The following is a 56,371-nucleotide window of genomic DNA, read 5'->3' as shown; positions in this document are numbered from 1 at the left end:
CCAACGCCTGTTATTATCACTGTTTACAGTGATCGTAGTTTTACATTCGAAACTAAATCTACTCCTGCAGCAGTTTTGCTTAAAAAAGCAGCTGGTTTAAAGAGTGGTTCTCCACGTCCAAATACTCAAAAAGTCGGTACGGTTACTCGTGCTCAACTAGAAGAGATTGTTGTTGCTAAGCAGGCTGATTTGACTGCTTCTAACATGGATGCAGCAGTTCGTACTATTGCTGGTAGCGCACGCGCTATGGGTCTAGAAGTTGAGGGTGTTAACTAATGGCTAAATTAACTAAGCGCGCTCGTTTGATCGCTGAAAAAGTAGAAGCAACTAAATTTTACTCTGTAGAAGAAGCTGTTGCTCTATTGTCTGAGCTTTCTACTGTTAAGTTTAAAGAGTCTATCGACGTATCTGTTAACCTAGGCGTTGACCCACGCAAATCTGACCAGGTTGTTCGTGGTTCTACAGTATTGCCTCATGGTGCCGGTAAAGATGTTCGTGTTGCTGTATTTGCGCAAGGTGCAAATGCTGAAGCTGCGAAGGAAGCTGGTGCAGATGTTGTTGGTTTTGAAGATTTAGCTGAACAAGTTAAAGCTGGTAACCTTGATTTTGACGTAGTTATTGCATCTCCAGATGCAATGCGTATCGTTGGTCAGCTAGGCCAAGTTTTAGGCCCACGTGGTCTAATGCCTAACCCTAAAGTTGGCACAGTAACGCCTGATGTTGCTACTGCAGTACGAAATGCAAAAGCAGGTCAAGCTCGTTACCGTACAGATAAAAATGGTATCATCCACGCTGCTGTTGGCTCTATTGAGTTCGCTGCGGATGCTATCAGAGGTAACTTGGAAGCGCTTTTGACCGACTTGCGTCGTGCTAAACCTGCGTCTTCTAAAGGTGTTTACCTGAAAAAAGTGACCTTGTCCTCTACAATGGGACCTGGTCTACAAATTGATCTAGGCGCGCTTAACTCTACTAAGTAAGTGTGTTTAGATCATGAGCTTTGGGGTCTGCCTTCATCTATTTGTTGAGCAGGCCGTCAAAGACCGCAGGAGCCTAATGGTTTAATAACAACGTTGAAAAATGTTTGTCCTGCGCAGATGGTGTGGCCCGATTCAGATTAACTGGATCTAACTCACCAGCAAGTACTTCGAGTAATCGGAGAGTTGGTAAAAATAGGGGAATTTATTCCCTGCTAATCCAGGAGAAAACCAGTGGCATTAGGTCTAGAAGACAAAAAAGCCATTGTCGCCGAAGTTAGCGAAGTTGCTAAAACTGCATTATCTGCAGTAGTTGCTGACTCTCGCGGTGTTACCGTGAGTAGTATGACAGAACTACGTAAAGAAGCGCGTGAAGCAGGTGTTTATGTACGTGTAGTACGTAATACTTTGGCTCGCCGTGCAGTTGAAGGCACTGACTTCGAATGTCTAGCTGAGAGCTTTGTTGGTCCTACGTTAATTGCTTTTTCTAACGAACATCCGGGTGCGGCTGCTCGTTTGTTGAAAGCGTTTGCGAAAACTAACAGCAAGTTTGAAGTAAAGGCGTTGGCGTTCAACGGTGAGTTGATCCCAGCTGGCGACATTGATCGTTTGGCAACACTGCCTACATACGACGAAGCTATTGCGAAACTGATGAGTGTTATTCAGGGCGCAACAAGCAAGTTTGTACGTACTCTTGCAGCGGTTCGCGATCAAAAAGAGCAAGAAGCGGCTTAATACGGCTTACCGTATCCCTTCTTGATAAATATTTGTTTTATCACCCTTGGGTGATTATAAAGAATGCTAGGAATCTGAGTCATGGCTCTAACTAAAGAAGATATCATCAATGCAGTAGCAGAAATGTCTGTGATGGACGTTGTTGAACTAATTTCTGCAATGGAAGAAAAATTCGGCGTATCTGCAGCTGCTGCTGTAGCTGCGGGTCCTGCTGCTGAAGCTGGCGCTGCTGCTGAAGAACAAACTGAATTTGACGTTGTTCTTACTGCTGCAGGCGAGAAGAAAGTAAACGTAATCAAAGCTGTTCGTGCAGCGACTGGTCTAGGCTTGAAAGAAGCTAAAGCTATCGTTGACGGCGCTCCAATGACTGTTAAAGAAGCTGCTTCTAAAGAAGATGCTGCCGCTCTTAAAGCAGCTCTTGAAGAAGCTGGTGCATCTGTCGAAATCAAGTAATGATACTTGTATTTCCAGATTTCGACCAATAGTCGAAATGGCTGGTGACATTATTGTCACCGGCCTTTTTGGGTTTCTGAAACTCAAATAAAACTTAAAAGAATTTTCACATGGGAGATAATGCTCCCATATATGGTAAGGCCTGATTTGGGCCTTTTGCGTCAATGTGCACAAGCTGGGGAATGCTGATGGCTTACTCATACACTGAGAAAAAACGTATCCGTAAGGATTTCGGTAAACTGCCGCCCGTTTTGGATGTGCCATACTTGCTGGCAATTCAGCTTGAATCCTATCGTAATTTTCTGCAGGAAGGTAAAAGTCTTGCAGAGCGTGGGGAATTAGGTCTGCATGGGGCCTTTAAATCTGTCTTTCCAATGGTCAGCTTTTCCGGCAATGCGGCGCTAGAATACGTCGATTACCGTTTAGGCAAGCCAGTCTTTGATGTTAAAGAGTGTCAGTTGCGTGGTGTTACTTACGCGGCACCTTTACGTGTTCGTGTGCGACTTATTATTTATGATAAAGAGTCGTCCAATAAGGCAATCAAAGACATTCGCGAGCAAGAAGTCTACATGGGCGAAATTCCGCTTATGACAGACAATGGTACCTTTGTAATCAACGGGACTGAGCGTGTTATTGTATCTCAATTACACCGTTCTCCTGGTGTGTTCTTCGACCACGATCGTGGTAAGACACACTCTTCAGGCAAGTTACTACATTCTGCTCGTATTATTCCTTACCGCGGTTCATGGTTGGACTTCGAGTTTGATCCAAAAGATTGCGTATTTGTTCGTATTGACCGTCGCCGTAAGTTGCCGGCAACTATTTTGTTGCGCGCTTTGGGTTACGGAACTGAGCAAATTCTAGATACTTTCTTTGACTCTACTCGTTTCTATTTGAAACGTGATGGTTTTGAAATGGATCTAGTTGCAAATCGTCTACGTGGCGAGACTGCACTGTTTAATATTGCTGATGCGAATGGCGAACTGATCGTAGAAGAAGGTCGCCGTATTACTGCTAAGCACATTCGTGTGATGGAAAAATCAGGTCTTGAGCGTCTATCTGTACCGCTTGAGTACATGCTTGGCAAGGTAACAGCGAAAAACTTGGTTCATCCTTCAACGGGTGAGTTGATTGCGGAAGCAAACACTGAGTTGTCTGTTGATTTGCTAGAGGCGTTGGTTTCTTCTGGTATTACTGAAGTTGAAACGCTTTATACGAACGATTTGGATAATGGTCCATTTATTTCTGATACGCTGCGTATTGATCCAACGAGTAATCAGTTAGAAGCTCTAGTTGAAATCTATCGCATGATGCGTCCTGGCGAGCCACCGACCAAAGAATCGGCTGAAGGTTTGTTCCAAGGTTTGTTCTTCTCCGAAGATCGCTATGACCTATCTGGCGTTGGTCGAATGAAATTCAATCGTCGTTTAGGTCGTGAAGAAGATACGGGTGCTGGCGTTCTTGATAATGACGACATCGTAGCTGTTCTAAAAACTTTGCTTGATATCCGTAACGGTAACGGCATGGTTGATGACATCGATCACTTGGGTAACCGTCGAGTTCGTTCTGTTGGTGAAATGGCCGAGAACCAATTCCGTGTTGGTCTTGTTCGTGTTGAGCGTGCAGTGAAAGAGCGTTTGTCAATGGCAGAAGCTGATGGCCTTATGCCGCAAGACCTTTTGAATGCGAAGCCAGTTGCTGCCGCTATTAAAGAGTTCTTCGGTTCAAGCCAGTTGTCTCAGTTTATGGACCAAAACAACCCGCTATCTGAAGTAACGCATAAGCGTCGTGTTTCGGCGTTAGGGCCTGGTGGTCTTACGCGTGAACGTGCAGGCTTTGAAGTACGTGACGTACACGCTACTCACTATGGCCGTGTTTGTCCTATCGAAACACCTGAAGGTCCAAACATCGGTTTGATTAACTCGCTATCAACTTATGCGCGCACTAACAGCTACGGCTTCTTAGAAACGCCATACCGTAAGATTATCGATGGCAAAATGACTGATGAAACAGTTTATATCTCTGCAATCGATGAAGCGAAATATGTAATAGCCCAAGCATCTGCAAATGTTGATGCGGAAGGTCGTTTGGTTGATGAGTTGGTTCAGGTGCGTCACATGCACGAAACGACTTTGATTCCAAAAGAGAAAGTAAACCTAATGGACGTGTCACCTCGTCAGGTTGTTTCTGTTGCGGCATCTTTGATTCCGTTCCTAGAGCACGACGATGCTAACCGTGCATTGATGGGATCGAACATGCAGCGTCAAGCAGTACCTACACTTAAGGCAGATAAGCCTGTAGTTGGTACTGGGATGGAAAAAAATGTAGCAAAAGATTCTGGTGTTTGTATCGTTGCGAACCGCGGTGGTGTGATTGAGTCTGTTGATGCGAGCCGTATCGTTGTACGTGTGAATTCAGAAGAAACAATTGCTGGTGAGGCGGGTGTAGATATCTACAACCTAACTAAATACGTGCGTTCTAACCAGAACACTTGTATCAACCAGCGTACTTTGGTTATGAAAGGTGAGAAGGTTGCTTCTGGCGACATTATGGCTGATGGTCCTTCTGTAGATATGGGTGATTTGGCACTAGGTCAAAACATGCGTATTGCTTTTATGCCTTGGAACGGTTTCAACTTCGAGGACTCGATTCTCGTTTCTGAGCGTGTTGTAGAAGAAGATCGATTCACTTCTATCCACATTCAAGAGTTAACGTGTGTTGCGCGTGATACTAAGCTTGGGCCAGAAGAGATTACTGCCGATATCCCGAATGTGGGTGAAGGTGCGCTTTCTAAGTTGGATCAATCCGGTATCGTTTACATCGGTGCAGAAGTAGAGCCGGGCGATATTCTAGTTGGTAAAGTAACGCCTAAGGGTGAGACACAGCTAACGCCTGAAGAGAAACTTTTGCGAGCTATCTTCGGTGAAAAAGCGTCCGACGTAAAAGATACGTCGCAACGTGTTAAGACGGGTACGCGCGGTACAGTTATCGACGTGCAAGTTTTCACTCGTGATGGCATCGAAAAAGATGACCGTGCTAAGTTCATTGAAAAATCGCAACTTGATCAAGTTCGCAAGGACTTAAACGAAGAGTTCCGTATTGTTGAGAAAGCGACTTTCGAACGTCTAGCTGAAGCCCTAATCGGTCAGCAAGCGGAAGGTGGTCCTGGTTTGGCTCGCAATGCGATTATTACGGAAGAGTACTTGGCGAATCTTGATCACCCTGAGTGGTTTAAAATTCGTGTTGCTAATGAAGAAGCGAGTGAGCAGCTTGAAAAAGCACAAGCCGCTTTGATTGAGCGCCGTAAAGAACTTGACGCGAAATTCGAAGATAAGAAACGCAAGCTACAAACAGGTGATGATCTAGCGCCTGGCGTTCTTAAAATCGTTAAGGTTTATGTTGCCATCAAACGTCGTATCCAGCCAGGTGATAAAATGGCCGGTCGTCATGGTAATAAAGGTGTAATTTCTAAAATTATGCCAGTTGAAGATATGCCGTACGATGAAAACGGTGATCCAGTTGATATCGTTTTGAACCCGCTAGGTGTTCCTTCGCGTATGAACGTTGGTCAGGTTTTGGAGACTCACTTAGGTGCGGCATCTAAAGGCTTGGGTCGTAAGATCAACGAGATGCTTGTTGTAGAGCGTGAAAAAGCAGAGGCAGTTGCAGAACTGCGTAGCTTCCTTGACGAGATCTATAACGGCTATGAAGGTGATTTGAAATGTGCGCGTACTGAAGATTTGGACAGCTTTACAGACGAAGAAATTTTGACCTTGGCATCTAACCTAACAGGTGGTGTTCCAATGGCGTCTGGTGCCTTTGATGGTGCAAAAGAGTCTGAAATTAAACGTATGTTGCGTTTAGCTGGAATCAACGAAAGCGGCCAAGTTAAATTGTTTAACGGTCGTACTGGTGATGCTTTTGAACGTCCTGTAACTGTTGGTTACATGTACATGCTTAAGTTGAACCACTTGGTTGACGACAAAATGCACGCACGTTCTACCGGTTCTTACAGCTTGGTTACTCAGCAGCCGCTGGGTGGTAAAGCTCAGTTCGGTGGTCAGCGTTTCGGGGAGATGGAGGTATGGGCACTAGAAGCATACGGTGCTGCTTACACGCTTCAAGAAATGTTGACTGTTAAGTCCGATGACGTGAATGGCCGTACTAAGATGTATAAAAACATCGTAGATGGTGACCACCGTATGGAACCTGGCATGCCTGAGTCCTTCAACGTGTTGGTGAAAGAGATTCGTTCTCTTGGTATCGATATCGAGCTGGAAAACGAATAAGCACGAATCACATTTGACCTGCTGGGGAGCAAGACTCCCCGGCCTTACGAGTGGGGCGAATATCCATGAAAGACTTATTAGGTCTTCTAAAATCACAGGGACAATCTGACGAGTTTGATGCGATCCGCATTGGCTTGGCATCACCAGATATGATTCGTTCATGGTCTTACGGTGAAGTTAAAAAGCCAGAGACCATCAACTACCGTACGTTCAAACCAGAACGTGACGGTTTGTTCTGTGCAAAAATCTTTGGTCCTATTAAGGACTACGAATGCTTGTGTGGTAAATATAAGCGTTTGAAACACCGTGGTGTTATCTGTGAGAAGTGTGGCGTTGAAGTGGCTCTGTCTAAAGTGCGTCGTGAACGCATGGGTCACATTGAGCTTGCATCGCCTGTTGCACATATTTGGTTTTTGAAGTCTCTACCGTCTCGTATCGGTCTTATCTTAGATATGACGTTGCGTGACATTGAGCGTGTTTTGTATTTTGAATCTTTCATCGTGATCGATCCAGGTATGACAACGCTTGATAAAGGCCAATTGCTAAACGATGAGCAGTATTTTGAAGCGCTAGAAGAATTCGGTGACGAGTTTGATGCCCGTATGGGTGCGGAAGCGGTTCAGATGTTGCTTCGCGATTTAGATATGCCTGTAGAAATTAACAGCATGCGTGAAGAGCTAAACAGCACTAATTCTGAAACTCGTATTAAGAAACTTTCTAAGCGTCTTAAGCTTGTTGAAGCATTCTATCATTCTGGTAACAACCCAGAGTGGATGGTGTTAGATGTATTGCCAGTTCTTCCACCAGATCTTCGTCCATTGGTGCCACTTGAAGGTGGTCGTTTTGCGACGTCTGATTTGAACGACCTTTACCGTCGTGTAATTAACCGTAACAACCGTCTAAAACGCCTGTTAGAGTTATCAGCTCCAGATATCATCGTACGCAACGAAAAGCGTATGTTGCAAGAATCTGTTGATGCTTTGCTTGATAACGGTCGTCGTGGCCGCGCCATTACTGGTTCTAACAAACGTCCTCTAAAATCTTTGGCTGATATGATCAAGGGTAAACAAGGTCGTTTCCGCCAGAACTTGCTAGGTAAGCGTGTTGACTACTCTGGTCGTTCTGTAATCACAGTAGGTCCATCACTGCGTCTACATCAGTGTGGTCTACCTAAGAAAATGGCACTTGAGTTATTCAAGCCATTCATTTTCTCTAAGCTTGAACTTCGTGGCATGGCGACGACGATCAAAGCGGCTAAGAAAATGGTTGAGCGTGAAACACCTGAAGTGTGGGATATCCTAGATGAGGTTATTCGCGAACATCCAGTGATGTTGAACCGTGCGCCAACACTTCACCGTTTGGGTATCCAAGCGTTTGAACCAATGTTGATCGAAGGTAAAGCGATTCAGTTGCACCCACTAGTGTGTGCGGCATATAACGCCGACTTCGATGGTGACCAAATGGCGGTTCACGTTCCGTTGACTATCGAGGCGCAGCTGGAAGCTCGTGCATTGATGATGTCTACGAACAACATCCTATCACCTGCAAACGGTGAGCCGATCATCGTTCCTTCTCAGGACGTTGTATTGGGTCTGTACTATATGACTCGTGAGAAAATCAATGCCAAAGGCGAAGGCATGGCATTTTCTGACATCAAAGAAGTACACCGTGCGTATGGTGCTAAACAGGTTGAATTGCACGCGAAAGTAAAAGTACGTATCAGCCAAGTTGATACCACGCTTGATGGCGACAAAGTGCCGTCTACTTTCATTGCAGATACAACTGTTGGTCGTGCCTTGTTGTTTGATATTGTTCCTGATGGCCTACCGTTCTCTGTGGTTAACCAAACCATGAAGAAAAAAGCGATCTCTAACTTGATCAACGAGTGTTACCGTAAAGTCGGCTTGAAAGAGAGCTGTATTTTTGCTGACCAATTGATGTACACAGGTTTTGCTTACGCTACGGCGTCAGGCTCTTCTGTTGGTGTTGATGACTTTGTTATTCCACCAGAGAAAGCGGCGATCATTGCGAAAGCTGAAGCAGAAGTTAAAGAAATCGAATACCAATACGCTGATGGTCTTGTAACGCAAGGCGAGAAGTACAACAAGGTAATCGATTTATGGTCTCGTACCAACGAAACTGTTACTGAAGCCATGATGAAAAACTTGGCAAAAGAGATGACAATCAATAAAGCGGGCGAAGAGGTTGAACAACAATCTTTTAACTCGGTTTACATGATGGCTGACTCTGGTGCCCGTGGTAGTGTTGCGCAGATGCGTCAGTTGGGTGGTATGCGTGGTTTGATGGCGAAACCAGATGGTTCCATTATCGAGACACCAATCACTGCGAACTTCCGTGAAGGTCTATCAGTACTTCAGTACTTTACCTCTACACACGGTGCTCGTAAGGGTCTAGCCGATACGGCATTGAAAACAGCAAACTCTGGTTACTTGACTCGTCGTCTAGTAGACGTAGCGCAGGATTTGGTTATCACTGAAGTAGATTGTGGCTCTACAAACGGTATTTCCGTTGCAGCCATGATTGAAGGTGGTGACGTAGTTGTTCCGCTAGGTCATCGTGTATTGGGTCGTGTAGTGGCTCAAGATGTGATTGACGGTAAAGGCGATTTCGTTCTTGCTGCTGGTACTTTGATTGACGAGCATGACGTTCGTACTATCGAAGCGGCTGGTGTGGATGAAATGATCATTCGTTCTGTTATCACTTGTAATACACGTCATGGTGTATGTGCTAAGTGTTACGGCCGTGATCTTGCTCGTGGTCATCAAGTTAACATTGGTGAAGCCATTGGTGTTGTTGCAGCACAGTCTATCGGTGAGCCAGGTACGCAGTTAACGATGCGTACGTTCCACATCGGTGGTGCGGCATCTCGAGCGTCTGCGATTGATAGTGTCCAGGTGAAGAGTGCGGGTACAGTACGTTTCAATAAAATGAAGAGTATCGAGCGTCATACTGGTCACCTAGTTGTTGCATCTCGTTCTTCTGAATTGGCCATTGCTGATGAAGCGGGTCGTGAGAAAGAGCGTTATAAGCTTCCTTACGGTGCAGTATTGAGTGTGCGTGAAGGTGATCAAGTTACTGCGGGTCAAATCGTCGCTAACTGGGATCCACATACACACCCAATCGTATCTGAGATGGAGGGTCGCCTTGAGTTCAGTGGTATGGAAGAGAACGTTACTATTCGTCGTCAATCTGACGAAATGACGGGCTTGACTACTATTGAAGTTATGGAGATGCGTGATCGTCCTGCAGCTGGTAAAGACATACGTCCGATGATTGCCGTTGTTGATGCAGAGGGTAACCCTGTATTGATTCCTGGTACTGAATCACCAGTACAGTACATGCTTCCTGAAAAAGCATTGTTGAGTCTAGATCATGGCGCGACAGTGAAATCAGGTGAGGTTCTTGCGCGTATTCCTCAAGAATCTATTGGTAACAAAGATATTACCGGTGGTTTGCCACGAGTGGCAGACCTATTCGAAGCGCGTCGTCCGAAAGATCCTGCTGTTATGGCGGAAACGAGCGGTGTGGTTAGCTTCGGTAAAGAAACAAAAGGTAAGATCCGTTTGGTTATCACTCCTCAAAACGGTGATGATCCAGTCGAGACTTTGATTCCTAAATGGCGTCAAATCAACATCTTTGATGGTGAAGAAGTGGCTAAAGGTGAGATTATTGCCGACGGTCCTTTGAGCCCTCATGACATTTTGCGTCTTCAGGGTGTAGAGGCTTTGGCTGATTACATCACGAATGAAGTGCAAGAAGTTTACCGCTTGCAAGGCGTAGTAATTAACGATAAGCACATTGAGGTTATCGTTAACCAAATGTTACGCAAAGTAGAAGTTGGTGAGTCTGGTGATACAGATCTTATTCAAGGTGATCAGGTTGAGTTTACTCATCTGCTAGATTCAAACGAAAAAGCGGAAGCAGAGGGTAAATTCCCTGCTAAGTTTGAGCGTGTGCTTCTAGGTATCACGAAAGCTTCTTTGGCTACTGAGTCCTTTATATCAGCGGCATCTTTCCAAGAGACAACTCGAGTTCTTACGGAAGGTGCGGTAACTGGTAAGAAAGATCACTTACGTGGCTTGAAAGAAAACGTTGTTGTGGGTCGCTTGATACCAGCTGGTACAGGTTTGGCTTACCACAATGAGCGCAAGAGAAAGAAAGAGCTTGCACTAGCAGCGAAGGAAGGAAGTTCGACAGTAAGTGCCTCAGATGTTGAAGAAGCATTGAGTGCTGCACTGAAAGACTAGTTATTTGCTGTTAAATCGTAAGGGAGGTGATTTTTTAGTCGCCTCCCTATTGACTGTTTTATAGGCGCAAATTAAACTTGCGCCTCCTTAATTTTGGCGATTTCCGTCATAAGAATTGGATTTGTGGAGCTTGTCTAATGGCAACCGTTAACCAGTTGGTTCGTAAACCACGTAAACGTAAAGTGGCAAAGAGTGACGTTCCTGCGTTACAAGCTTGTCCGCAACGCCGCGGTGTCTGCACTCGCGTATATACTACTACACCTAAAAAGCCTAACTCGGCTTTGCGTAAAGTATGTCGTGTTCGCTTGACTAACGGCTTCGAAGTTACTTCCTACATCGGTGGTGAAGGTCACAACCTGCAAGAACACAGCGTAGTGCTGATTCGCGGCGGTCGTGTAAAAGACCTTCCTGGTGTTCGTTACCACACAGTGCGTGGTAGCTTGGATACTTCAGGCGTACAAAATCGTAAGCAAGGCCGTTCTAAATACGGTACTAAACGTCCTAAGAAGTAAGTTAAATCAGCTTAATTCATCGTTTAGACATAATTTTTTAATACAGTAAGGCCGAGCAATAATATAATTGTCTCGGGCGAACCTGAAGAGGATATAGATATGCCTAGAAGACGCGTCGTCGCTAAGCGTGAAATCCTTCCGGATCCTAAACACGGAAGCCAGATTCTCGCTAAATTCATCAACCATGTAATGGTTAGCGGTAAAAAGTCTGTTGCAGAGAGCATTGTTTACAATGCGCTAAATACTGTAGCAGCTCGCGCTAAAACTGAAGAGCCAATGGCTATCTTCGAAAAAGCATTGGAATCTATCCAGCCAATGGTTGAGGTTAAATCTCGCCGTGTTGGTGGTGCGACATACCAAGTTCCTGTGGAAGTTCGTCCAGCTCGCCGCGCAGCTTTATCTATGCGTTGGTTGGTTGATGCTTCTCGTAAGCGTGGTGAAAAATCCATGGCTTTGCGTCTAGCTGGCGAAATTTTAGATGCTGCTGAAAACAAAGGTTCTGCTGTTAAGAAACGTGAAGACGTTCACCGCATGGCAGAAGCTAACAAAGCATTCTCTCACTACCGTTTCTAATCATCCGGAGAAGGATACACAGTGGCACGTAAAACACCTATCAACCGCTACCGTAACATCGGTATTTGTGCGCATGTTGATGCAGGTAAAACGACGACAACTGAGCGCGTTCTTTTTTATACTGGTCTATCTCATAAAATTGGTGAAGTGCACGATGGTGCAGCAACAATGGATTGGATGGAGCAAGAGCAAGAACGTGGTATCACGATAACTTCAGCAGCAACAACATGCTTCTGGAGTGGAATGAATAAGCAGTTTGAAGAGCATCGTGTCAACATTATAGACACGCCTGGGCACGTAGATTTTACTATTGAAGTAGAGCGTTCTCTACGTGTTTTGGATGGTGCTGTTGTTGTGCTTTGTGGTTCTTCGGGTGTGCAGCCTCAAACTGAGACGGTTTGGCGTCAAGCAAATAAGTATGAAGTGCCGCGTATGGTTTTCATCAATAAGATGGATCGTACGGGAGCTGACTTTTTTGCTGTTGTTCGTCAGTTAAAAACTCGTCTTGGGGCTAATGCTGTTCCAATTCAGATCAATGTTGGCACTGAAGAAGATTTCAGAGGTGTAATCGATTTGATCTTGATGAAAACTATTGTGTGGAATGAAGAAGATCATGGTATGACTTTCTCTTTGGAGGAGGTTCCTGATGATTTGCTTGAGGAAGCGCAAGAGTGGCGTGAGCACATGGTTGAGGCGGCAGCTGAAGCGAATGATGAATTAATGGATAAGTACCTTGAAGAAGGTGAGCTATCTGTTGATGAGATAAAAAGCGGTTTGAGAATTCGCACGTTATCCAATGAAATTGTCTTGGTTACTTGTGGTTCTGCCTTTAAAAATAAAGGTGTTCAGGCTGTTTTGGATGCTGTTGTTGAATATTTACCTTCACCGCTTGAAGTGAAAGCGATTGAAGGGACGCTTGAAGATGGTGAAACTGTTGTAACTCGAATAGCTAATGATGAGGATCCATTCTCGTCGTTGGCATTCAAAATAGCGACAGACCCATTTGTGGGTACATTAACATTTATTCGTGTGTATTCTGGAGTGTTGCGTTCAGGAGATGCGGTTTACAATTCTGTTAAGCAGAAGCGTGAGCGTATTGGCCGAATGGTTCAAATGCATGCTAATAATCGTGAAGAAATCAAAGAAGTATTGGCGGGTGATATTGCTGCTATCGTAGGAATGAAATACGTAACTACGGGTGATACGCTTTGCGATATGAATGATGTTGTTGTGCTTGAGCGTATGGAGTTTCCAGAGCCTGTTATATCCGTCGCTGTTGAGCCAAAATCTCAGGCTGATCAGGATAAAATGGGCGTTGCGCTGGGTAAATTGGCGCAAGAGGATCCTTCTTTTCGGGTGGAAACGCACGAAGAAACGGGTCAAATAATTATTTCCGGTATGGGTGAGCTGCACCTTGATATACTTGTCGATCGTATGCGTCGCGAGTTCAAGGTGGAGGCAAACATTGGTAAGCCTCAGGTTTCCTATCGGGAGAAAATTCGCAAAGAAGTGGTGGTTAATCACAAATTTGTGCGTCAATCCGGTGGTCGTGGTCAATACGGTCACGTCGTGATGAAGTTAATCCCGACTGATAAAGATGGGCTTGAGTTTGTTAACGAGATTGTTGGTGGTGCTATTCCTAAAGAATACATCCCTGCAGTAGAAAAGGGTGTTTCGGAGCAAATGAAGAACGGTGTAATCGCTGGTTATCCATTATTGGGTATCAAGGTTGTGCTGATCGATGGTTCATTCCATGATGTTGACTCTAATGAAATGGCCTTTAAAATTGCAGCTTCTCAGGGGCTAAGAAAAGGAGCGGCTGATGCTGATCCTTGCGTTCTTGAACCTGTAATGAAAGTGGAAGTTGTAACTCCTGAAGAATACATGGGTGATGTGATGGGTGACCTGAATCGTCGTCGTGGTGTTGTTCAGGGGATGGACGATTCCCCGTCAGGGAAGATTATTCGTGCTGAAGTTCCTCTTGGGGAAATGTTCGGATATGCAACTGACGTGCGTAGCTTGTCGCAAGGGCGTGCAAGTTATGCAATGGAGTTTGAGAAATACGCTGAAGCACCGGCTAGTGTGGCAGACGCGATCATCAAAAATGAAGATTAATCATCATACTTACTAATTCTTAAGGTGTATGTATCATGGCAAAGAGTAAATTCGAACGTAATAAACCGCACGTTAACGTTGGCACAATCGGTCACGTTGACCATGGTAAAACAACTCTAACTGCAGCATTGACTCGCGTATGTGCAGAAGTATTCGGCGGAACAGCTGTTGCTTTTGACGGTATCGATAATGCTCCTGAAGAGCGTGAGCGTGGTATCACTATCTCTACTTCTCACGTAGAGTATGATTCTCCAACTCGTCACTACGCACACGTAGACTGTCCTGGACACGCCGATTATGTTAAAAACATGATCACTGGTGCTGCTCAAATGGACGGTGCGATCCTAGTTTGTGGTGCGACTGATGGTCCTATGCCTCAGACTCGTGAACACATTCTTCTTTCTCGTCAAGTAGGCGTTCCTTACATCGTTGTTTTCTTGAACAAGTCTGACTTGTTGGCTGAAGACTGTGGTGGTGCGGATTCTGAAGAATACGCTGAAATGCTAGAGTTGGTTGAGATGGAATTGCGTGACCTTCTTTCTGAATACGACTTCCCGGGTGATGATACTCCAATCATCCCAGGTTCTGCGCTAATGGCGTTGAAAGGCGAAGACGACAACGAAATGGGTACTACTGCAGTACGTAAACTAGTTGAAACTCTTGACGAGTACATTCCTGAGCCAGAGCGTGCTATTGATGGTGCATTCTTGATGCCTATCGAGGATGTATTCTCTATTCAAGGTCGTGGTACTGTTGTTACTGGTCGTGTTGAGCGTGGTATTATCAAAATCCAAGAAGAAGTTGAAATTGTTGGTATCGTTGATACTACTAAAACAACTTGTACTGGTGTAGAGATGTTCCGTAAGCTTCTAGACGAAGGTCGTGCTGGTGAGAACTGTGGTATTCTTTTACGTGGTACTAAGCGTGAAGACGTACAGCGCGGTCAAGTATTGGCTAAGCCTGGTTCAATCACTCCTCACACAGAGTTTGAAGCAGAAGTTTACGTGTTGGGTAAAGATGAAGGTGGTCGTCATACTCCATTCTTCAAAGGTTACCGTCCACAGTTTTACTTCCGTACAACTGACGTAACTGGTGCATGTTCTCTGCCTGAAGGCGTAGAAATGGTTATGCCTGGTGATAACATTCAAATGACTGTTGAACTAATTCACCCAATCGCGATGGACGAAGGTCTACGTTTCGCGATCCGTGAAGGTGGTCGTACAGTTGGTGCTGGTGTTGTAGCTAAAATCCTTAAGTAATTAGATATTAATATCTGCTTACTTTGATTTAGAAAAGGCCACTCGCAGATCGGGTGGCCTTTTTATTTTTATGGTTTATTTTGTTTGTTCAGAAATTGGTTACTTGACAACCAGTTTTTGAATGGCTAATATTCGCCGTCCTTAAAAAAGGATTGTGGCTTAATAAATGTACAGTTAAGTCATCAAAACATTGTATTTGGAGTTGGAAATGCAAAGCCAAAAAATCCGTATTCGTCTGAAAGCGTTTGATCATCGTCTGATCGATGCTTCAACACAAGAAATTGTGGACACAGCGAAACGTACAGGTGCGCAAGTGCGTGGACCGATTCCACTTCCTACTCGCAAAGAGCGTTATACAGTATTGATTTCTCCACACGTAAACAAAGATGCGCGTGATCAGTATGAAATCCGTACACACAAACGTGTTCTAGACATCGTTGAGCCAACTGAAAAAACTGTTGATGCTCTAATGAAGCTAGATCTTGCGGCAGGCGTGGAAGTACAAATTTCTTTGGGTTAATAGCTCAAAGTTTGGGGTGCGACAACCGGCTGGTTATCAGTCGGCTATATGCACAATAGTGGAATGATCTGGAATGATCAGCCGTAGCGGGTGATAGCCCCATACACAACTGGCAAGTGAGGTAAAAAATGGCTATTCAATTAGTCGGACGCAAAGCCGGTATGACACGTATCTTCACTGAAGATGGTGTATCCGTGCCAGTAACCGTCATCGAGGTTGAACCGAACCGCGTTACTCAGGTGAAAACATCAGAAACTGATGGCTACCAAGCTGTTCAAGTTACTGTAGGTTCTCGCCGTTCGAGCCGCGTTAACAAAGCTGCTGCGGGTCATTATGCAAAAGCAAATGTTGAGGCAGGTCGTGGTTTGTGGGAGTTCCGCCTGGCAGGTGACGAAAAAGAAATCAATGTTGGTGATGAGCTGACTGTTGCTGATTTCGAATCTATCCAAATGGTTGATGTAACTGGTCAATCAAAGGGTAAAGGGTTTCAAGGTGCCATCAAGCGTCATAATTTTAGTATGCAAGATGCTACACATGGTAACTCATTGTCTCACCGTGCACCTGGTTCTATCGGCCAATGTCAAACACCTGGTCGTGTTTGGAAAGGCAAGAAGATGGCTGGCCATATGGGTGCTGCACAAGTAACTACACAATCACTAGAAGTGGTTCGCGTAGACACAGAACGTAACCTTATCCTTGTGAAAGGTGCCGTACCTGGTGCAGTAAATGGTGATGTTATTCTTCAATCAGCTGTTAAAGCTCGCTAAGAGGGGTAGACAATGAACTTGAATCTAACAGGCGCAGAAGGAACTGTAGAAGTTTCTGATGTAGCCTTTGCTCGTGAATATAACGAAGCGTTGGTTCACCAAGTAGTTACATCTTACTTGGCTGGCGCTCGTCAAGGCTCACGTGCACAGAAAACACGCTCTGAAGTAGCAGGTGGTGGACGCAAACCTTGGAAACAAAAAGGTTCTGGTCGTGCACGCGCAGGTACTATCCGTAGCCCTTTATGGCGCTCTGGTGGTGTTACTTTCGCTGCTAAGCCACAAGATCACTCTCAGAAAGTGAACAAGAAGATGTACCGTGCAGCAATGCGCACCATCTGGTCTGAGCTTGTACGTCAAGACCGTCTTGTTGTTGTGGAAGATCTTAAATTGGAAGCTCCAAAAACTAAGCTCTTCATAGCAAAAATGGCAGAATTGAATATTGAGAACGCTTTGATTGTTTCCGATCAATTGGATGACAATTTATTCTTAGCGGCTCGCAACATTCCTAACGTAGATGTACGTGATGCAGCGTCTATCGACCCTGTTAGCTTGATTGCTTACGACAAAGTGTTGGTGACAGTTGGTGCTCTGAAACAAGTTGAGGAGGCACTAGCATGATCGGCGAACGTATTTATAAAGTTCTGTTGGGTCCACACATTTCCGAAAAAGCTACAATCGTTGCCGAAGGTAATGGTCAGTACGTTTTTCGTGTAACTGGTGATGCAACGAAACCTGAAATCAAACAAGCTATCGAAGCGCTTTTTGAAGTCAAAGTTGAGTCTGTTCGCACGTTGAACCATAAAGGTAAAACTAAGCGTACAGTTCGTGGTCTAGGTAAACGTAAAGACGTGAAAAAAGCGTATGTACGTTTGGCTGAAGGTCAAGACATTGATTTCATGGTCGCTGAATAAGGGGAGATAGGTCAATGGCTGTTGTTAAAAGTAAGCCAACGTCTGCAGGCCGTCGTCACGTTGTTAAAGTTACCAACAACGATTTGCACAAAGGCGCACCATATGCACCTTTGCTAGACACAAAAAGCAAATCTGGTGGACGTAACAATAACGGACGCATCACTACGCGTCACGTAGGTGGTGGTCATAAGCAGCATTACCGTATGGTTGATTTCCGTCGTAACAAAGATGGGATTTCTGCGGTAGTTGAGCGTTTGGAGTATGATCCAAACCGTTCTGCAAATATTGCATTGATTAGATATGCTGATGGTGAGCGTCGTTACATTATCGCTTCCAAAGGTATGGTCGCTGGCAATATCGTTTTTAGTGGTGCAGATGCGCCTATCAAAGCGGGTAATACTTTGCCTCTGCAAAATATCCCAGTTGGTAGTACCGTACACTGTGTCGAGCTTAAGCCAGGTAAAGGTGCACAAGTTGCACGTTCTGCTGGTGCTTCTGCTCAGCTAGTTGCTCGTGAAGGTCGTTACGTTACTCTTCGCCTACGTTCAGGTGAAATGCGTAAAGTATTGACAGAATGTCGCGCTACTTTAGGTGAAGTATCAAACTCTGAGCATAGCTTACGAGTTCTTGGTAAAGCTGGTGCTACGCGTTGGCGTGGTGTTCGTCCTACCGTTCGCGGTTCGGCGATGAACCCAGTGGATCACCCACATGGTGGTGGTGAAGGTCGTAGCAAAGGTGGTCGTCACCCAGTTACGCCATGGGGTGTGCCTACTAAAGGTTACAAAACACGCAGCAACAAGCGTACTGACAAACTTATTGTACGTCGCCGTACTAAGTAATAAGAGGAAACGACTGTGCCACGTTCACTAAAAAAAGGTCCTTTTATCGACCTTCATTTGTTGAAAAAGGTAGAGGCTGCGGTAGAGAAAAATGATCGTCGTCCAATTAAAACTTGGTCACGCCGTTCTACTATCTTCCCTGATTTTGTAGGGTTGACTATCGCTGTCCATAATGGTCGCCAGCATGTTCCAGTTCTAGTAACTGAAGATATGGTCGGTCATAAATTGGGTGAGTTCGCTCCGACCCGTACATATCGTGGTCATGCTGCGGACAAGAAAGCCAAACGGTAATAAGGGGTATTAACATGAGTGAAGTAAAAGCTTCATTGAAGGGTGCTCGCCTCTCAGCGCAGAAGGCCCGTTTGGTTGTAGATCAAATCCGCGGCAAATCTGTTAGCGAAGCACTGAACATTTTAACGTTCAGTCCTAAGAAGGCGGCAGTAATTGTTAAGAAAGTACTAGAGTCTGCTATAGCTAACGCTGAGCATAACGAAGGTGCTGATGTAGATGACTTGCGTGTGTCTACGGCTTACGTTGATGAGGCTATGACTCTAAAGCGTATTATGCCACGTGCCAAAGGCCGTGCTGACCGTATTCTAAAACGCGGTTGCCATATCACAGTTAAAGTCGCTGACTAATTAGGAGAAACCCAATGGGTCAGAAGGTTCATCCAACTGGTATACGCCTAGGGATAGTTAAAGATCATACTTCTACTTGGTATGCGAATAATCAAAACTACTCTAAGCTGTTATTAAACGATCTTCAGGTTCGTGCGTTCCTGGAGAAAAAATTGGTCCAGGCTTCTGTTTCTCGTATCGAGATTCAGCGTCCTGCTCAGACCGCTCGTATTACAATTCACACTGCCCGTCCGGGTATCGTGATTGGTAAGAAAGGCGAAGATGTTGAGAAGCTACGTAATGCAGTTTCTGAAATGATGGGCGTACCTGTCCACATCAACATCGAAGAAATTCGTAAGCCTGAAATGGATGCTAAATTGGTTGCGCAAAATATTGCTAGCCAACTTGAGCGTCGCGTAATGTTCCGTCGTGCTATGAAGCGCGCAGTACAAAATGCTATGCGTGCAGGCGCGAAAGGTATCAAGGTTCAGGTAAGTGGTTGTTTAGGCGGTGCAGAAATTGCACGTGCTGAGTGGTACCGTGAAGGCCGTGTGCCTCTACACACTCTACGCGCTGACATTGACTACGCTACTTATGAAGCTGCTACAACTTACGGCATCATTGGCGTAAAAGTGTGGATCTTCAAAGGCGAAATCTTGGGCGGTATTGAACAAGTGCGAGCTGACAAAGGCGCACAAAAGAAGAAGTCTAAGTAGGGGGTAAGTCATGTTACAACCGAAACGTACTAAGTTCCGCAAAATGCAGAAAGGCCGTAACCGCGGTCTTGCTCTTCGCGGAAACCAAGTTAGCTTTGGTGAATTCGGATTGAAGTCCACAGAACGTGGTCGTCTTACTGCTCGTCAAATTGAAGCGGCGCGTCGTGCAATGACTCGTCACATCAAGCGTGGCGGTAAAATCTGGATTCGTGTGTTCCCTGATAAGCCGATTACTCAGAAGCCTCTTGAGGTTCGTCAGGGTAAAGGTAAGGGTAGCGTAGAATACTGGGTTGCACAGATTCAACCTGGAAAAATGCTTTATGAAGTTGAGGGCGTTTCAGAACAGTTAGCTCGCGAAGCATTCGCGTTGGCTGCTGCTAAGCTTCCTCTGTCCACAACTTTCGTAACGCGTACGGTGATGTAGATGAAAGCAAAAGAACTGCAAGAAAAGTCTGTAGCTGAGCTACAAGCGACCTTGATTGAACTGCTACGTGAGCAATTTACTCTGCGCATGCAGAAAGCCACTGGTCAGTTAGCGCAAACTCATTTGCTCTCGCAAGTTCGCCGCAATATCGCACGTGTTAAAACCGTGCTAAATGATAAGGCAGGTAACTAAGATGGCAGAAACAAAAGCGCGTACAGCTACTGGTAAGGTAGTAAGCGACAAGATGGATAAAACCATCACGGTACTAGTTGAGCGTACAGAAAAACACCCTTTATACGGTAAGTTTGTACGTCGTTCGACTAAACTACACGCTCACGATGAAAACAATGAGTGCCAGATCGGTGATACAGTTAAGGTCGTTGAAACACGCCCTTACTCTAAGTCTAAGACTTGGAATCTGGTTCAAGTTGTAGAGAAAGCAGCAGCTGTATAAGCTGCTCCTTCCTTCGTGAGACTTGTTATCTAATTTGATTGGAGAGCAGTAATGATTCAAACAGAATCGATGCTTGATGTAGCAGATAACAGCGGCGCAAAGCGTGTTCAGTGTATTAAAGTACTGGGTGGCTCACATCGTCGTTATGCTGCTATCGGTGACATCATTAAGGTCACAGTGAAAGAAGCGATCCCTCGTGGTCGTGTTAAAAAAGGGCAGGTTCTTAACGCAGTTGTCGTTAGAACTAAGAAAGGTGTTCGTCGTTCTGATGGTTCAGTGATCCGTTTTGATGTAAACTCAGCGGTTCTATTGAATGCTTCAGGACAGCCTATTGGTACTCGTATCTTTGGCCCTGTAACACGTGAATTGCGTACTGAGCAGTTCATGAAAATTGTTTCTCTTGCACCTGAAGTGCTGTAAGAGGGAGAGGGGACATTATGCGTAAGATCAAACGTAACGACGAAGTTATCGTGATTGCTGGGAAAGACAAAGGCAAACGCGGTAAAGTTGTTAAGGTAGTAGACGAAAACCGAGTTCTAGTTTCTGGCATTAATACTGTTAAGAAGCACGAGAAGCCAAACCCTATGAAGGGGTCAACTGGTGGTATCGTTGAACAAGAAGCACCTATCCAGGTTTCCAATGTAGCCATTTTTAACAATGCTACGGGTAAAGCGGATCGCGTCGGCTTTAAATTGAACGAAGACGGTACGAAAGTGCGTGTTTTTAAATCAAATAGTGAAGCGATCGACGCCTAAGAGCGAGAATTATAGCCATGGCGAGACTTAAGCAAGTTTATAAAGATCAAGTTGTAGCAAAACTTACAGAAGAGTTTAGCTACAAGAATGTGATGGAAGTGCCTAAAATCACTAAAATCACTTTAAATATGGGTGTTGGTGAAGCTATCGCAGACAAGAAACTTCTTGAGCATGCGGTAAATGATCTTGAAGCACTTAGCGGCCAAAAAGTTGTAGTGACTAAGGCTCGTAAATCTGTAGCAGGCTTTAAAATCCGTGACGGTTACCCGATCGGTTGTAAAGTTACTCTACGTGGCGAGCGTATGTGGGATTTCTTCGACCGTTTGGTTGATGTTGCTATTCCACGTATCCGTGACTTCCGTGGACTTAATCCTAAGTCTTTCGACGGTCGTGGTAACTACAGTATGGGTGTTAAAGAGCAAATCATCTTCCCTGAGATCGATTACGATAAAGTAGATCGTGTACGTGGTATGGATATTACCATTACAACGACTGCTCGTACCGATGAAGAAGGTCGTGCTTTGCTAGCAGCCTTTAGTTTCCCTTTCAAGAAATAAGAGGTAGGAATCATGGCTAAAATATCAATGATTCAGCGCGAAGCAAAACGTACCAAATTAGTAGCTAAATTCGCTGAAAAGCGTGCGGCTCTAAAAGCGATCATTAGCGACGTTAATGCATCGGACGATGAAAAGTGGGAAGCGACGCTTAAATTGCAAGCGCTTCCACGCGATTCATCTTCTTCACGCCAACGTAACCGTTGCCAAATTACAGGTCGTCCGCACGGTGTATACCGTCGCTTCGGTCTGTCTCGTATCAAGTTGCGTGAAGCAGCGATGCGTGGCGACGTACCAGGCTTGAAGAAAGCTAGTTGGTAAGCAAGTAGAGCGCGATCATAATACATGGCAGTGAGTGGAGTGTCTAAATACTGGACATTCTGCTCGCTGCTGTGTACTATGCGCGAGCTCTATTTGCTGCACAATGGTTTTTAAATTAGGAGCTCTTAAATGAGTATGCAAGATACCCTTGCGGATATGTTTACACGTATTCGTAATGCACAGATGGCTGCAAAGACCTCTGTGAGCATGCCTTCATCAAAAATGAAGACATCGATTGCTGCTGTTCTACGCGAAGAAGGTTACGTAGGTGACTTTTCTGTAGACGAAGCAATAAAACCGACGCTTACTATCGAGTTGAAATACTACGAAGGTAAGCCAGTTATCGAACAAATCAAACGCGCATCTCGCCCAAGTTTGCGTCAATACAAAGGCACTAGTGCTCTACCTAAAGTAGAAGCTGGCCTTGGTGTTGCAATCATTTCTACCTCTAAAGGTGTGATGACAGACCGTGCAGCTCGTGCTGCTGGTATCGGTGGCGAAGTAATCTGCACAGTATTCTAGGAGTTAGTATGTCTCGAGTTGCTAATAGTCCCGTGACGCTTCCTAGTGGTGTAGATTTAACCCTAAATGGACAAACTGTTGTTGTTAAAGGCGGCAAAGGTTCTTTAGAGTTTAATGTTCACACAAGCGTACAAGTGTCTAAAGAAGAAAATGTTATTACCTTCGCTGCGCGCGATGGTGCAAAACAAAGCCGTGCCTTAGCTGGTACAACTCGTGCTTTGGTTAACAACATGGTTGTTGGTGTTAGTCAAGGTTTCGAGAAAAGATTGTTTCTTCAAGGTGTTGGTTACCGTGCTGCGCTTAAAGGCAATGTACTTAACCTATCTCTGGGTTTCTCTCACCCAGTAGATTACGAACTTCCTGAAGGCGTAACAGCTGAATGTGCTTCTCAAACAGAAGTCGTGATCCGTGGCATTGATAAACAAGCCGTTGGTCAGGTTGCTGCAGAAGTTCGCGGTTTCCGTCCACCAGAGCCATATAAAGGCAAAGGTGTTCGCTATTCTGACGAAGTAATTCGTCGTAAAGAAGCTAAGAAGAAGTAGGTAGGCATTCATGAACACTAAAAAACAATCTCGGATTCGTCGTGCACGTCGTGCTCGTTTGCATATTCGTGACTTAGGTGCGAATCGTCTTACTGTACATCGCACACCACGCCATATGTATGCTCAAGTGATTTCTCCTTGTGGTAGCAAAGTACTAGCTAGTGCTTCTACTCTTGAAGAGGCTCTTCGTGGCACAGCGACTGGTAATAAAGTAGCGGCTAAAGAAGTCGGCACTTTGATTGCTACACGCGCTAAAGAAGCAGGTGTCACTTCGGTCGCATTCGACCGTTCTGGCTTCAAATATCATGGCCGCGTTCAAGTTCTTGCTGACGCTGCACGTGAAGCCGGTCTAGAGTTCTAAGGGGTAGCAAATGGCAGTTAATGATCAACAAACTAGCGACCTCCAAGAGAAGCTAGTTCAAGTAAACCGCGTTGCTAAAGTTGTAAAGGGTGGTCGTATCTTCTCTTTCACAGCTTTGACAGTCGTTGGTGATGGTAAAGGTAAAGTTGGCTTTGGTCGTGGTAAAGCGCGTGAAGTTCCTCAAGCTATTCAAAAAGCAATGGAGCAAGCTCGCCGTAACATGGTCTCTGTTAAGTTAGATGGTGATACTCTACAGTATCCTGTTAAAGCGAATCACGGAGCATCTAAAGTTTACATGCAGCCTGCGTCTCAAGGTACTGGTATCATCGCCGGTGGTGCAATGCGTGCGGTTCTAGAAATCGCTGGCGTTCACAACGTTTTGGCGAAATGTTACGGTTCCACAAACCCAGTAAACGTAGTTCGCGCTACGATCAAAGGTTTGCAGGATATGAAAGCACCTGAACAAATCGCGGCAAAACGCGGTAAGTCAGTCGATCAAATTTTGGGGTAATGTGTCATGGCGAATAATACCATCACAGTTCAACTAACCCGCAGCCCGATCGGTCGTCTTCCAAAGCACCGTGAAACTGTTAAAGGCTTGGGTTTGCGTAAAGTTGGCCAAACACGTGAGTTGGAAGATACTCCTTCTGTACGTGGCATGGTTAATAAAGTTTATTACATGGTTAAAGTGGTAGGGGAATAACATGTTCTTAAATACACTTCGTCCTGGCGAAGGTAGCAAGCATGCTCCTAAACGTGTTGGTCGCGGCATTGGTAGCGGCTTGGGCAAAACCGGCGGACGAGGCCATAAAGGTCTTAAATCTCGTTCTGGTGGCTCAGTAAAACCTGGTTTTGAAGGTGGTCAAATGCCTTTGCAGCGTCGTCTGCCAAAATTCGGTTTTACTTCACGTCAGGCAAAGTATGTTGCTGAGGTTCGTTTAAACGAGCTTGCTGCTGTAAATGCTGAAGTTGTAGATTTGGCTGCTCTTAAAAGCGCCGACATTCTTGGTCATCAAATTAAGACTGCACGTGTGATTTTGTCTGGTTCTATCGACAAAGCTATCATTGTTCGTGGTCTTAAAGTGACTAAAGGTGCTCGTGCCGCTATTGAAGCAGCTGGCGGAAAAGTCGAGGAATAAATGGCAAAGCGTGGCTCACTACCAGCTGGTATGCAAAACGGATTAAGCGAGCTTTGGGCTCGTATCCGTTTCGTTTTTCTAGCAATTATTGTATACCGAATCGGTGCGCACATACCTGTTCCAGGCATTAATCCTGACAGATTGTCTGCGTTGTTTGATCAAAATGAAGGCACTATTCTGAGTTTATTTAACGTATTCTCAGGGGGCGCGCTTGAGCGCATGAGTATTTTTGCGCTTGGGATTTTGCCCTACATTTCTGCCTCTATTATTATGCAGTTATTGACGGTTGTGAGTCCTCAGCTAGAGCAGCTAAAGAAAGAGGGTGAAGCGGGTCGTCGTAAGATTACTCAATACACTCGTTACGGCACTGTGCTTCTTGCCCTTGTTCAATCTGCTAGTATGGCAGTTGGCTTGGCAAGCCAAGGGATCTCATTTAGTAATGGTATGGAGTTCTATGCTGTTGCTGTTGTAACTCTTGTTGCTGGTACTGTTTTCTTGATGTGGTTAGGTGAGCAAGTTACCGAGAAAGGTATTGGTAATGGTATATCCATTCTTATCTTTGCGGGTATCGTTGCAGGCCTGCCTTCTGCTTTAGGCCGTTCATTTGAGTCGGCTCGTCAAGGCGATATTAATATTTTAGCCTTGTTGCTAATTGGTATATTAGCCATTGCGACTATCGCATTCGTTGTTTTCATCGAGCGCGGTCAGCGTCGTATCACGGTTAATTATGCTAAGCGTCAGCAAGGCAAAAAAGTATTTGCTGCACAAAAGAGTCATTTGCCTCTTAAAGTGAATATGGCTGGTGTAATTCCACCTATCTTTGCTTCAAGTATCCTTTTGTTTCCAGCTTCGATCGGACAATGGTTTGGTCAGGGTGAAGGAATGGAATGGTTGCAAAATATCTCTTTGGCTCTAGCTCCTGGGCAACCGCTCTATGTGCTGTTGTTTGCGATAGCAATTGTTTTCTTTTGCTTCTTCTATACGGCGCTAGTGTTCAACCCTAAAGATGTGGCAGATAACTTAAAAAAATCCGGTGCTTTTTTGCCGGGTATTCGTCCAGGCGATCATACAGCTCGATATATTGATGGTGTAATGACTCGTTTGACACTGTTTGGTGCTTTATACATCACTCTAGTGTCTCTGATGCCTCAGTTCTTTGTTGTTGCGTGGAATGTTCCATTCTACTTTGGCGGTACTTCTATGTTGATCGTAGTGGTAGTTGTCATGGACTTTATGTCGCAAGTGCAAAGTCATTTGATGAGTCAGCAATACGAGTCATTAATGAAGAAATCTAATCTGACTGGTTATGGTCCAAATGGCCTAATGCGTTAAGCGTAGGTTGGAGTTGAACATGAAAGTACGTGCATCTGTAAAGAAAATCTGTCGTAACTGCAAAATCGTTCGTCGTAACGGTTCAGTTCGAGTGATTTGCGTTGAGCCTCGTCACAAACAACGTCAAGGTTAATAGCGAGTTCGCTCGATGATGGGAAAGGGTGGTTGATTTATGTCCTAAAGATAGGCATAATCAGCCGCCCTCATGAAAGTAAAGTGATGAATTAACATTTAATCATCAATAACAACGGAGTAAAGTGAATGGCTCGTATAGCCGGTGTCAATATTCCTGACAATAAACATGCGGTCATTTCTCTGACTTACATCTTCGGAATTGGTCGCACTCGTTCACGCGCTATCTGCGCTGCTACGGGTGTTGCTGAAACTGCGAAAATTGGTTCATTAAGTGATGATATCCTTGATGAACTTCGTGGTGAAGTTGCTAAGTATACTGTAGAGGGTGACTTACGTCGTGAAGTCAGTATGTCTATCAAACGCTTGATGGACCTAGGTTGTAATCGCGGGATTCGTCATCGCCGCAGCCTACCAGTTCGTGGTCAACGTACCAAAACGAACGCTCGTACACGAAAAGGCCCTCGTAAGCCTATTCGTAAGTAATTTAAACGCGTTTCGCTCTAGCCACTAAGTTCGCTAGAGCTGAGCATTAAATAGGAAAGTGCAATATGGCTAAGCCAGCTACGCGCAACACCAAGAAAAAAGTCAAAAAGACGGTCGTCGACGGTGTTGCTCATGTACACGCGTCATTTAATAACACGATCGTGACTATCACTGACCGCCAAGGCAATGCTTTGTCTTGGGCTACTGCCGGTGGTTCTGGTTTTCGCGGATCTCGTAAAAGTACTCCTTTCGCAGCTCAAGTAGCAGCGGAACGTGCCGGTACTGTCGCACAAGAGTTCGGCCTTAAAAACGTTGACGTAATGATTAAGGGCCCAGGTCCTGGTCGTGAGTCCGCAGTTCGTGCATTAAATGCATTGGGCTTGCGTATTAATAACATCACAGATGTGACGCCAATTCCGCACAACGGTTGCCGTCCACCTAAGAAACGTCGCGTTTAATTGAGGAGACAGATACATGGCTCGTTATATAGGTCCAACTTGTAAGTTGTCTCGTCGTGAAGGTACCGACTTGCAATTGAAGAGCGGTTCACGCGCTCTTGAGTCGAAATGTAAAGTAGAAACGGTTCCTGGTGTGCACGGTGCACGTCGCGGTCGTCTTTCTGATTACGGCTTACAGTTACGTGAGAAACAAAAAGTACGTCGTATGTACGGTGTTCTTGAAAAACAATTCCGTAATTACTACAAATCTGCAGCTCGCCTTAAAGGTGCAACTGGTGAAAACCTTCTGCAACTTTTGGAATCACGTTTAGATAACGTTGTATATCGCGCAGGTTTTGGTTCTACACGTGCGGAGGCTCGTCAGCTAGTAGGCCATAAAGGCATTCTAGTTAATGGCGCTACGGTTAACATTCCGTCTTACCAAGTTAAAGCTGGTGATGTTGTGTCAATCCGTGAAAAAGCTAAGAAGCAATTGCGTGTACAAAGCGCACTAGAGCTATCTAAAGGTCGTGCACCGATCCATTGGATCGAAGTTGATTCAACTAAACTGGAAGCTACTTACAAAGCACTTCCAGAACGTGCCGATTTATCAGCTGAAATTAATGAGAACCTAATTGTTGAACTTTACTCTAAGTAAGTCGGTAATTAGGATTAAGAAATAGGTGGATCTATGCAGCGTTCAGTGAGCGAATTGTTAACCCCACGCAACATTGAAGTTCAGGAACTAGGCAACTGTCGCGCTAAAGTTACACTGCAACCGCTAGAACGTGGTTTTGGTCATACTTTGGGTAACGCACTGCGCCGTATCTTGCTTTCTTCAATGCCAGGTTGTGCGATTGTTGAAGTTGAAATCGACGGTGTATTACACGAATACAGCGCAATCGAAGGGGTTAAAGAAGATGTAATTGAAATTCTTCTTAACCTGAAAGGAGTTGCGATCGCTCTACACGGGCAAGATGAAGCAACTCTTACTCTAAGTAAAAAAGGTCCTGGTATCGTAACAGCTGGAGATATCCAGTTGGTTGCTGATGCAGAGATCGCTAACCCGGATCACATTATTGCGCACTTGGATGACACTGCTGAATTAACTATGCAGATCAAAGTCGCACGTGGCCGTGGTTATGAGCCTGCTGATGCTCGTGTTGCTGGCGACGATGAGACTCGTCCAATCGGTCGCTTGCAACTGGATGCCTCATTCAGCCCTGTTCGCCGTGTTGCGTACAGTGTCGATAATGCTCGTGTAGAGCAGCGTACAGATTTAGATAAGTTAGTCTTAGACATCGAATCTAATGGTACTATCGATCCTGAAGAAGCAATTCGTCGTGCAGCGACTATTTTACAACAGCAAATCGCGGTTTTTGTCGCCCTTGAAAGCGAAAGCGAAGCACCTGTTGTAGAAGAAGAGGATGAGATTGATCCAATTTTGCTACGCCCGGTTGATGATCTTGAATTGACCGTTCGCAGTGCTAACTGTTTAAAAGCAGAGAACATTTATTACATCGGTGATTTGATTCAACGTACTGAGGTTGAGCTTCTTAAGACGCCTAACCTAGGTAAGAAGTCGTTAACTGAAATCAAAGATGTTTTAGCACAGCGTGGTTTGTCTTTGGGAATGCGTTTAGAGAATTGGCCACCGGCTAGTTTGAAGGACGATAGCAAAGTTCTAGCTCGCTAGGTCATTGTTCCCTGACCACCGTAGTTTGGTAAGGAATGTAAAATGCGTCATCGTAAGAGTGGACGTCACTTAAACCGTACTAGCTCACATCGTAAAGCGATGTTTAAAAACATGGCTGCTTCTTTGTTCGAACACGAAGTTATTAAAACTACGTTGCCGAAAGCTAAAGAACTACGTCGTGTTGCTGAGCCATTGATCACATTGGCGAAAGTTGATTCTGTTGCGAATCGTCGCCTTGCCTTTGCTCGTACTCGTAGCAAAGATGCAGTAGGTAAATTGTTTTCTGAACTTGGTCCTCGTTACCAAGCTCGTCCTGGTGGTTATGTTCGCATTCTTAAATGTGGCTTCCGCACAGGTGACAACGCGCCTATGGCTTATGTTGAATTGGTCGATCGTCCAGTTACAGAAGCCGCTGAGTAATATCAGTTTGTAATAAAAAGCCGAGCAAATAGCTCGGCTTTTTTTTGCAAAAATTAAACTGATGTTCAGGCACAAAAAAACCGGTAAAAATTTACCGGTTTTTTATTTTCTATGTGATGACTAATTTAGCATATGTTTCAAGAATCGTCCTGTGTGAGACTTCTCTGCTTTTGCTATGTCTTCAGGCGTTCCTTCAGCGACTATGTATCCGCCGCCGCTGCCGCCTTCAGGGCCTAAATCTACGATCCAATCTGCTGTTTTTATCACATCAAGGTTATGCTCAATGACAACGACGGTGTTGCCGTGATCTCTTAATCGATGAAGCACCTTTAGCAGCTGTTCTATATCAGCAAAGTGCAGGCCTGTTGTCGGCTCATCTAGAATATAGAGTGTTGTACCTGTATCACGTTTAGACAGTTCTTTTGCCAGTTTAACTCGCTGTGCTTCACCGCCAGAAAGCGTTGTCGCCGCTTGTCCAAGGCGAATATAACCCAAACCAACGTCTATCAGGGTTTGTAGCTTTCTTGCGATAGAAGGAACCGGGTCAAAGAACTCTCTAGCGTCTTCAATGGTCATTTCTAAGCATTCGTGAATGTTCTTGCCTTTGTAATGGATTTCTAACGTTTCGCGATTGTAGCGTTTACCTTTACAAGTATCACAAGGAACGTAGATATCAGGAAGAAAGTGCATCTCAACCTTGATTACGCCATCGCCTTGGCAAGCTTCACAGCGGCCACCTTTTACGTTAAAGCTGAATCGCCCTGGCTTATAGCCTCGTGAGCGAGATTCTTGTGTCGCTGAGAACAGTTCCCTCATTGGAGTGAAGATGCCAGTATAGGTTGCTGGGTTTGATCTTGGTGTGCGTCCGATAGGGCTTTGATCAATGTCCACACACTTATCAAATAATTCTAAACCTTCAATACGTTCATGAGGCGCCGCTTTAAGTGTTGTTGCGCCATTAAGTGCTGTAGCGGCCAGTGGGTACAGCGTGCCGTTTATTAATGTCGATTTACCAGATCCAGAAACGCCAGTGATACAAGTCATTACACCGACAGGGATTTTAAGATCAACAGTATTTAGATTGTTACCTGTTGCACCTACTAACTTAAGGAATTGTTTGTCCTTGGCTTGATGACGAATAGCTGGAATGTCAATTTTGCGTTTGCCTGTTAGAAACTGTCCTGTAATGGATTCAGGACAATTCATTATGTCTTGTGGCGTACCACTGGCGATAATTTCGCCACCGTGAATGCCTGCGCCAGGACCAATGTCGACAACAAAGTCAGCGATACGTATGGCGTCTTCATCGTGTTCAACGACAATGACAGTATTGCCTAGGTCTCTTAGTCTGGTCAGTGTGGCTATCAGTCTTTCGTTATCGCGTTGATGCAAACCAATAGACGGCTCATCAAGGATATACATAACCCCCACTAAACCGGCACCAATTTGACTAGCAAGTCGGATTCGTTGTGCTTCGCCACCAGATAGTGAGTCTGCTTTTCGATCTAATGTTAGATAGTCCAAGCCAACGTTTACCAAGAAGGTTAATCTGTCTCGTATCTCTTTAAGAATTTTAGAGGCGATTTCACCGCGTGATCCTGGAAGTTCAAGTGTTTCAAAATACTTCAAGCATTCTGCGATTGGGTAGGTCACGACTTCCGGTAATGTTTGTTCAGCAATAAAGACGTTACGAGCAGACCGATTGAGTCGAGAGCCATGGCAATCTGGGCAAGGTTGAATGCTGATGTACTGTGAAAGGTCATCACGCACACTATCAGATTCTGTTTCGTGATAGCGACGTTGCAAATTTGGGATGACACCTTCAAATGAATGAGAGCGTGTCATTTTGTCGCCACGTTCATTGATGTAGATGAAATCTATTTTGTCTTTACCTGAGCCTTGTAAAATGCGTTTCTTGAAATCGCTCGGTATATCTTTGTATTTCGACTCTATGTCGAATCCATAGTGTTTCGCTAAGGCGCTAAGTTGCTGGTAGTAAAAAATACTACGTCGGCCCCAGCCTCGGATCGCACCTTCAGCAAGCGTTAGTGTTTCATCTTGAATGATTCGATCTGGATCAAACATTTGATGAGTGCCTAATCCATCGCATGTCTGGCAGGCACCATTTGGGTTGTTAAATGAGAATAGACGAGGTTCTAATTCCGTTAAGCTGTAACCACAAACTGGACAGGCAAATTTACTAGAGAAAATATATTCTTCTTGGTCATCATCCATATTGATGACTTTGGCGATACCGTCAGATAAGCCAAGACAAGTTTCAAAGGATTCTGCCAAACGAAGTTGTAGATCGGAGCGAACTTTGAAACGGTCAATAACCACTTCGATTGTGTGTTTCTTGTTTTTCTCTAATGCTGGCGCATCATCTAAGTCGACGACGATGCCATTGATTCGCGCGCGAATAAAGCCTTTTGAAAGTAGATCGCTGATAGTGTGTAAGTGCTCACCTTTTCGATCCTTGACGATCGGTGCAAGTAGCATCATCTTAGTTTCTTCTGGTAGCGATATAACTTTATCAACCATTTGTGATATGGTTTGCGCCTCTAGCGGCTCACCATGATCTGGGCAGCGTGGTTGTCCTGCACGGGCAAATAACAATCGTAGATAATCGTAGATTTCTGTTATTGTACCGACTGTTGATCGTGGGTTATGAGAGGTTGATTTCTGCTCGATAGAGATAGCAGGTGAAAGACCTTCGATGTGGTCTATATCTGGTTTCTCCATCATGGACAAAAACTGTCGAGCGTATGTCGAAAGGGATTCTACATAGCGACGTTGTCCTTCTGCGTACAAAGTATCGAAAGCGAGAGAGGATTTACCTGAGCCGGATAGGCCAGTAATCACCACAAGTTTGTCTCTTGGGATGTCTAGGTCCACATTTTTTAAATTGTGTGTGCGGGCCCCGCGTATGGTAATGGTATCCATGAGTCTCCAATGTGAAGTCGATCAACAGAAAGAAATCTGTCAGTAAATTAAATAACTGTCTATTTTTACAGTAGTTGAAATGGAGCTTCAACGGTATTTTTTGTAAAATTGACAATCTTTTTTCTTAACCACCTAGTTAAACGGTTGAAACCTCCTTATGGATCTACTTGAACGACGTTCAGTTCTTGCTTTAGCACTGATCTATTTATTCCGAATGTTAGGTTTATTCCTAATTATGCCCGTCATTAGTGTTGCAGCTGATGGGCTAACTGGAGCGGATGCAGCTTTAATCGGCACCGCGATCGGTATCTATGGCCTGACTCAAGCGAGTTTGCAGATTCCGATGGGGATGTGGTCGGATAAAATCGGCCGTAAACGTGTCATTATTATCGGGCTGTTGCTGTTTGCTGTAGGGAGTTTGATCTGTGCTAATGCGAGCAATATCAATACATTGATTGTTGGGCGAGCGGTTCAGGGCGCGGGCGCTATTGCCAGTACTTTAATGGCGTTATTGAGTGATGTAACAAGAGAGCAAAACCGTACCAAAGCCATGGCGATTGTCGGTATTAGTATCGGCGCCTCGTTTATGTTGTCTTTGGTATTAGGGCCTTGGATTTTTGCCTTGGTCGGACTTTCTGGGCTGTTTTATTTGTCCTTTGCATTATCTTTACTGGGCATACTCTTGATCATTTTTGCTGTGCCGAATATTGTCCAGCACACCTTTAAACGTGACACGACTCCGAGCCTTAAGGCTCTTGGTTTGGTGCTGAAAGACTCGAAACTACGGTTCCTGAATGTGAGTGTTTTGTTGTTGCATGCAAGCCTAACGGCGCTGTTTGTCACTGTGCCAAATTTGTTGATTCAACAATTTGATTTACCCTTGTCAGAGCATAGCTGGCTTTACTTAGCTATCATGGGTTTTGCCTTCGCAGGTATGCTACCATTGGTGATTATTGCCGAATCAAAAGGCAAGACAAAAGGTGTGTTAATCGCCGTAATGATTTTGTTGGGTTTAAGCTCGATATTGCTGCAATGGGCTCCTTACCTTTGGGTGTTTGGGGTGTTGTTATGGGTTTATTTTGTAGGCTTTAACTCACTGGAAGCTGTGTTGCCATCTCTTATTAGCAAGTTAGCGCCAGTTGGTTATCGCGGCACAGCGATGGGCGTGTTTTCTACCCATCAATTTATGGGATCATTTTTGGGTGGCGTTGGTGGCGGTTGGCTGCTTCAACATCATTCAAACAGTGGCGTCTTTTGGGTTGTCGGCGTGGTGTTTTTGGCTTGGTCACTTGTTTGTGCCATCCAGCCTGCACCTCGTCAGTTAAGTAGTCTGGCGTTTAGCCTGCCCAATATGACAGATGAAGAAGTAACGAAGTTGGCGGATCAACTTGCGCAAATCCAAGGAGTGGAAGGTATGCAAATTTTTAAAGATGAGCAAACCGCTTATCTGAAAGTCGATAAAAAAATATTAGACAAAGATGCTCTGGTGCGTCTGGCACCGCAAGTGCGTCTTTAAGTAAAACACTATTCTATCTTTTAGTTGGAGAAGAACGTCATGGCACGTGGAATAAACAAAGTAATTTTGATAGGTAACGCAGGCAACGATGCCGAAGTGCGTTTCATGCCATCTGGCGCAGCGGTTGCAAACGTTAACTTGGCAACAACAGAAAGCTGGCGTGACAAGCAAACTGGTCAAATGCAAGAGCGTACGGAATGGCACCGTGTGGCTTTTATGGATCGTGGTAATTTCCGTCTTGGTCAAATCGCAGGCGACTTTATTAAGAAAGGCTCTAAAGTATACGTAGAAGGTTCATTGCGTACTCGTGAGTGGGAAAAAGATGGTATTAAACGCTACACAACTGAAATTGTGGCGAACGAAATGCAATTGCTGGATGGCCGTGGCGATAACGCAGGGCAACAAGGTGGTGGTTACGACTCAATGCAAGGTGGTCAAGGCGGTGGCTATGGCAGTGCGCCGCAACAGTCAGCTGCTCCTCAACAAGGTGGATACGGTCAAGCGCCTGCGCAACAAGCTCCACAGCAGCATGCACCTCAAAGTGGTGGCTTTAATCAGCCTCAAGGCGGCTACCAAGCGCCAGCACAACCAGCGCATCAGGCTGCACCGCAAGCGGCTCAGCCTCAGTCATTTGGCAGCTGGGGTAACGCACCACAGCAAGCTCCGGCTCAAGCAGCACCACAGCAGCGCGCGCCACAGCAAGCTCCGGCTCAAGCAGCACCACAGCAGCGCGCGCCACAGCAACCAGCGCAACAGCCAAAGCCTCAACAAGCGCCAAACTTTGATGATTTCGACGACGATATCCCGTTCTAGCTTACGTATAAGTTAGTAATCCTTTGATGCACTGGTGTTGAAGTAATAAAGGCTCCTGTTTAGGGGCCTTTATTGTTCTATAGTGGTGTGCTAAATAATATGAGTAAATCAAAGAGGATTTAGGCCGTGAACGACGAAGATGAAACGTCTTTGTTCGCTCAAGAGGTGGCGGGTATTAAGCCACTTAAAAAAAGCGAAGTGTATCTGGGCAAGAAGGGTCCTCAGGTCGACTTTTCAGCTCGCCAAAAGGCGGCGTTGATCGCTAAAGAGGCGGACAGAAATCATTTGTCGCAAGACTATGTTGAAAAAGTTGAGCCCAATGATGTGCTTGAATATAAACGCTCTGGCGTACAGGACGGTGTGTTTAAGCGTCTTAGGCAAGGTAAGTATGGCATAGAGGCGCGTTTAGATTTGCACCGTCATACCGTGCTTCAAGCGCGGGAGCAGGTGTATCAATTTGCTGATGATTGCATGCGTAACGATATTCGAGTCGCAATCATAGTGCATGGAAAAGGTGATCGCACCCCAGATCCTGATAGTCGAGCTATGATTAAAAGCCATATTAATAAATGGCTGAGAGAGCTTGATGCTGTCATGGCGTTCCATAGTGCACAACGGCATCATGGTGGTTTGGGGGCTGTGTATGTATTGTTTAAAAAGACGGAAAAAGCACGCTTGGATGATTGGGAAAAGCATCAAAAGCGTTAATGTTCTGTTTTGTCTTAGGTGGGAGTATTCACGTTAGTTCGTGCAGTAAAAGCTATGTTTTTGCTATAATCTCGCCACTTTGCTGTCTTGGACTTATGTTGTCTTGAATGTATCCAAACTGCCCCAAAACATTGTAATTATCGTATTCTAATTTTATCGAGGTAGAGAATGGCAAATAGCACCGCGCACCATCCTGCGTTTACGTTTCTTCGCAGTGAGTTTATTGATGCTCTGAATGTTACCGTTCAAGAGTTTGAGCACACAGTCACAGGTGCTAAACATTTTCATATCGCGTCTGAGAATGACGAAAATGTATTCTTAGTTGGCTTAAAAACCGTTCCGACGGATTCATGTGGTGTCGCGCATATTCTTGAACACACAGTATTGTGTGGTTCCGAACGCTTTCCTGTGCGTGACCCTTTCTTCATGATGATTCGACGTTCGTTGAACACCTTTATGAACGCGTTTACGTCTTCTGATTGGACGGCTTATCCGTTTGCCAGTAAGAATAAAAAAGACTTTCATAACCTTTTAGGCGTGTATTTGGATGCGGTGTTTTTCTCGCGTCTTGATGAATTAGACTTTTCTCAGGAAGGTCATCGCTTAGAGTTCGCTGAGCCAGACAATGCCGAGTCAGAATTGACTTTCAAAGGCGTTGTGTTCAATGAGATGAAAGGCGCGATGAGCTCAACCACGTCTGTTTTGTGGCAAACGCTAACCAAGTACTTGTTTCCGAATAATACCTATCATTTCAATTCTGGTGGCGAGCCAACGGATATCCCAGATTTATCTTACCAAGATTTATTGGCTTTTTATCGCACGCATTACCATCCTTCCAATGCGGTATTCATGACATTTGGCGATATTCCAGCTGAAACACTACAAGCTGAATTCGAAGAGAAAGTGCTGAGCCGTTTTGAGCGCCTAGAAGAGCAAGTCAGTGTGCCGAATGCGAAGCGTTATTTCTCGCCAGTACGAGTGGAAGAAGGCTACGCGGCAGATGAAGTGAAAGAAGATGGCAGTCATGTGGTTGTTGGTTGGTTGTTAGGTGAAAGTACTGACCTAAATCAACAGTTCGAAGCACAATTGCTGTCTAGCGTTTTGCTAGATAACAGCGCATCGCCTTTGTTACGAGTATTAGAAAACAGCGACCTTGGTCGCGCGCCTTCACCAATGTGCGGCCTTGAAGACAGCAATAAAGAAATGAGCTTCATGTGTGGATTGGAAGGTGTAAAACGAGAAGACGCACCGAAAGTTGAAGCGTTAGTTTTGTCTACTTTAGAAAGCATTGCTGAAAAAGGCGTTCCACAAGACATGGTTGATGCCATGTTGCATCAATTGGAATTGAGCCAGCGTGAAGTTGGCGGTGGCAGCTATCCTTATGGTTTGCAACTAATTTTAGCGGGTTTATCGACTGCGGTTCATGCGGGGGATGTCATTGCTCAGCTTGATCTTGATCCTGTTATCAATGCAATGCGTGAGAAAGTTCAAGATCAGCAATATATTCCGAACTTGATTAAAAACTTGCTGCTGACAAATGCGCACCGAGTAACGTTAACATTGAGCCCTGATGATGCTCTTGAAGCTCGTCGAAATCAGGCAGAGAAAGACCGCTTGAGTCAGATTAAAGCTACTTTGTCTGATGTTGAAAAACAGCAGATTATCACTCGCAGTGCAGCATTGAAGGCGCGTCAATCGCAAGTTGACGACATGAGCATTCTTCCGAAAGTTGGCTTAGAAGATGTGCCTGCGCGCTTGCCTGAATATGAGAATGAAAAAGTGGCAGGTGATTTACCGATTACTTTTTATCCGCAAGGCACAAATGGTTTGGTTTATCAGCAATTAGTGATTGACCTACCAGAGTTAGACGAAGAGGAAATCGAGTACTTGCCTTTGTTCTCTTCAATGATGACGGAACTGGGCATTGGCGAAGCAGATTACCTTGCTGTTCAAGAGCGTCAAGCTCAAGTTTGTGGCGGATTAGGTGCCTCTAATTCGATTCGTGCAACGATTGAAGATCGCCAAGAATTAAATGGTTACTTCATTTTGTCATCTAAAGCTTTAGTGCCAAACGTTAAAGCCATGAGCGAATTACTAAAAGATACTATGCTTAATGTGCGTTTTGATGAAGCAAGTCGAGTGAAAGAGCTGGTGGCTCAACGTCGTGCTCGTCGTGAACAATCTATTACCGGTCAAGGTCACTCGTTGGCTATGACGGCGGCTTCTAGTGCGATTTCTGGTTTGGCTGCGCAACAAGAAAAATGGAGTGGTATGTCTGGCATTCGTTCTGCGATTGCACTAGATGATGCCATGAAGGCTGATAGCAAAACGGCTGAAAATGTTTTAGCTATCTTCAAATGCTTACATGAAAAACTGTTACAAGCAAACAAGCAGCTTCTATTGGTGGCAGAGCCTCAGCATGAAGCAAATGTATTGAACGAGGTTCAGTCTGTTTTTGCTGATTTGCCTGCTGGCAATGCACAGACTAAGTTCGCTATGGCGGCTGTTGACTCTAAAGTGAATGTTGCTTGGTTGACATCGACTCAGGTAAGTTTCTGCAGTAAAGCTTTCCGTACGGCATTTGGCGAACATCCAGATGTTGCGGCTTTGACGGTGTTAGGCGGCTTCTTGCGTAATGGTTTCTTGCATCGAGTAATTCGCGAGCAGGGCGGCGCTTACGGTGGTGGTGCAACTTTTGATGGTAGCACCGGCTCGTTCCGCTTCTACTCTTATCGTGACCCTCGTTTGACTGAAACCTTGTCCGATTTTGATGCTTCGATTGAGTGGATGTTAAATGAAACACACACTGAAGATGCACTTGAAGAAGCCATTTTAGGTGTGATTGGCTCTATGGATAAACCTGGCTCACCAGCCGGGGAGGCGCAGAGTGATTTCTATGTGCATCTCCATGGGCGTAGTTTGGCTTATAGAGAAGCATTCCGCGCCAAGATCTTGGCGGTGACTCTTGATCAGTTGAAGCAAGTCACGAAAACATATTTAACAAAAGAAAATGAAAACGTCGCAGTGGTAACGTCCACATCAAAGCGCGCAGAGTTAGAAACGTTAGGGTTTGATATTCAGGCCCTTTAAAAATATTGAGACCTTTGCATGGCGTGGCGAGTAAAGCGTTGTGTAAATGTCTCACTTAATAACGAATAACAAAACAGTCTTACTGACGGAAAATTAAATGGATCAGTTTCACGATATACGCCCCTACAACGACGATGAGGTCGCCGAGGTGTTGAACAATCTGGTCGAAATGCCAGATTTTATTAATACTATTATTGGTTTTCGCTTTGCTCAATGGCCTAAGTTTCTTAAAGCGCCATTGGCGTTTTGTGTCAAGTTGGCGCTAAAACGTCAAATTGCTAATATTTCGAATGTTCATGAGTTCCAAATGCGTGTCGCAAGTTATATGGAACGCATGATAAAAACCACAACGACGAATGTTGAATACCGAGGTATTGAAAAGCTAGAGAAAGGCGTTGGCTACTTATTTTTGTCTAATCACAGAGATATCGCCATGGATCCGGCCTTTGTCAACTATGGCCTGTATTTAGCAGGTTTAGACACGGTTCGTATCGCAATAGGGGACAATTTATTACGTCGCCCTTTTGTGTCTGACTTAATGCGTCTTAATAAAAGCTTTATCGTGAAACGCTCTGCAAATGGTATTCGAGAGATGATGGCGGCGTTTGGTCAGCTTTCTGCTTATATCACGGAATCATTGACGAAAGACCAAGCCAATATTTGGATAGCCCAAAAAGAAGGGCGTGCGAAAGATGGCTTGGACCAGACAGATCCCGCGATTATAAAAATGTTCTTTATGAGTCAGAAGAAAGAGAAAACGCCTTTTTCTGATGCGATGGCCAACTTGAAGATTGTGCCCGTGTCGATTGCGTATGAATATGATCCCTGTGCCTTTGATAAGGCGCGCGAACTGCATCAGAAGTCGACAACAGGGAATTATGAAAAAGCGGAATTTGAAGACATAGACAGTATTAAAAATGGCATTGTTGGTCAAAAAGGCAAAGTAGTTGTTACTTTTGGCGATGTAATAAAAGACGGCTTCGAAACGCCTGAAGAGTTTGTTGCAGAAGTGGATCGTCAGATCATTACTAATTATGCCATTCAGTCTACCAATGAAGCAGCGCTTGCGTTGCAGCAAGGTTTGCCCTCAACGGACAGTGCATTCTCAAGCTATCTTGAGCGCTGTCCCGAGAATCTAAGAGAAACTGTGTTGGCGATGTATGCGAATCCATTGAAGCAACAGCAAAAATATCTAAATAAATAGTCATAAGGAGTAAGCTGTCAATGAGCATATGGGCGTCATCAAGATCTTGGATCGGCTCAACAATATTTGCCATTTACTATATGGTATCCACTATTGTATTTGGTGTTCTTGCGCCTTTCGCGACTATCTTGTTGCCGAAGAATTATCGTCAACCAGTTTTGAACCTGCATAACAAAGGCTTGTTGTTTGTTTTTCGTATTTTTTGTGGTGTGAAAGTTGAGATTATTGGCTTAGAGCATATCAACAAAAATCGTCCCGTTGTGTTGGTGGCAAACCATCAAAGCGAATGGGAAACCTATGTGCTGCAGGTATTGATGGCACCTGTTTCAACGGTTTTAAAGAAAGAGCTGCTGTCAGTGCCTTTCTTTGGTTGGGGGCTGCGTATGGTGCAGCCTATTGCGATTGATCGTTCTCAACGTACCAATGCACTGAAGCAAATCATCAGTCAGGGTAAAGAGCGTTTGGATGACGGGCGTTCTGTATTGATTTTTCCGGAAGGAACGCGAATCGCGCCCAATGAGGAGCAAGCCTTTAACAAAGGTGCAGCCATGTTAGCAACGTCGGCAGGTGTACCAATTTTGCCTGTCGTGCATAACGCTGGTTACACGTGGCCGGGTAAAAAGTGGCGCAAATTTCCGGGATCTATCCGTGTTGTTATTGGACCTATCATTGAGTCTGAGGGCAAGAAAACCTCAGTATTACATGAAGAAATGGATGTTTGGATGCGTGCCGAAATGGCGAAACTTCCAAAAGGAAATGACTTTTTATTTTAGCCTAACCGTAACCTGCTGTGTTGTTTAAAATAGAAGACATAAAAAAGCCGCATTAATCGATGCGGCTTTTTTGTAGCTGAAGAGTATTTACGCTGAGTATTTTTTGAATACTAAGCTTGCGTTAGTGCCGCCAAAGCCAAAGCTGTTAGACATAATCATGTTCAGATTAGCATTATCTTTGCGGGTTCTAACCACAGGAATGTTTCCTGCTGCTGGGTCAAGCTCATCAATGTTTGCAGACGCAGCGATGAAGTCGTTTTCCATCATTAGTAAGCAGTAGACTGCTTCATGAACGCCTGCAGCACCTAAAGAGTGGCCTGAAAGAGATTTTGTCGAGCTAATCAATGGGATGTTGTCGCCGAAAGTTTCGTTGACAGCTTGTAGCTCTTTCATATCGCCAGCAGGTGTGCTTGTTCCATGAGTGTTGATGTAATCAATGTCGCCATCAATTGTGCTCATCGCCATCTTCATGCAACGTACAGCGCCTTCGCCAGAAGGGGCAACCATGTCATAGCCATCGGATGTTGCACCGTAACCAACTAATTCAGCGTAGATTTTAGCACCGCGAGCTTTGGCGTGTTCTAGTTCTTCGATAACGAGCATACCGCCACCGCCAGCAATAACGAAACCATCACGATTTGCATCGTAAGCGCGAGACGCCTTTTCAGGAGTGTCGTTGTACTTTGAAGATAGAGCGCCCATGGCATCAAACATACAAGTTTGAGTCCAGCTTTCTTCTTCGCCACCGCCTGCAAACACGATATCTTGCTTGCCAAGTTGGATTAGCTCCATGGCATTACCGATACAGTGAGCACTTGTTGAACAAGCAGATGTGATTGAGTAGTTAACACCTTTGATTTTAAAAGGCGTCGCTAAACAAGCAGAAACCGTGCTACCCATAGTCTGCGTTACACGATATGGCCCAACACGCTTAACGCCTTTCTCGCGAAGTGTGTCTGCGGAATCAACCAGGTTTTTAGCGGAAGCACCACCAGAACCTGCAACCAATCCAGTTCGAATGTTAGATACTTGATCTTCAGTCAAACCCGCATCCAAAATGGCCTGTTGCATAGAAACGTAAGCGTAAGTTGCTGCATCGCCCATGAAACGGCGAACTTTACGATCAATGCTTTCAGCATCTAAATCAATTCGACCACAAACGTGGCTACGGAAGCCATGCTCTTTGTAATCTTCAGCGAAACGAATACCAGACTGGCCCTCGCGCAAGGAGTTTAAAACGCTCTCTTTGTCATTGCCTAGGCAGCTGACAATGCCAAGACCTGTTACTACTACACGACGCATAAATGTGCCTCTTTCATTCTTAATCTTTAGAAGTTTTCAGTTGAAGTGAATAAGCCTACGCGCAAATCTTTTGCGGTATAAATTTCACGACCATCAACTTTAACGCTTCCGTCTGCAATGCCCATTACTAGCTTGCGCTCGATAACGCGCTTAAAGTTAATGTGGAAGGTAACTTTTTTTGCTGTAGGGAGAATTTGCCCAGTGAATTTTACTTCACCAGAACCAAGCGCGCGTCCGCGTCCTTTGTTTCCTTTCCAGCCTAGAAAGAATCCTACTAGCTGCCACATTGCGTCTAAGCCTAGGCAGCCAGGCATAACTGGATCGCCAGGAAAGTGACACTCGAAAAACCACAGGTCAGGATGTATGTCTAGCTCAGCAATAATTTCGCCTTTGCCATGTTCCCCGCCTTCAGTCGAGATGTGAGTAATGCGATCCATCATTAGCATATTGCCGACAGGAAGCTGGGCATTGCCTGCACCAAACATTTCACCGTGGCCGCATTTTAATAGTTCGTCTTTTTCAAAAGATGAAGCTCTAGTCATTATAGTCCTATATCCACATCCAGCCGATGACTTAAAATAGTCCGGTGGATTGTCGTGGTCCAGTTTGCAGTAGAAAATCCAGCTGATTATATCGGTTTGAAACCCTAATATGAATGTTTGAACGGAAAAAAACCAAATTACCTGCATGAAAAGTGATCATCTTTACGTTGTTTTAAGGGATTAGAGGTTCTGGTGGCTACAATAAGGGCTTTTTAAGCTGATTTGTTAATACCGTTCAGTGTTATTTTTTCTGTTAATATATTTCTTTTAGTTATGTCTTGGTTGTTTTGAGTGCCTTTATGAGTCCGAAAAGAAGTGAAAATCTAGCTGTTTGGCAGCATCAAGTTAACGACGGTCATATTCAAGGATACTTAGGGCGAGTAGAGGATAGCCAGTCTACGATTCATTTTCTTCATGGTAATGGCTTTTCGGTAAAGACTTATTTGTGCTTTTTAGAAAAGCTTGAAGGCTACAATTTGATTATGCAAGATGCGGCTGGCCATGGTGAATCAACGGCAGGGAAACGTTTTGTGGGCTGGAATGTCACGGCTTCTCGCTTTGTTGATTCGTTGAATGCACAACGGTCAGTACTGCCGAAAACTGAGTTGATTGGTGTTGGCCACAGCTTTGGTGGTTGTATGACGGCATTAATGAGTGAGCAAGAACCGGCGCTTTTTGATCGTCTTGTTTTATTGGATCCTGCACTGTTTCCGCCGCGTTTAATTTGGATGATGCGGGGAGTAAATTTGACAGGGTTGAAAAGCCAAATCCCTTTGGTCAAACAGGCTCGCCGTCGCCGTACCCAATGGGATAGCCTAGCTCAAGTAAAAAGTAGTTTTTTTGAAAGAGGGACTTTTAAGGGGTGGGAATCTGCTTGCTTAGATGACTATATCGAGTTTTCTATTAAACATGATGAAAAAGGTCGCTATCAATTAGGTTGCCCGTCTTGGATGGAGGCGGCGATATTTTCAAGTTATCCCAAGAGGCTCTGGCGCGCGATTTCTAACATTTCTGTTCCTACTTACATTATCCAAGGCAAAGATACTTTCGACTATTTCAAAGAGGCCTACCGGCTGGCTGCAAAGCTGAACTCGAATATTCAGGTAATTGAGGTCGATGGAGGTCATTGTTTTATGCAGCAACATTCGACGATGGCAGCTCAAGCGGTCTTGGATGTGTTGAGGAAAGACTAGGATGGAAGTTGAGATAAAAACCGCCAAACATAGTTTGCTATGTTTGGCGGTTTTATTTTGCTGACTTAGTAACTAGTTACGACGCTTTACTGATGCGTTGGCTAGTGCGATAAGTGCTGCTTTATAATCAGACTCTGGTAATGGTTCAATGGCTTTTATTGCTAGGTCTGCTTGTTCTTGCGCTTTTTGTTGCGTGTACTCAATGGCTCCGCAGTGTTGCACATCATTTATAATAGTCTCTAGCTGCTCAAGTCCACCGGTTAAGATAGCTTGCCTGACTCGCTCTACGGCGTCTTGAGAACCATGTTTCATAGTGAAAATAAGCGGTAAGGTGGGTTTGCCTTCAGCAAGGTCGTCACCAACACTTTTGCCCATTTCTTCAGCTGTACTGGTGTAATCCATCACATCATCAATTAGCTGAAATGCTGTTCCGACGTACATGCCAAAATGTCTTAGCGCTTCTTGGTATTCTGTACTTGCACCTGCTATAACAGCACCACAAAGGGCTGCACCCTCAAACAGTTTTGCGGTTTTGTATTGGATGACTTTCAAATAGCTTTCTTCAGTTGTATCTGGGTCGCCGCAGTTAATAAGCTGCTGAACTTCGCCTTCGGCAATGATATTGGTTGTTTTAGCTAGAATGCTCATGCATTGCATGCTGCCAACATCCACCATTATTTGGAAGGCGCGAGAGTAAAGGAAGTCACCAACTAGAACGCTTGGTGCATTGCCCCATTCTTCATTGGCTGTTTTTTTGCCGCGGCGCATGTCGGACTCATCAACAACATCGTCATGTAACAGCGTCGATGTATGGATGAACTCTATGATAGTCGCCATTTGAATGGCTTGATCTAGTTTTGGCTTATCTAGTTCAGCGCTCGCTTTAGCCGCTAATAAAACCAAAAGAGGCCGCAGTCGCTTTCCACCATTACTTATGATGTAGTAGCCGATTTGCTCGATTAGAGGGATGTCACTACTAAGTTGTGACACAATATAGTCATTCACTTGGCCAAATTCATTGGCCACAACGTCGTGTATTTGTATAGGTTGCATGCAATTTCCGAAGCTAAATAGTCCCAAGCTGATCAGCAAGTGTGCCTCATGCTAGGTAAGGCTTGTGTCAGGGTCAACCCAAAATATGAAAAATGTATAAAGACATTGCTTTTCGCTTGTATTGGGTGGTGTGATTTTGTACAATCTCGCGTCCGATTTACCCACATTTTGCTCCCTATCATATGGTTAGTGATTTTTGTCCTATTCGGTCAGAAACTTATTGCCACTAGAAGTAGGTCAAATTCAATTTCAGTAGCCGGGTAAATCTCATTGGAGAAGAACATGTTTGCAGTGATCAAAACTGGCGGTAAGCAATACCGTGTAGAAGAAGGCCAAACCCTTAAGGTTGAGAAATTAGCTGTTGAAGAAGGCGGTTCGATTCAATTCGATGACGTTCTTCTTGTATGCAACGGCGACGACGTTAAAGTTGGTGCACCAGTTGTAGAAGGCGCTAAAGTAACAGCTGAAGTTGTTGCTCATGGTCGCGGAGACAAAGTGAAAATTTTGAAATTCCGTCGTCGTAAGCATTCTATGAAGCGTATGGGTCATCGTCAGTGGTTCACGGAAGTGAAAATAACTGGTATTAACTAAGCGCTAACTATTCAAATTTAAGGAGTAAGTCATGGCTCATAAAAAGGCGGGTGGTAGTACTCGTAACGGTCGCGATTCCGAGTCGAAACGATTAGGTGTCAAACGTTTTGGTGGTCAAGTTGTGATCCCAGGTAACATCCTTGTACGTCAGCGTGGTACTCAGTTCCATCCTGGTGTTGGTGTTCAAATTGGTAAAGATCACACTTTGTTCGCTGTTGTTGAAGGCCAAGTGAAGTTTGAAGTGAAAGGTAAGTTGAAGCGTCGTACAGTTTCTGTCGTAGCTGCTTAATCGCTTACTAAAAACTTAAAAAAAGCTCCGCGACGCGGGGCTTTTTTTTTGGAAGAATTCTATAATCAGATTCTGTTGATTCTGATAATCCACCGAAGAGGTGTTATTGTGAAATTTGTTGATGAAGCCAGTATCTACGTAAGAGCGGGTAAAGGTGGAAATGGAGCGTTGAGTTTTTGGCGTGAAAAATTTGTCGCTAAAGGTGGCCCTGATGGCGGTGATGGCGGTAATGGCGGCAGCGTTGTGCTGGTGGCTGATGAAGCGCTAAATACCTTGATCGATTTTCGTTTTACGAAAAAGTATATCGCTGAAAGTGGTGAAGGTGGCCAAGGTCGAGACATGACTGGCTCGAAAGGACCAGATCTTGAAATCAAAGTGCCAGTTGGTACAACTGTTATTGATGATGATACCGGCGAAACGCTTGGGGATCTGGTTCGTGATGGTCAGAAGTTAAAGGTGGCTCAAGGTGGTCATCATGGGTTGGGGAATACTCGATTTAAATCAAGTACCAACCGTGCGCCAAGACAGACGACGAAAGGTACCGTAGGTGAAGAGCGTACATTGAAGCTAGAGATGAAAGTCTTGGCGGATGTGGGTTTGCTTGGTCTTCCTAATGCAGGTAAATCGACGTTTATTCGTGCTGTTTCTTCTGCTAAGCCAAAAGTGGCTGATTATCCTTTTACAACCTTGGTGCCGAACCTTGGTGTGGTAAAAGTTAAGAAGCACCAAAGCTTTGTAATTGCCGATATTCCTGGAATTATCGAAGGTGCATCTGAAGGTGCTGGTCTGGGTATTCGTTTCTTGAAGCACTTGGTGCGTAACCGTATTTTGTTGCACATCGTTGATTTGGCGCCTTGGGATGAAATCACCCCAGCTGAAGCGGCAGTTATTGCGGTAAATGAGTTGCATCAGTTTAGCCCTGCTTTGGCTGAGCGTGACCGTTGGTTGGTTTTGAATAAAACCGATATGGTGCCAGAAGATGAGCTGGAAGAGCGTTGTCAGAGCGTTATTGACGCACTTGGTTGGGAAGGTAAGGCTTACCGTATTTCTGCGATATCAGGTGAAGGCACAGAGGTGTTGTGTTTAGACCTGATGACGGCGCTTGATGAAAAACGTGAGTTGCTGTTAGAAAGCCCAGAGGCCCGCGAGAAAGAAAAAGCAATGCGTACCTTGATTGATGAAGAAGGTCGTAACCGTATTATGTCGTTGCGTGAAAAACGTCGTAAAGCTGGTCTGTTGGTGGATGACGACGATTTTGATGAAGATGATTACGATGTTGAAGTGGAATACGTTAGCTAATCTGATAGGTGAGAATAAGTAGTATCATGGAAATGCGAGAGAAAATAGCTAAGGCGCAGCGTGTCGTTGTTAAGATTGGCAGCGCGTTATTGACAAACGATGGTCAGGGGTTAGATGTTGCCCGAATTGGTCTTTGGGTTGCTCAAATTGCTGAGTTAAGAGCGCAAGGGAAGGAGGTCGTTTTAGTGTCTTCTGGTTCTATTGCGGCTGGAATGAAGCGTCTTGGTTTTTCTTCTCGCCCCACTCAAGTGAATGAGCTGCAAGCGGCTGCGGCAGTTGGGCAGATGGAGTTGGTTGGGGTCTATGAGTCTCACTTTGAGAGGCATGGTTTATGTACAGCGCAAATTTTGCTTACCCATGATGATTTGTCTAATCGTCGACGCTATTTGAATGCTCGATCTTCGCTGCGAACTCTGCTTGGTTTTGGTGTTGTACCTATAATTAACGAGAATGATACGGTTGTAACCGACGAAATTCGTTTTGGCGATAATGATACGCTGGGCGCTTTGGTTGCTAATCTTATTGAGGCGGATTTATTAATTATTCTTACGGATCAGCAGGGGTTGTTCGATAAAAATCCACGTGACCATAAAGATGCAACACTAATCTCTCATATTTCAGCATCGGACGATCGTCTTGAGTCTATGGCGAGCGGTGGTGCAGGTGTGCTTGGTAGTGGTGGAATGTTAACGAAAGTGCGAGCGGCGCTTTTGGCTGCGCGTTCTGGTGCGGATACCTTGATAGCTTCAGGTCGCGAAGAGAATGTGATTGTTCGTATTGCGTCAGGCGAAATGTTAGGAACTTGGTTGCAGCCGGAGCACGGAAGAGTGGCGGCGCGTAAGCAGTGGTTAGCAGGGCATTTGAAGAGTCGTGGAGCCTTAATTTTAGATGATGGCGCCGTAAAGGCGTTGCGAAAAGCAGGCACGAGTCTTTTGGCTGTCGGAGTGAAAGATGCACAGGGTACTTTTTCGCGTGGAGACATGGTCATTTGTGTCGATTTGCAAGGTGGTCTGGTCGCCCGTGGCTTAGTGAACTACAGTGTGGCTGAAACATTGAAGCTGCTTGGTCAGCCTTCGTCTAATATTGGAGCGATTCTGGGTTACAAGGGTGAGCCGGAGTTAATTCATCGCGATGATTTGGTTATTATTTAAGAGGTAGTGGTGTCATGGCAAAGCCAGGTAAAGTAGGTCTAGATCGCGTATTGAGTGCTTCGAAATATTCCTATCAAGGTTTGCGAGCTCAATGGCGGCATGAGGCTGCCTTTCGTCAAGAGGCTGTTCTGTTTTTGATTTCTTTGCCTTTTGCTATCTGGCTTGGTGATACGGGTCTTGAGCGTGCGGTGCTGATTTTTTCTGTAGGCTTGGTGTTGATTGTTGAGACGTTGAATTCAAGTGTTGAGGCAGTAGTTGATCGAATTAGTAGTGAGCATCATGAGCTGTCTGGTCGCGCGAAAGATTTAGGTTCGGCGGCCGTTATGTTGGCGTTGCTTTTGGCTGCAGTGGTTTGGCTGGTGGTTTTATTTGGCTGATGCGGCTTAATTAGATAGTGCTTTTGGATGGTATTGTTCAGGTTGAAAGGTCTGGGATTTTGAAAGCATAAATTAAAGACATAAAAAAACCGGCATTTGCCGGTTTTTTTATAGGTATTAGGCCAGTGCTTTGATTTTAGCACTCAAGCGGCTCTTATGACGAGCTGCTTTGTTTTTGTGATATAGGCCTTTGTCAGCGGCTTTGTCTAGCTTAGAAGTTGCTAGAACGTAAGCTGCTTGTGCGTCAGCTTGATTGCCTGCTTCGATAGCCGCATCTACTTTTTTCAAGTATGTGCGAACCATTGAACGAAGGCTACCATTGTGAGCGCGGCTTTTTACTGCTTGGCGCGCGCGTTTTTTTGAACCGGCGGAATTTGCCACGGTCTGGCTCCTTTAAATTGGAATAAGTAATGACCCAGCACTCTGCTGTGTCATGAAATTAATGTCAAGTATTAACTTTGAAATCTCGCGGCGGATTTTACCAGTTTTTAGCGCGGTCACAACCCTATTATACAAAAATTAGTCAAATGAGCTTATATATTTGGCTGCGCTCAGGTAGTAGCTGGTGTTATTCTTTGTCCATCTATCTATTGTCTATGTCGTAAAATTTTATGTCTGAAAAAAAATCCGCCCTTGATAAAGTGCCTAAGTCTTTGTCTTTGTTGCGTTCTGGTGTCTTGGTTTCCATTTGTACTTTCTTTTCTCGTATTCTTGGCTTGGTAAGAGATGCTGCTTTGGCGTATGTATTAGGCGCAAGTGGCAGCGCAGATGCATTTTATGTTGCTTTTAAAATTCCTAACTTTTTTCGTCGATTATTTGCCGAAGGGGCGTTTGCTCAAGCTTTTGTCCCAGTATTGAGTGACTACCGAGTAAAAGAAGGCAAGGACGAGGTTCGAGCACTTATCTCTGCTGTGTCAGGATCGCTGGCTTTGATCTTGTTGTGTATTACTGTGCTTTTCATGGTGTGTGCTCCTTGGGTGGTGTATGTATTTGCACCTGGTTTTGCTACGGATGATAGTCAGACTAAATTGGCTTCTGAGCTGTTAGTCATTACTTTTCCATATCTGTTATTTATTTCATTAACGGCATTGGCAGGCGGTATTTTAAACGCGCATGGTGAATATGCCGTTCCGGCTATTACGCCGATTTTTCTGAACATCTCTCTTATTGTTGCGACGGTGTTTTTTGCTCGCACTGCGGCCCAGGCCGAAACCGCTGTTGCTTGGGGAGTGTTCTTTGCGGGGCTGATTCAGTTGATGTTTCAAGTGCCGTTTTTGGCGAGGTTGCGATTGCTACCGATGCCGACGTTGGGTTTTCGTCATCCAGGTGTGAAGCGAATTTTGCTTTTGATGGGGCCGGCATTGTTTGGTGTGTCTGTCGGCCAAATTAATTTGCTTCTTGATACAGTGCTAGCTTCTTTTCTGCAAACGGGCAGTATCACTTGGTTGTACTTGTCGGATCGCTTGTACGAATTGCCGTTAGGTATTTTTGCTATTGCCATCAGTACGGTTATTTTACCTTCTTTGTCTCGTAGTTTTTCTGGTGGTGAAGCGTCGAAGTTTTCTGAAACGCTTGATTGGGCGTTGCGAATATTACTGCTGATTGCGATTCCGTCTTCTCTTGCGTTATTTATGTTGGCTGAGCCTTTGATTGCGACGATTTTTTATCGAGGTGAGTTAACTGTGAATGATGTTCATATGGCTGCTCAGAGTCTGCAGGCTTACTCGCTAGGGTTGGTGTTTATGATGCTGATTAAGGTGCTGGCGCCGGGGTATTATGCGAGGCAGGATACGAGAACGCCTGTGCGTATCGGTATCATTGCGATGATATCGAATATGGTGCTGAATTTGATTTTGGTTTGGCCGTTGGGGCATGTGGGATTGGCGTTGGCAACAAGTTTGTCTGCAGGTTTGAATGCTTTTTTGTTATGGCGTGGTCTGTATAAAAAACAATATCACGTATTTTCTGCTCAATGGGGGCGTTTGCTGCGTATATTGTTGAGTGCTACGTTGGCGCTTGGTGGATGTTTGTACTTGTTTCTTCAGCAAGGCTGGCAGTGGACGCAAATGGAAGACTTGTATCGGATAGGCTGTACCTTGATGGTTGTCGTTTGTGGTGTGCTGGTGTACGTTCTTGTTGCTGTGGCGGCAGGTTTGCGTCCTTCCATTTTAAAGCATTAGGTGTATCGAAGCGTTTTTGCTTTGATTATAGGTTTGCACAGCTTGTTCAAGTTCTGGCCTACCTTCATCTGGTTAACTGCTATATAATCCATGATATTTTTTCGACGCTGGATTTAATTGTTTTGTACGGGGTTCTATGGAGTTAATTCGCGGTATTCATAATATCCGTTCAAAGCATAAAGAATGCGTGCTGACGATAGGGAATTTTGACGGTGTTCATTTAGGGCACGGTGCTATATTGGCACGCGTCAAAGCCTTGGCTAAAGAATACAATTCACCTGCAGCTATTATGATCTTTGAGCCTCAGCCGAGAGAGTTCTTTGCTCCTGATACGGCCCCAGGTCGTATTGGTCGTCTGCGGGATAAAGTGAAGTTGTTGGAAGGGCAGGGTATCGATTATGTTCTTTGCATGCCGTTCAATCCTAAACTTCAACAGTTAGATGCGCAGGCATTTTGTCAGCAGTTTTTGCTGGATGGCTTGTCTGTAAAGCATTTAGTAGTGGGTGATGATTTTCGCTTTGGCTGTGATCGACAAGGTGATTTTTATTATCTGCAAGAGTTTGGTGGTCTGCATGGTTTTGATGTTGAAAACACACCGTCAGTGTTAAATGCTTTGAATGAGCGAGTGAGTAGTACTCTGGTTAGGGATGCTCTAGAGCGTGGTGATATTGCGGCCGCACAGATGAACATGGGGCACTCGGTTACTTTGAGTGGTCGTGTGATACATGGGCAGCAACTTGGTCGAAAACTGGGTTTCCCAACGGCTAATGTGCACCTGAAAGGTATTAAGTCTGCGTTGTCTGGTGTGTATGCTGTGACCTTTATGGTTGATGGCATATCCCATAACGGTGTTGCGAATATTGGTGTGCGTCCTACTGTTCAAGGGAAGACGCCGATACTGGAAGTGCACTTGCTAGATTTTAATGGTGATCTGTATGACAAATATGTGCAGGTTACTTTCTGTCATTTTATTAGGGCAGAGCGAAAAATGGCCAGCTTAGATGCGCTGGAAAAACAAATTCAATGTGATAAAGAAGAAGCATTACGCTTTTTTGCTAATCAGTGAAAAGATGATCTTTGAGGATGAATCGATAAACCATGAGTGATTATAAACCGACACTGAATTTGCCAGATACTGACTTCCCAATGCGTGGAGATTTGGCAAAACGTGAACCTGCAATGCTTAAGCGTTGGCAGGATATGGACCTATACCAGAAAGTACGTGATGTAAGTAAAGGCCGTAAATCTTTTATTCTTCATGATGGCCCTCCGTACGCAAATGGCAGTATTCACATTGGTCACGCGGTTAACAAAATCCTCAAAGATATTATTGTTAAGTCTAAAACCGTTAGTGGCTTTGATGCGCCTTATATTCCAGGTTGGGATTGTCACGGCTTGCCAATCGAGCACAAAGTTGAGCAGCTTATAGGTAAGGCCGGAACGAAAGTTTCTTATAAGGAGTTTCGTGCGAAGTGCCGTGAATACGCTTATACGCAAATTGAAGAACAGAAAAAAGACTTTATTCGTTTGGGTGTGATGGGTGATTGGGCAAATCCTTATCTGACCATGAATTTCCAAACTGAAGCGAACATTGTTCGTGCTTTAGGTAAAATTGCTGAGAACGGTCATTTGGTAAAAGGCTTTAAGCCAGTTTACTGGAGTGTTGTTGGTGGTTCTGCGTTGGCTGAAGCGGAAGTTGAATATCAAGATAAAACGTCTTTGTCTTTGGATGTGCGTTATGCGCCACAAGACGAAGCAGCTTTGCTTGCTAAATTCTCTGATGTTGAGGGTGAAGGTAAGGTTTCTGTTGTTATTTGGACGACTACGCCTTGGACGCTTCCAGCAAGCCAAGCGGTCTCTGTTCATCCAGAGTTTAACTATGCGCTAGTTGAAGTCGATATGGGCTTAGGCAAAGAGCGTTTAATCGTTGCTGAAGACATGGTTGCAAGTGTGATGTCTCGCTACGGCGTAACTGATTTCCACATCGTTGGTCGTGCCGTTGGTGCTGAACTGGCAGGTACTGTGTTGGATCATCCGTTCCTAGAGCGCGATATTCCTGTCATCTTGGGTGAGCATGTAACAACGGAAGCGGGTACTGGCTGCGTGCATACTGCACCTGATCACGGCGTAGATGACTTTAACGTCGGTCGTGAAAATGGCATTGGTACTATTAATCTTGTTCAAGATAATGGTGTTTACTCTGATGCTGCAGGCGAGTTTGCTGGTTTGCATGTTTATAAAGTAGACGATGCCGTGCTTGAGGCGCTGAATCGTAATAATGCTTTAGTGTTTGAGTCGAAGATCTTCCACAGTTATCCACATTGCTGGCGTACTAAAACGCCGCTCATCTTCCGTGCGACGCCTCAGTGGTTTATCAGTATGACCAAAGAAGGTTTGCTGGATTCTGCAAAGCATGCTGTTGAAGGTGTGAAATGGGTACCAAGTTGGGGACAAAACCGTATGGAAGGGATGTTAAATAACAGCCCTGATTGGTGTGTGTCTCGTCAGCGTACTTGGGGTGTGCCGATTACTTTGTTTATCAACAAAGAGACTCAAGAGCTTCATCCTGAAACGCCACGTTTGATCGAAGAAGTGGCTAAGCGCATCGAGGTTGAAGGTATCGACGCTTGGTTTGAAATGGAAGCAGAAGAGTTATTGGGTGCTGATGCTGAAAAATACAGCAAGGTAACTGATACGCTAGATGTATGGTTTGACTCTGGTGTGACTCATTATTCTGTAATCGATCAGCGTGAGGAGCTGAGCTTTCCTGCCGATTTGTATCTAGAAGGTTCAGATCAGCATCGTGGTTGGTTCCAGTCTTCATTGAAAACGTCTATCGCGATTCGTGGTGTGCCGCCATACAAGCAAGTGTTGACTCATGGTTTTACCGTTGATGGCGATGGCCGCAAGATGTCTAAGTCTTTGGGTAACGTATTGTCACCACAGAAAGTTATGGATACCTTGGGTGCTGATATTATCCGTCTTTGGGTAGCGGCAACCGATTACACTACTGAAATGACTGTGTCTGATGAAATTCTTAAGCGCGTAGCGGATTCTTATCGTCGTATCCGTAATACTGCGCGTTTCATGATGGCAAACTTAAATGGTTTTAATCCAGCGACTGATATGGTTCCTTCTAGCGATATGATTGCATTAGATCGTTGGATTGTGGATCGTGCTGCCTTGTTGCAAAAAGAATTGAATACAGCTTACAACGAATATCAATTCCATACTGTTAACCAGAAAATCCAGAACTTTTGTTCTGTGGATTTGGGTGGTTTCTATTTGGATGTCATCAAAGATCGCCAATACACAACTCAAGAAGACAGCCTGGCGCGTCGTTCTGCGCAAACGGCGCTTTATCATGTGATGGAAGCGTTCTCTCGTTGGATCGCGCCTATTTTGAGCTTTACGGCTGATGAAATTTGGCAAACATTGCCAGGTGAGCGTGGTGAGTCTGTTTTCTTAGAAACATGGTATGAAGGCCTTGAAGAACTTTCAGGTGAAGAGCCTATGGGGCGTGAATTCTGGAAGCAGGTTCTTGAGGCTAAAGTGGCGACCAACAAAGTCTTAGAAGCCGCTCGTAGCGAAGGTAAAATGAAGGCGAGTTTAAGCGCGAATATCACGCTTTATTGTGATGATGCTTTGCAAGCAACATTGAACCGTCTTGGTGAAGAATTGCGCTTCGTCTTGATCGCCTCTGACGTTAAGGTGTTGCCTTTGTCTGAAGCTGGTGATGGCGCTGTCGCGACAGATCTTGATAGTCTGAAAGTGCATGTAGAATTGAGTAAATACACTAAATGTGTGCGTTGCTGGCACCATCGTGAAGAAGTGGGCAAACGAGAAGCGCACCCTGAATTGTGTGATCGTTGTATCTCTAACTTGCCAGATGGGGAAGGTGAACAACGCCTTTACGCTTAATGACAGCTTTAATTGTGTGGCAACGAGTTCAGCGCTGGTGGGCGCTGGCTCTTATTCTTTTTATTTTGGATTGGGGGACTAAACAGGTTGTTGCGTCTAACTTATTTTATGGGCAAGAAATCGCTGTTTTCCCGTTTTTTGATCTGACTCTGAGATACAACACCGGGGCTGCTTTTAGTTTCCTCGCTCAAGCTGGGGGCTGGCAGCGCTGGTTTTTTTCTTTGATTGCATTGGCTGTGGTTGTTGGTATTAGTTGGCGTCTTGTTAGGATCGCAGAAAGCAACCGATTGGAATCATTGGCACTGACTTTTGTGTTGGGTGGAGCGATTGGTAATCTTTATGATCGATTGGTTTATGGCCATGTTGTAGATTTTCTACAATTTCATTGGCAGCAGTCGTGGTATTTTCCTGCGTTCAACCTTGCTGACAGTGCTATTACTATTGGTGTTATTTTAATGTTGCTTGAAAGTTTCGTGTCCAAAAAGCAGGAAGGTACAAAAGAATGAGCGTAATTACAGCGGCAAGCAGAGTCACTCTGCACTTTGAGCTGTCACTTGAAGACGGTCAAATCGTTGATTCTAACTTTTCTCGGTCTCCAGCTAGCTTCGTGTTTGGGGATGGGAGCTTATTGCCGGATTTCGAGACTGCTTTATTAGGTATGTCTGTTGGGCAAGAGGCTTCTTTCACTATGTCGCCAGAAAAAGCCTTTGGCGTACATAATGAAAGCAATATTCAGCGCATGCCTCGTTCTCAGTTCTCTATGGATTTAGAAGAAGGGATGGTGGTTTCTTTTGCTGATATGAGCAAAAACGAATTGCCGGGTGTTATTGCTGAGATTGGTGAAAAAGAAGTGGTTGTCGATTTTAATCACCCTCTTGCTAGTCGATCGCTTACTTTTCGGGTGCAAATCATAGCTATTGAGGATGCCGCATGAGTTTTGCAATTCAACTTGCCAACCCTCGTGGCTTTTGTGCTGGTGTTGATAGAGCTATAGACATTGTTAATCGATGCTTGGATCTTTTTGAAGCGCCAATCTATGTTCGCCATGAAGTGGTGCATAATAAATTTGTTGTTGAGTCTTTGAAGTCTCGTGGTGCAGTTTTTGTTGATGAGCTTGATCAAGTACCAGATGACAACATTGTTATCTTTAGTGCACACGGTGTTTCAAAAGCAGTTCGAGATGAAGCCACAGATAGAGGCTTAAAAGTGTTTGATGCGACTTGTCCGCTAGTGACAAAAGTCCATTTGGAGGTGTTGCGTTATTCTCGTGATGGAATGGAATGTATTTTGATCGGTCATGATGGTCATCCCGAAGTGGAAGGGACCATGGGGCAATACGATGATCGTCAGGGTGGTGCTATCTATCTAGTAGAGAGTCCTGCTGATGTAGAAAAGCTTCAAGTTAAGAATCCTGAGAAACTGGCGTTTGTTACGCAAACAACTTTATCTATGGATGATACTTCAGTAGTGATCGATGCACTTCGTCAATATTTCCCTAACATTACAGGGCCAAAGAAAGATGATATTTGCTATGCCACACAGAATCGACAAGATGCGGTGAAGACGCTAGCAGAAGAATCTGAATTAGTTCTTGTTGTTGGTTCAGTGAATAGCTCTAATTCAAACCGTCTTCGAGAGCTGGCAGAGAGAATGGGAGCAAAAGCCTATTTAATCGACAATGCCAGTGAGATTCAGTGCGATTGGTTGAAAGGTATTCGTAGTATTGGCGTAACCGCTGGCGCTTCAGCGCCTGAAGTGCTTGTTAATGAGGTGATTGACCGTCTTGTTAAAGAGGGTGGTAGTGCACCTCAAGAGTTAAAAGGTAGAGAAGAGAACGTGTCTTTCTCTATGCCTAAAGAATTACGCATAGTAGAAGTTTGATCGAATTTAAATTAATTTAAATTAATTTAAATTTTCTTCAAAAAAAGGGTTGCACAAAATCTGTAGATCCTTAATATACGCCCTCGCTGACACGGACAAGGCTTCAGAGCAACGAAGACCAAGTTCAACTGATTAGGTTCTTACCTAATTGGTGATTCAAGTTAGCACGCTCTTTAAAATAGATAATCAGATAATTTGTGTGGGCGCTCGCTGGAGGCTTCAGAAGATTGTCCGGATTGGTTTTTAACTTATTCGAGATGATCAAAAAAATTGAAGTCTTGCGAAACGTCTAACACGTCAATTCGCTTTATGTTGTTTTGTTGTTCTTAGAGACGATGAAATGATTAAGTTATTGTTAGTGTAATAGATTTTGAGTAAGCAAACTTTTTAACTGAAGAGTTTGATCATGGCTCAGATTGAAC

61 protein-coding genes (1 of these 61 cut by a window edge) are annotated in these 56,371 nt (G+C 44.7%); 56 read left to right on the top strand and 5 right to left on the bottom strand.

The annotated features are described in order from the left end of the window. The 38 genes from rplK to rplQ all read left to right on the top strand — a co-directional run. Positions 1–276: the 3' portion of a 50S ribosomal protein L11 gene (gene rplK, locus CYL31_RS20285; protein WP_012071947.1), read on the top strand. It extends 159 nt beyond the left edge of the window; only the last 276 of its 435 coding nucleotides appear in the window; its start codon lies beyond the left edge, outside the window; its stop codon occupies positions 274–276. Further along, entirely contained in the window at positions 276–977 is a 702-nt protein-coding gene (rplA, locus tag CYL31_RS20280; RefSeq protein ID WP_212916915.1) for a 50S ribosomal protein L1, read from the top strand. The genes rplK and rplA overlap by 1 nt, the downstream gene beginning before the upstream one ends. Positions 978–1,208: 231 nt before the next feature. Then, a complete protein-coding gene (gene rplJ / locus CYL31_RS20275; protein ID WP_012071945.1) occupies positions 1,209–1,709 on the top strand; it encodes a 50S ribosomal protein L10 in 501 nt (166 codons plus the stop codon). Between the two features lie 81 nt (positions 1,710–1,790). Next, positions 1,791–2,162, top strand: coding sequence for a 50S ribosomal protein L7/L12 (rplL, locus tag CYL31_RS20270; RefSeq protein ID WP_212916914.1), 372 nt, complete (start codon positions 1,791–1,793; stop codon positions 2,160–2,162). Between the two features lie 188 nt (positions 2,163–2,350). Then, positions 2,351–6,451 carry a DNA-directed RNA polymerase subunit beta gene (rpoB, locus tag CYL31_RS20265; protein WP_212916913.1) on the top strand — a complete coding sequence of 1,367 codons (4,101 nt, stop codon included), beginning with the start codon at positions 2,351–2,353 and terminating at the stop codon, positions 6,449–6,451. 65 nt (positions 6,452–6,516) lie between these two features. Continuing rightward, the gene (rpoC, locus tag CYL31_RS20260; protein ID WP_212916912.1) at positions 6,517–10,719 is read left to right on the top strand and encodes a DNA-directed RNA polymerase subunit beta'; all 4,203 of its coding nucleotides are present in this window, start codon (positions 6,517–6,519) and stop codon (positions 10,717–10,719) included. Between the two features lie 137 nt (positions 10,720–10,856). Continuing rightward, positions 10,857–11,231: a 30S ribosomal protein S12 gene (gene rpsL, locus CYL31_RS20255; protein WP_012071941.1), complete on the top strand. Its 375-nt coding sequence runs from the start codon at positions 10,857–10,859 to the stop codon at positions 11,229–11,231. 99 nt (positions 11,232–11,330) lie between these two features. Beyond that, positions 11,331–11,804 (top strand): 30S ribosomal protein S7, encoded by a 474-nt coding sequence (gene rpsG, locus CYL31_RS20250; protein ID WP_012071940.1) that lies wholly within the window; start codon positions 11,331–11,333, stop codon positions 11,802–11,804. A 21-nt stretch (positions 11,805–11,825) separates the two neighbouring features. After that, positions 11,826–13,919 carry an elongation factor G gene (fusA, locus tag CYL31_RS20245; protein WP_212916911.1) on the top strand — a complete coding sequence of 698 codons (2,094 nt, stop codon included), beginning with the start codon at positions 11,826–11,828 and terminating at the stop codon, positions 13,917–13,919. Between the two features lie 35 nt (positions 13,920–13,954). After that, entirely contained in the window at positions 13,955–15,178 is a 1,224-nt protein-coding gene (tuf, locus tag CYL31_RS20240) for an elongation factor Tu (protein WP_212916910.1), read from the top strand. Positions 15,179–15,386: 208 nt separating this feature from the next. Further along, on the top strand, positions 15,387–15,698 hold the full coding sequence (gene rpsJ, locus CYL31_RS20235; protein WP_012071937.1) for a 30S ribosomal protein S10: 312 nt from the start codon (positions 15,387–15,389) through the stop codon (positions 15,696–15,698). A 128-nt stretch (positions 15,699–15,826) separates the two neighbouring features. Continuing rightward, positions 15,827–16,465 carry a 50S ribosomal protein L3 gene (gene rplC, locus CYL31_RS20230; protein ID WP_212916909.1) on the top strand — a complete coding sequence of 213 codons (639 nt, stop codon included), beginning with the start codon at positions 15,827–15,829 and terminating at the stop codon, positions 16,463–16,465. A 12-nt stretch (positions 16,466–16,477) separates the two neighbouring features. Further along, a complete protein-coding gene (gene rplD, locus CYL31_RS20225) occupies positions 16,478–17,083 on the top strand; it encodes a 50S ribosomal protein L4 (RefSeq protein ID WP_113918284.1) in 606 nt (201 codons plus the stop codon). Beyond that, the gene (rplW, locus tag CYL31_RS20220; protein WP_012071934.1) at positions 17,080–17,376 is read left to right on the top strand and encodes a 50S ribosomal protein L23; all 297 of its coding nucleotides are present in this window, start codon (positions 17,080–17,082) and stop codon (positions 17,374–17,376) included. Before rplD ends, rplW begins: the two co-directional genes overlap by 4 nt. A 14-nt stretch (positions 17,377–17,390) precedes the next feature. Further along, the gene (gene rplB, locus CYL31_RS20215; protein ID WP_114412702.1) at positions 17,391–18,215 is read left to right on the top strand and encodes a 50S ribosomal protein L2; all 825 of its coding nucleotides are present in this window, start codon (positions 17,391–17,393) and stop codon (positions 18,213–18,215) included. A 15-nt stretch (positions 18,216–18,230) separates the two neighbouring features. Beyond that, the gene (gene rpsS, locus CYL31_RS20210; protein ID WP_012071932.1) at positions 18,231–18,506 is read left to right on the top strand and encodes a 30S ribosomal protein S19; all 276 of its coding nucleotides are present in this window, start codon (positions 18,231–18,233) and stop codon (positions 18,504–18,506) included. A gap of 14 nt (positions 18,507–18,520) precedes the next feature. Then, positions 18,521–18,853 (top strand): 50S ribosomal protein L22, encoded by a 333-nt coding sequence (gene rplV, locus CYL31_RS20205; RefSeq protein WP_012071931.1) that lies wholly within the window; start codon positions 18,521–18,523, stop codon positions 18,851–18,853. A gap of 14 nt (positions 18,854–18,867) precedes the next feature. After that, on the top strand, positions 18,868–19,548 hold the full coding sequence (gene rpsC, locus CYL31_RS20200) for a 30S ribosomal protein S3 (protein ID WP_212916908.1): 681 nt from the start codon (positions 18,868–18,870) through the stop codon (positions 19,546–19,548). 10 nt (positions 19,549–19,558) lie between these two features. Further along, entirely contained in the window at positions 19,559–19,972 is a 414-nt protein-coding gene (rplP, locus tag CYL31_RS20195; RefSeq protein WP_110577369.1) for a 50S ribosomal protein L16, read from the top strand. Further along, positions 19,973–20,164, top strand: coding sequence for a 50S ribosomal protein L29 (gene rpmC, locus CYL31_RS20190; RefSeq protein WP_110577370.1), 192 nt, complete (start codon positions 19,973–19,975; stop codon positions 20,162–20,164). It begins immediately after the preceding gene. Position 20,165: 1 nt separating this feature from the next. Then, on the top strand, positions 20,166–20,426 hold the full coding sequence (gene rpsQ, locus CYL31_RS20185) for a 30S ribosomal protein S17 (RefSeq protein ID WP_013797833.1): 261 nt from the start codon (positions 20,166–20,168) through the stop codon (positions 20,424–20,426). 51 nt (positions 20,427–20,477) lie between these two features. Then, positions 20,478–20,846: a 50S ribosomal protein L14 gene (rplN, locus tag CYL31_RS20180; RefSeq protein WP_067020125.1), complete on the top strand. Its 369-nt coding sequence runs from the start codon at positions 20,478–20,480 to the stop codon at positions 20,844–20,846. Positions 20,847–20,863: 17 nt separating this feature from the next. Then, complete coding sequence (rplX, locus tag CYL31_RS20175) at positions 20,864–21,181, top strand: 50S ribosomal protein L24 (protein WP_212916907.1); 318 nt, start codon at positions 20,864–20,866, stop codon at positions 21,179–21,181. Positions 21,182–21,198: 17 nt separating this feature from the next. Next, positions 21,199–21,738 carry a 50S ribosomal protein L5 gene (gene rplE / locus CYL31_RS20170; protein ID WP_012071924.1) on the top strand — a complete coding sequence of 180 codons (540 nt, stop codon included), beginning with the start codon at positions 21,199–21,201 and terminating at the stop codon, positions 21,736–21,738. A 12-nt stretch (positions 21,739–21,750) separates the two neighbouring features. After that, positions 21,751–22,056, top strand: a complete 306-nt coding sequence (gene rpsN, locus CYL31_RS20165) for a 30S ribosomal protein S14 (RefSeq protein ID WP_110577373.1) — start codon at positions 21,751–21,753, stop codon at positions 22,054–22,056. A 129-nt stretch (positions 22,057–22,185) separates the two neighbouring features. Further along, positions 22,186–22,578 carry a 30S ribosomal protein S8 gene (gene rpsH, locus CYL31_RS20160; protein ID WP_212916906.1) on the top strand — a complete coding sequence of 131 codons (393 nt, stop codon included), beginning with the start codon at positions 22,186–22,188 and terminating at the stop codon, positions 22,576–22,578. A gap of 8 nt (positions 22,579–22,586) precedes the next feature. Then, entirely contained in the window at positions 22,587–23,120 is a 534-nt protein-coding gene (gene rplF, locus CYL31_RS20155) for a 50S ribosomal protein L6 (RefSeq protein ID WP_212916905.1), read from the top strand. Between the two features lie 10 nt (positions 23,121–23,130). Then, positions 23,131–23,481, top strand: a complete 351-nt coding sequence (gene rplR / locus CYL31_RS20150; protein ID WP_024023513.1) for a 50S ribosomal protein L18 — start codon at positions 23,131–23,133, stop codon at positions 23,479–23,481. 10 nt (positions 23,482–23,491) lie between these two features. Further along, positions 23,492–23,992 carry a 30S ribosomal protein S5 gene (gene rpsE, locus CYL31_RS20145; protein WP_113918292.1) on the top strand — a complete coding sequence of 167 codons (501 nt, stop codon included), beginning with the start codon at positions 23,492–23,494 and terminating at the stop codon, positions 23,990–23,992. Positions 23,993–23,998: 6 nt separating this feature from the next. Next, positions 23,999–24,184 carry a 50S ribosomal protein L30 gene (rpmD, locus tag CYL31_RS20140; protein WP_012071918.1) on the top strand — a complete coding sequence of 62 codons (186 nt, stop codon included), beginning with the start codon at positions 23,999–24,001 and terminating at the stop codon, positions 24,182–24,184. Between the two features lies 1 nt (position 24,185). Beyond that, positions 24,186–24,620 (top strand): 50S ribosomal protein L15, encoded by a 435-nt coding sequence (gene rplO / locus CYL31_RS20135; RefSeq protein ID WP_212916904.1) that lies wholly within the window; start codon positions 24,186–24,188, stop codon positions 24,618–24,620. Then, positions 24,621–25,952, top strand: coding sequence for a preprotein translocase subunit SecY (gene secY, locus CYL31_RS20130; protein ID WP_072841822.1), 1,332 nt, complete (start codon positions 24,621–24,623; stop codon positions 25,950–25,952). Between the two features lie 19 nt (positions 25,953–25,971). After that, positions 25,972–26,085 (top strand): 50S ribosomal protein L36, encoded by a 114-nt coding sequence (gene rpmJ / locus CYL31_RS20125; protein ID WP_012071915.1) that lies wholly within the window; start codon positions 25,972–25,974, stop codon positions 26,083–26,085. Positions 26,086–26,213: 128 nt separating this feature from the next. Next, on the top strand, positions 26,214–26,570 hold the full coding sequence (gene rpsM / locus CYL31_RS20120) for a 30S ribosomal protein S13 (RefSeq protein WP_013797821.1): 357 nt from the start codon (positions 26,214–26,216) through the stop codon (positions 26,568–26,570). A gap of 65 nt (positions 26,571–26,635) precedes the next feature. Then, complete coding sequence (rpsK, locus tag CYL31_RS20115) at positions 26,636–27,028, top strand: 30S ribosomal protein S11 (protein WP_012071913.1); 393 nt, start codon at positions 26,636–26,638, stop codon at positions 27,026–27,028. 16 nt (positions 27,029–27,044) lie between these two features. Next, positions 27,045–27,665 (top strand): 30S ribosomal protein S4, encoded by a 621-nt coding sequence (gene rpsD, locus CYL31_RS20110; RefSeq protein ID WP_212916903.1) that lies wholly within the window; start codon positions 27,045–27,047, stop codon positions 27,663–27,665. Positions 27,666–27,698: 33 nt separating this feature from the next. Continuing rightward, the gene (locus CYL31_RS20105) at positions 27,699–28,703 is read left to right on the top strand and encodes a DNA-directed RNA polymerase subunit alpha (RefSeq protein ID WP_012071911.1); all 1,005 of its coding nucleotides are present in this window, start codon (positions 27,699–27,701) and stop codon (positions 28,701–28,703) included. A 42-nt stretch (positions 28,704–28,745) separates the two neighbouring features. Next, positions 28,746–29,123, top strand: a complete 378-nt coding sequence (gene rplQ, locus CYL31_RS20100) for a 50S ribosomal protein L17 (protein WP_113918294.1) — start codon at positions 28,746–28,748, stop codon at positions 29,121–29,123. 120 nt (positions 29,124–29,243) lie between these two features. Here rplQ and uvrA read toward each other — a convergent pair whose 3' ends face one another. Next, positions 29,244–32,066 carry an excinuclease ABC subunit UvrA gene (uvrA, locus tag CYL31_RS20095; RefSeq protein WP_212916902.1) on the bottom strand — a complete coding sequence of 941 codons (2,823 nt, stop codon included), beginning with the start codon at positions 32,064–32,066 and terminating at the stop codon, positions 29,244–29,246. A 157-nt stretch (positions 32,067–32,223) separates the two neighbouring features. On the opposite strand from uvrA, the gene CYL31_RS20090 reads away from it, so the two are divergent. From CYL31_RS20090 to CYL31_RS20065, 6 genes are all read left to right on the top strand, one after another. Beyond that, a complete protein-coding gene (locus CYL31_RS20090; RefSeq protein ID WP_212916901.1) occupies positions 32,224–33,582 on the top strand; it encodes an MFS transporter in 1,359 nt (452 codons plus the stop codon). Positions 33,583–33,621: 39 nt separating this feature from the next. Next, positions 33,622–34,395, top strand: coding sequence for a single-stranded DNA-binding protein (ssb, locus tag CYL31_RS20085; RefSeq protein WP_212916900.1), 774 nt, complete (start codon positions 33,622–33,624; stop codon positions 34,393–34,395). 126 nt (positions 34,396–34,521) lie between these two features. After that, the gene (gene smrA / locus CYL31_RS20080) at positions 34,522–35,103 is read left to right on the top strand and encodes a DNA endonuclease SmrA (RefSeq protein WP_212916899.1); all 582 of its coding nucleotides are present in this window, start codon (positions 34,522–34,524) and stop codon (positions 35,101–35,103) included. 168 nt (positions 35,104–35,271) lie between these two features. Further along, positions 35,272–38,193, top strand: coding sequence for an insulinase family protein (locus CYL31_RS20075; protein ID WP_212916898.1), 2,922 nt, complete (start codon positions 35,272–35,274; stop codon positions 38,191–38,193). Between the two features lie 97 nt (positions 38,194–38,290). Beyond that, positions 38,291–39,397 (top strand): 1-acyl-sn-glycerol-3-phosphate acyltransferase, encoded by a 1,107-nt coding sequence (locus CYL31_RS20070; protein ID WP_212916897.1) that lies wholly within the window; start codon positions 38,291–38,293, stop codon positions 39,395–39,397. A gap of 20 nt (positions 39,398–39,417) precedes the next feature. Continuing rightward, positions 39,418–40,170 (top strand): lysophospholipid acyltransferase family protein, encoded by a 753-nt coding sequence (locus CYL31_RS20065; RefSeq protein WP_212916896.1) that lies wholly within the window; start codon positions 39,418–39,420, stop codon positions 40,168–40,170. 87 nt (positions 40,171–40,257) lie between these two features. On the opposite strand, the gene fabB is transcribed toward CYL31_RS20065, so the two are convergent. Together fabB and fabA are read right to left on the bottom strand one after the other, a co-directional pair. After that, positions 40,258–41,472, bottom strand: coding sequence for a beta-ketoacyl-ACP synthase I (gene fabB, locus CYL31_RS20060; protein WP_212916895.1), 1,215 nt, complete (start codon positions 41,470–41,472; stop codon positions 40,258–40,260). Positions 41,473–41,498: 26 nt separating this feature from the next. After that, positions 41,499–42,014: a bifunctional 3-hydroxydecanoyl-ACP dehydratase/trans-2-decenoyl-ACP isomerase gene (gene fabA / locus CYL31_RS20055; protein ID WP_212916894.1), complete on the bottom strand. Its 516-nt coding sequence runs from the start codon at positions 42,012–42,014 to the stop codon at positions 41,499–41,501. A 299-nt stretch (positions 42,015–42,313) separates the two neighbouring features. Here fabA and CYL31_RS20050 point away from each other — a divergent pair, with 299 nt between their 5' ends. Beyond that, the gene (locus CYL31_RS20050; protein ID WP_212916893.1) at positions 42,314–43,207 is read left to right on the top strand and encodes an alpha/beta fold hydrolase; all 894 of its coding nucleotides are present in this window, start codon (positions 42,314–42,316) and stop codon (positions 43,205–43,207) included. 72 nt (positions 43,208–43,279) lie between these two features. Here CYL31_RS20050 and ispB read toward each other — a convergent pair whose 3' ends face one another. Then, positions 43,280–44,260 (bottom strand): octaprenyl diphosphate synthase, encoded by a 981-nt coding sequence (gene ispB, locus CYL31_RS20045; protein WP_212916892.1) that lies wholly within the window; start codon positions 44,258–44,260, stop codon positions 43,280–43,282. 282 nt (positions 44,261–44,542) lie between these two features. Here ispB and rplU point away from each other — a divergent pair, with 282 nt between their 5' ends. The 5 genes from rplU (at position 44,543) to CYL31_RS20020 (ending at position 47,967) form a co-directional block, all read left to right on the top strand. Further along, complete coding sequence (gene rplU, locus CYL31_RS20040) at positions 44,543–44,851, top strand: 50S ribosomal protein L21 (protein WP_072841799.1); 309 nt, start codon at positions 44,543–44,545, stop codon at positions 44,849–44,851. Between the two features lie 31 nt (positions 44,852–44,882). Then, a complete protein-coding gene (gene rpmA / locus CYL31_RS20035) occupies positions 44,883–45,140 on the top strand; it encodes a 50S ribosomal protein L27 (RefSeq protein ID WP_012071897.1) in 258 nt (85 codons plus the stop codon). Between the two features lie 108 nt (positions 45,141–45,248). After that, positions 45,249–46,439 carry an Obg family GTPase CgtA gene (gene cgtA, locus CYL31_RS20030; RefSeq protein WP_212916891.1) on the top strand — a complete coding sequence of 397 codons (1,191 nt, stop codon included), beginning with the start codon at positions 45,249–45,251 and terminating at the stop codon, positions 46,437–46,439. Positions 46,440–46,465: 26 nt separating this feature from the next. After that, entirely contained in the window at positions 46,466–47,590 is a 1,125-nt protein-coding gene (gene proB, locus CYL31_RS20025) for a glutamate 5-kinase (RefSeq protein ID WP_212916890.1), read from the top strand. Between the two features lie 14 nt (positions 47,591–47,604). Continuing rightward, on the top strand, positions 47,605–47,967 hold the full coding sequence (locus tag CYL31_RS20020) for a diacylglycerol kinase (RefSeq protein ID WP_212916889.1): 363 nt from the start codon (positions 47,605–47,607) through the stop codon (positions 47,965–47,967). Between the two features lie 117 nt (positions 47,968–48,084). On the opposite strand, the gene rpsT is transcribed toward CYL31_RS20020, so the two are convergent. Continuing rightward, positions 48,085–48,348, bottom strand: coding sequence for a 30S ribosomal protein S20 (rpsT, locus tag CYL31_RS20015; RefSeq protein WP_012071893.1), 264 nt, complete (start codon positions 48,346–48,348; stop codon positions 48,085–48,087). A 230-nt stretch (positions 48,349–48,578) separates the two neighbouring features. On the opposite strand from rpsT, the gene murJ reads away from it, so the two are divergent. From murJ to ispH, 6 genes are all read left to right on the top strand, one after another. Next, complete coding sequence (gene murJ / locus CYL31_RS20010) at positions 48,579–50,147, top strand: murein biosynthesis integral membrane protein MurJ (RefSeq protein ID WP_212916888.1); 1,569 nt, start codon at positions 48,579–48,581, stop codon at positions 50,145–50,147. A 136-nt stretch (positions 50,148–50,283) separates the two neighbouring features. Beyond that, on the top strand, positions 50,284–51,213 hold the full coding sequence (gene ribF / locus CYL31_RS20005) for a bifunctional riboflavin kinase/FAD synthetase (protein WP_212916887.1): 930 nt from the start codon (positions 50,284–50,286) through the stop codon (positions 51,211–51,213). Between the two features lie 32 nt (positions 51,214–51,245). Beyond that, positions 51,246–54,068: an isoleucine--tRNA ligase gene (ileS, locus tag CYL31_RS20000; protein ID WP_212916886.1), complete on the top strand. Its 2,823-nt coding sequence runs from the start codon at positions 51,246–51,248 to the stop codon at positions 54,066–54,068. Then, entirely contained in the window at positions 54,068–54,574 is a 507-nt protein-coding gene (lspA, locus tag CYL31_RS19995) for a signal peptidase II (protein WP_212916885.1), read from the top strand. Before ileS ends, lspA begins: the two co-directional genes overlap by 1 nt. Beyond that, positions 54,571–55,002 carry an FKBP-type peptidyl-prolyl cis-trans isomerase gene (locus CYL31_RS19990; RefSeq protein ID WP_212916884.1) on the top strand — a complete coding sequence of 144 codons (432 nt, stop codon included), beginning with the start codon at positions 54,571–54,573 and terminating at the stop codon, positions 55,000–55,002. The genes lspA and CYL31_RS19990 overlap by 4 nt, the downstream gene beginning before the upstream one ends. Next, positions 54,999–55,949: a 4-hydroxy-3-methylbut-2-enyl diphosphate reductase gene (gene ispH, locus CYL31_RS19985; protein ID WP_212916883.1), complete on the top strand. Its 951-nt coding sequence runs from the start codon at positions 54,999–55,001 to the stop codon at positions 55,947–55,949. Before CYL31_RS19990 ends, ispH begins: the two co-directional genes overlap by 4 nt. Positions 55,950–56,371: the final 422 nt, after the last annotated feature.

It is taken from the genome of Marinomonas sp. A3A (genome assembly GCF_018336955.1).
In the GTDB taxonomy this organism is placed as follows: Bacteria; Pseudomonadota; Gammaproteobacteria; order Pseudomonadales; family Marinomonadaceae; genus Marinomonas; species Marinomonas lutimaris.
The sequence above is the reverse complement of the archived record's forward strand: the minus strand, read 5'-3'. Positions and strand labels throughout refer to the sequence as shown.

Coding starts and splice junctions, on each gene's coding strand:
- murJ (WP_212916888.1), top strand. CDS start 48,579: ATGTCTGAAAAAAAATCCGCCCTTGATAAAGTGCCTAAGTCTTTGTCT.
- rpmA (WP_012071897.1), top strand. CDS start 44,883: ATGGCTCATAAAAAGGCGGGTGGTAGTACTCGTAACGGTCGCGATTCC.
- CYL31_RS20075 (WP_212916898.1), top strand. CDS start 35,272: ATGGCAAATAGCACCGCGCACCATCCTGCGTTTACGTTTCTTCGCAGT.
- CYL31_RS20065 (WP_212916896.1), top strand. CDS start 39,418: ATGAGCATATGGGCGTCATCAAGATCTTGGATCGGCTCAACAATATTT.
- rplU (WP_072841799.1), top strand. CDS start 44,543: ATGTTTGCAGTGATCAAAACTGGCGGTAAGCAATACCGTGTAGAAGAA.
- rpmD (WP_012071918.1), top strand. CDS start 23,999: ATGGCGAATAATACCATCACAGTTCAACTAACCCGCAGCCCGATCGGT.
- rpsM (WP_013797821.1), top strand. CDS start 26,214: ATGGCTCGTATAGCCGGTGTCAATATTCCTGACAATAAACATGCGGTC.
- rplE (WP_012071924.1), top strand. CDS start 21,199: ATGGCGAGACTTAAGCAAGTTTATAAAGATCAAGTTGTAGCAAAACTT.
- secY (WP_072841822.1), top strand. CDS start 24,621: ATGGCAAAGCGTGGCTCACTACCAGCTGGTATGCAAAACGGATTAAGC.
- rpsD (WP_212916903.1), top strand. CDS start 27,045: ATGGCTCGTTATATAGGTCCAACTTGTAAGTTGTCTCGTCGTGAAGGT.
- rpsJ (WP_012071937.1), top strand. CDS start 15,387: ATGCAAAGCCAAAAAATCCGTATTCGTCTGAAAGCGTTTGATCATCGT.
- fabB (WP_212916895.1), bottom strand. CDS start 41,472: ATGCGTCGTGTAGTAGTAACAGGTCTTGGCATTGTCAGCTGCCTAGGC.
- ribF (WP_212916887.1), top strand. CDS start 50,284: ATGGAGTTAATTCGCGGTATTCATAATATCCGTTCAAAGCATAAAGAA.
- rplC (WP_212916909.1), top strand. CDS start 15,827: ATGGCTATTCAATTAGTCGGACGCAAAGCCGGTATGACACGTATCTTC.
- rplV (WP_012071931.1), top strand. CDS start 18,521: ATGAGTGAAGTAAAAGCTTCATTGAAGGGTGCTCGCCTCTCAGCGCAG.
- rpsL (WP_012071941.1), top strand. CDS start 10,857: ATGGCAACCGTTAACCAGTTGGTTCGTAAACCACGTAAACGTAAAGTG.
- rplB (WP_114412702.1), top strand. CDS start 17,391: ATGGCTGTTGTTAAAAGTAAGCCAACGTCTGCAGGCCGTCGTCACGTT.
- rplP (WP_110577369.1), top strand. CDS start 19,559: ATGTTACAACCGAAACGTACTAAGTTCCGCAAAATGCAGAAAGGCCGT.
- ispB (WP_212916892.1), bottom strand. CDS start 44,260: ATGCAACCTATACAAATACACGACGTTGTGGCCAATGAATTTGGCCAA.
- rpmJ (WP_012071915.1), top strand. CDS start 25,972: ATGAAAGTACGTGCATCTGTAAAGAAAATCTGTCGTAACTGCAAAATC.
- ispH (WP_212916883.1), top strand. CDS start 54,999: ATGAGTTTTGCAATTCAACTTGCCAACCCTCGTGGCTTTTGTGCTGGT.
- CYL31_RS20090 (WP_212916901.1), top strand. CDS start 32,224: ATGGATCTACTTGAACGACGTTCAGTTCTTGCTTTAGCACTGATCTAT.
- rplW (WP_012071934.1), top strand. CDS start 17,080: ATGATCGGCGAACGTATTTATAAAGTTCTGTTGGGTCCACACATTTCC.
- rplR (WP_024023513.1), top strand. CDS start 23,131: ATGAACACTAAAAAACAATCTCGGATTCGTCGTGCACGTCGTGCTCGT.
- rpsG (WP_012071940.1), top strand. CDS start 11,331: ATGCCTAGAAGACGCGTCGTCGCTAAGCGTGAAATCCTTCCGGATCCT.
- rpsH (WP_212916906.1), top strand. CDS start 22,186: ATGAGTATGCAAGATACCCTTGCGGATATGTTTACACGTATTCGTAAT.
- CYL31_RS20070 (WP_212916897.1), top strand. CDS start 38,291: ATGGATCAGTTTCACGATATACGCCCCTACAACGACGATGAGGTCGCC.
- rpmC (WP_110577370.1), top strand. CDS start 19,973: ATGAAAGCAAAAGAACTGCAAGAAAAGTCTGTAGCTGAGCTACAAGCG.
- tuf (WP_212916910.1), top strand. CDS start 13,955: ATGGCAAAGAGTAAATTCGAACGTAATAAACCGCACGTTAACGTTGGC.
- CYL31_RS20105 (WP_012071911.1), top strand. CDS start 27,699: ATGCAGCGTTCAGTGAGCGAATTGTTAACCCCACGCAACATTGAAGTT.
- rplO (WP_212916904.1), top strand. CDS start 24,186: ATGTTCTTAAATACACTTCGTCCTGGCGAAGGTAGCAAGCATGCTCCT.
- ileS (WP_212916886.1), top strand. CDS start 51,246: ATGAGTGATTATAAACCGACACTGAATTTGCCAGATACTGACTTCCCA.
- CYL31_RS20020 (WP_212916889.1), top strand. CDS start 47,605: ATGGCAAAGCCAGGTAAAGTAGGTCTAGATCGCGTATTGAGTGCTTCG.
- rpsN (WP_110577373.1), top strand. CDS start 21,751: ATGGCTAAAATATCAATGATTCAGCGCGAAGCAAAACGTACCAAATTA.
- rpoC (WP_212916912.1), top strand. CDS start 6,517: ATGAAAGACTTATTAGGTCTTCTAAAATCACAGGGACAATCTGACGAG.
- proB (WP_212916890.1), top strand. CDS start 46,466: ATGGAAATGCGAGAGAAAATAGCTAAGGCGCAGCGTGTCGTTGTTAAG.
- rpsK (WP_012071913.1), top strand. CDS start 26,636: ATGGCTAAGCCAGCTACGCGCAACACCAAGAAAAAAGTCAAAAAGACG.
- ssb (WP_212916900.1), top strand. CDS start 33,622: ATGGCACGTGGAATAAACAAAGTAATTTTGATAGGTAACGCAGGCAAC.
- fabA (WP_212916894.1), bottom strand. CDS start 42,014: ATGACTAGAGCTTCATCTTTTGAAAAAGACGAACTATTAAAATGCGGC.
- rpsE (WP_113918292.1), top strand. CDS start 23,492: ATGGCAGTTAATGATCAACAAACTAGCGACCTCCAAGAGAAGCTAGTT.
- rplQ (WP_113918294.1), top strand. CDS start 28,746: ATGCGTCATCGTAAGAGTGGACGTCACTTAAACCGTACTAGCTCACAT.
- rpsQ (WP_013797833.1), top strand. CDS start 20,166: ATGGCAGAAACAAAAGCGCGTACAGCTACTGGTAAGGTAGTAAGCGAC.
- rpsC (WP_212916908.1), top strand. CDS start 18,868: ATGGGTCAGAAGGTTCATCCAACTGGTATACGCCTAGGGATAGTTAAA.
- rplA (WP_212916915.1), top strand. CDS start 276: ATGGCTAAATTAACTAAGCGCGCTCGTTTGATCGCTGAAAAAGTAGAA.
- CYL31_RS20050 (WP_212916893.1), top strand. CDS start 42,314: ATGAGTCCGAAAAGAAGTGAAAATCTAGCTGTTTGGCAGCATCAAGTT.
- lspA (WP_212916885.1), top strand. CDS start 54,068: ATGACAGCTTTAATTGTGTGGCAACGAGTTCAGCGCTGGTGGGCGCTG.
- rplD (WP_113918284.1), top strand. CDS start 16,478: ATGAACTTGAATCTAACAGGCGCAGAAGGAACTGTAGAAGTTTCTGAT.
- rplX (WP_212916907.1), top strand. CDS start 20,864: ATGCGTAAGATCAAACGTAACGACGAAGTTATCGTGATTGCTGGGAAA.
- rpoB (WP_212916913.1), top strand. CDS start 2,351: ATGGCTTACTCATACACTGAGAAAAAACGTATCCGTAAGGATTTCGGT.
- rplL (WP_212916914.1), top strand. CDS start 1,791: ATGGCTCTAACTAAAGAAGATATCATCAATGCAGTAGCAGAAATGTCT.
- rplF (WP_212916905.1), top strand. CDS start 22,587: ATGTCTCGAGTTGCTAATAGTCCCGTGACGCTTCCTAGTGGTGTAGAT.
- CYL31_RS19990 (WP_212916884.1), top strand. CDS start 54,571: ATGAGCGTAATTACAGCGGCAAGCAGAGTCACTCTGCACTTTGAGCTG.
- rplN (WP_067020125.1), top strand. CDS start 20,478: ATGATTCAAACAGAATCGATGCTTGATGTAGCAGATAACAGCGGCGCA.
- uvrA (WP_212916902.1), bottom strand. CDS start 32,066: ATGGATACCATTACCATACGCGGGGCCCGCACACACAATTTAAAAAAT.